General features: G+C 46.3%; 49 protein-coding genes and 1 tRNA gene (1 of these 50 running past the window's edge). 33 read left to right on the top strand and 17 right to left on the bottom strand.

All coding sequences use genetic code 11. The features are described 5' to 3' along the window. From QZ327_RS05500 to QZ327_RS05440, 13 genes are all read left to right on the top strand, one after another. Positions 1–13, top strand: partial view of a TonB-dependent receptor gene (locus QZ327_RS05500; protein ID WP_294617794.1) — the 3' end only. Its footprint begins 3,131 nt before the window's first position; only the last 13 of its 3,144 coding nucleotides appear in the window; the start codon falls outside the window, past its left edge; its stop codon occupies positions 11–13. 13 nt (positions 14–26) lie between these two features. Beyond that, on the top strand, positions 27–1,487 hold the full coding sequence (locus QZ327_RS05495; RefSeq protein ID WP_294617792.1) for a RagB/SusD family nutrient uptake outer membrane protein: 1,461 nt from the start codon (positions 27–29) through the stop codon (positions 1,485–1,487). Between the two features lie 12 nt (positions 1,488–1,499). Next, complete coding sequence (locus QZ327_RS05490) at positions 1,500–2,108, top strand: fasciclin domain-containing protein (RefSeq protein WP_294617791.1); 609 nt, start codon at positions 1,500–1,502, stop codon at positions 2,106–2,108. A 28-nt stretch (positions 2,109–2,136) separates the two neighbouring features. Beyond that, complete coding sequence (locus QZ327_RS05485) at positions 2,137–3,678, top strand: hypothetical protein (RefSeq protein WP_294617789.1); 1,542 nt, start codon at positions 2,137–2,139, stop codon at positions 3,676–3,678. 52 nt (positions 3,679–3,730) lie between these two features. Further along, positions 3,731–4,369, top strand: a complete 639-nt coding sequence (locus tag QZ327_RS05480) for a hypothetical protein (RefSeq protein ID WP_294617788.1) — start codon at positions 3,731–3,733, stop codon at positions 4,367–4,369. A gap of 88 nt (positions 4,370–4,457) precedes the next feature. Beyond that, a complete protein-coding gene (locus QZ327_RS05475; RefSeq protein WP_294617786.1) occupies positions 4,458–5,996 on the top strand; it encodes a hypothetical protein in 1,539 nt (512 codons plus the stop codon). Between the two features lie 59 nt (positions 5,997–6,055). After that, entirely contained in the window at positions 6,056–7,837 is a 1,782-nt protein-coding gene (locus QZ327_RS05470; protein ID WP_294617784.1) for a glycoside hydrolase family 71/99-like protein, read from the top strand. Between the two features lie 27 nt (positions 7,838–7,864). Then, positions 7,865–10,537 carry a glycoside hydrolase family 2 TIM barrel-domain containing protein gene (locus QZ327_RS05465; RefSeq protein ID WP_294617782.1) on the top strand — a complete coding sequence of 891 codons (2,673 nt, stop codon included), beginning with the start codon at positions 7,865–7,867 and terminating at the stop codon, positions 10,535–10,537. A 19-nt stretch (positions 10,538–10,556) separates the two neighbouring features. Next, entirely contained in the window at positions 10,557–11,978 is a 1,422-nt protein-coding gene (locus QZ327_RS05460) for a sialate O-acetylesterase (RefSeq protein ID WP_294617780.1), read from the top strand. Between the two features lie 34 nt (positions 11,979–12,012). Then, on the top strand, positions 12,013–13,548 hold the full coding sequence (locus QZ327_RS05455) for a family 43 glycosylhydrolase (protein ID WP_294617778.1): 1,536 nt from the start codon (positions 12,013–12,015) through the stop codon (positions 13,546–13,548). Positions 13,549–13,595: 47 nt separating this feature from the next. Further along, positions 13,596–15,836, top strand: a complete 2,241-nt coding sequence (locus tag QZ327_RS05450) for a glycoside hydrolase family 3 N-terminal domain-containing protein (RefSeq protein WP_294617777.1) — start codon at positions 13,596–13,598, stop codon at positions 15,834–15,836. Between the two features lie 26 nt (positions 15,837–15,862). Next, positions 15,863–16,660, top strand: a complete 798-nt coding sequence (locus QZ327_RS05445) for a DNA-binding response regulator (RefSeq protein ID WP_294617776.1) — start codon at positions 15,863–15,865, stop codon at positions 16,658–16,660. A 119-nt stretch (positions 16,661–16,779) separates the two neighbouring features. Beyond that, positions 16,780–17,577 carry a sialate O-acetylesterase gene (locus tag QZ327_RS05440; protein ID WP_294617774.1) on the top strand — a complete coding sequence of 266 codons (798 nt, stop codon included), beginning with the start codon at positions 16,780–16,782 and terminating at the stop codon, positions 17,575–17,577. Between the two features lie 451 nt (positions 17,578–18,028). Here QZ327_RS05440 and QZ327_RS05435 read toward each other — a convergent pair whose 3' ends face one another. From QZ327_RS05435 to QZ327_RS05410, 6 genes are all read right to left on the bottom strand, one after another. Next, entirely contained in the window at positions 18,029–20,551 is a 2,523-nt protein-coding gene (locus QZ327_RS05435) for a TonB-dependent receptor (RefSeq protein ID WP_294617773.1), read from the bottom strand. Between the two features lie 146 nt (positions 20,552–20,697). Then, complete coding sequence (locus QZ327_RS05430; RefSeq protein ID WP_294617771.1) at positions 20,698–21,993, bottom strand: DUF4010 domain-containing protein; 1,296 nt, start codon at positions 21,991–21,993, stop codon at positions 20,698–20,700. Positions 21,994–22,025: 32 nt separating this feature from the next. After that, complete coding sequence (locus QZ327_RS05425) at positions 22,026–22,496, bottom strand: CYTH domain-containing protein (protein ID WP_294617770.1); 471 nt, start codon at positions 22,494–22,496, stop codon at positions 22,026–22,028. Positions 22,497–22,517: 21 nt separating this feature from the next. Further along, positions 22,518–22,646: a hypothetical protein gene (locus QZ327_RS05420; protein ID WP_294617769.1), complete on the bottom strand. Its 129-nt coding sequence runs from the start codon at positions 22,644–22,646 to the stop codon at positions 22,518–22,520. Positions 22,647–22,844: 198 nt separating this feature from the next. Beyond that, a complete protein-coding gene (gene prfB, locus QZ327_RS05415; RefSeq protein ID WP_294617767.1) occupies positions 22,845–23,963 on the bottom strand; it encodes a peptide chain release factor 2 in 1,119 nt (372 codons plus the stop codon). A 41-nt stretch (positions 23,964–24,004) separates the two neighbouring features. Then, complete coding sequence (locus QZ327_RS05410) at positions 24,005–25,810, bottom strand: long-chain fatty acid--CoA ligase (protein WP_294617765.1); 1,806 nt, start codon at positions 25,808–25,810, stop codon at positions 24,005–24,007. Positions 25,811–25,931: 121 nt separating this feature from the next. On the opposite strand from QZ327_RS05410, the gene QZ327_RS05405 reads away from it, so the two are divergent. Then, positions 25,932–26,999, top strand: coding sequence for a M20 family metallo-hydrolase (locus tag QZ327_RS05405; RefSeq protein ID WP_294617804.1), 1,068 nt, complete (start codon positions 25,932–25,934; stop codon positions 26,997–26,999). Positions 27,000–27,168: 169 nt separating this feature from the next. Here the strand turns inward: QZ327_RS05405 and QZ327_RS05400 are convergent, their stop codons facing one another. The 8 genes from QZ327_RS05400 to dut all read right to left on the bottom strand — a co-directional run bounded on the left by QZ327_RS05400 (position 27,169) and on the right by dut (position 34,655). Then, entirely contained in the window at positions 27,169–27,750 is a 582-nt protein-coding gene (locus QZ327_RS05400) for a hypothetical protein (protein ID WP_294617764.1), read from the bottom strand. Then, complete coding sequence (locus tag QZ327_RS05395) at positions 27,731–28,987, bottom strand: 6-bladed beta-propeller (protein WP_294617762.1); 1,257 nt, start codon at positions 28,985–28,987, stop codon at positions 27,731–27,733. The genes QZ327_RS05400 and QZ327_RS05395 overlap by 20 nt, the downstream gene beginning before the upstream one ends. 21 nt (positions 28,988–29,008) lie before the next feature. Further along, positions 29,009–29,380, bottom strand: coding sequence for a hypothetical protein (locus QZ327_RS05390; protein WP_294617761.1), 372 nt, complete (start codon positions 29,378–29,380; stop codon positions 29,009–29,011). Between the two features lie 20 nt (positions 29,381–29,400). Next, positions 29,401–29,778 carry a hypothetical protein gene (locus QZ327_RS05385; protein WP_294617759.1) on the bottom strand — a complete coding sequence of 126 codons (378 nt, stop codon included), beginning with the start codon at positions 29,776–29,778 and terminating at the stop codon, positions 29,401–29,403. A gap of 714 nt (positions 29,779–30,492) precedes the next feature. After that, positions 30,493–31,785, bottom strand: a complete 1,293-nt coding sequence (locus QZ327_RS05380) for a peptidoglycan DD-metalloendopeptidase family protein (RefSeq protein ID WP_294617757.1) — start codon at positions 31,783–31,785, stop codon at positions 30,493–30,495. Continuing rightward, positions 31,782–32,360 carry a DUF4292 domain-containing protein gene (locus QZ327_RS05375; protein ID WP_294617756.1) on the bottom strand — a complete coding sequence of 193 codons (579 nt, stop codon included), beginning with the start codon at positions 32,358–32,360 and terminating at the stop codon, positions 31,782–31,784. The genes QZ327_RS05380 and QZ327_RS05375 overlap by 4 nt, the downstream gene beginning before the upstream one ends. A gap of 34 nt (positions 32,361–32,394) precedes the next feature. Next, complete coding sequence (locus QZ327_RS05370) at positions 32,395–34,161, bottom strand: tetratricopeptide repeat protein (RefSeq protein WP_294617754.1); 1,767 nt, start codon at positions 34,159–34,161, stop codon at positions 32,395–32,397. Positions 34,162–34,223: 62 nt separating this feature from the next. Then, positions 34,224–34,655, bottom strand: a complete 432-nt coding sequence (gene dut / locus QZ327_RS05365; protein WP_294617752.1) for a dUTP diphosphatase — start codon at positions 34,653–34,655, stop codon at positions 34,224–34,226. 127 nt (positions 34,656–34,782) lie between these two features. On the opposite strand from dut, the gene QZ327_RS05360 reads away from it, so the two are divergent. Further along, positions 34,783–36,129 (top strand): deoxyguanosinetriphosphate triphosphohydrolase, encoded by a 1,347-nt coding sequence (locus tag QZ327_RS05360; RefSeq protein ID WP_294617751.1) that lies wholly within the window; start codon positions 34,783–34,785, stop codon positions 36,127–36,129. A 43-nt stretch (positions 36,130–36,172) separates the two neighbouring features. Here the strand turns inward: QZ327_RS05360 and QZ327_RS05355 are convergent, their stop codons facing one another. Both QZ327_RS05355 and QZ327_RS05350 read right to left on the bottom strand, forming a co-directional pair. Continuing rightward, positions 36,173–37,138 (bottom strand): GNAT family N-acetyltransferase, encoded by a 966-nt coding sequence (locus QZ327_RS05355; RefSeq protein ID WP_294617749.1) that lies wholly within the window; start codon positions 37,136–37,138, stop codon positions 36,173–36,175. Positions 37,139–37,214: 76 nt separating this feature from the next. Next, entirely contained in the window at positions 37,215–38,033 is an 819-nt protein-coding gene (locus QZ327_RS05350; RefSeq protein ID WP_294617748.1) for a 1-acyl-sn-glycerol-3-phosphate acyltransferase, read from the bottom strand. Positions 38,034–38,261: 228 nt separating this feature from the next. Here QZ327_RS05350 and QZ327_RS05345 point away from each other — a divergent pair, with 228 nt between their 5' ends. The 15 genes from QZ327_RS05345 to QZ327_RS05275 all read left to right on the top strand — a co-directional run bounded on the left by QZ327_RS05345 (position 38,262) and on the right by QZ327_RS05275 (position 55,653). Continuing rightward, positions 38,262–38,765 (top strand): RNA polymerase sigma factor, encoded by a 504-nt coding sequence (locus QZ327_RS05345; protein WP_294617746.1) that lies wholly within the window; start codon positions 38,262–38,264, stop codon positions 38,763–38,765. Positions 38,766–39,146: 381 nt separating this feature from the next. Further along, entirely contained in the window at positions 39,147–39,635 is a 489-nt protein-coding gene (mraZ, locus tag QZ327_RS05340) for a division/cell wall cluster transcriptional repressor MraZ (protein ID WP_294617745.1), read from the top strand. 23 nt (positions 39,636–39,658) lie between these two features. Further along, on the top strand, positions 39,659–40,576 hold the full coding sequence (gene rsmH / locus QZ327_RS05335) for a 16S rRNA (cytosine(1402)-N(4))-methyltransferase RsmH (RefSeq protein WP_294617744.1): 918 nt from the start codon (positions 39,659–39,661) through the stop codon (positions 40,574–40,576). A gap of 26 nt (positions 40,577–40,602) precedes the next feature. Beyond that, positions 40,603–40,962 (top strand): FtsL-like putative cell division protein, encoded by a 360-nt coding sequence (locus QZ327_RS05330; RefSeq protein WP_294617802.1) that lies wholly within the window; start codon positions 40,603–40,605, stop codon positions 40,960–40,962. Positions 40,963–41,071: 109 nt separating this feature from the next. Further along, positions 41,072–43,171: a penicillin-binding transpeptidase domain-containing protein gene (locus QZ327_RS05325; protein WP_294617743.1), complete on the top strand. Its 2,100-nt coding sequence runs from the start codon at positions 41,072–41,074 to the stop codon at positions 43,169–43,171. A 126-nt stretch (positions 43,172–43,297) separates the two neighbouring features. Next, the gene (locus tag QZ327_RS05320; protein ID WP_294617742.1) at positions 43,298–44,749 is read left to right on the top strand and encodes a UDP-N-acetylmuramoyl-L-alanyl-D-glutamate--2,6-diaminopimelate ligase; all 1,452 of its coding nucleotides are present in this window, start codon (positions 43,298–43,300) and stop codon (positions 44,747–44,749) included. A gap of 77 nt (positions 44,750–44,826) precedes the next feature. Then, the gene (gene mraY / locus QZ327_RS05315; protein ID WP_294617741.1) at positions 44,827–46,092 is read left to right on the top strand and encodes a phospho-N-acetylmuramoyl-pentapeptide-transferase; all 1,266 of its coding nucleotides are present in this window, start codon (positions 44,827–44,829) and stop codon (positions 46,090–46,092) included. Between the two features lie 103 nt (positions 46,093–46,195). After that, positions 46,196–47,530 (top strand): UDP-N-acetylmuramoyl-L-alanine--D-glutamate ligase, encoded by a 1,335-nt coding sequence (murD, locus tag QZ327_RS05310; RefSeq protein WP_294617740.1) that lies wholly within the window; start codon positions 46,196–46,198, stop codon positions 47,528–47,530. A 64-nt stretch (positions 47,531–47,594) separates the two neighbouring features. Then, entirely contained in the window at positions 47,595–48,878 is a 1,284-nt protein-coding gene (locus QZ327_RS05305; protein ID WP_294617739.1) for an FtsW/RodA/SpoVE family cell cycle protein, read from the top strand. Positions 48,879–48,913: 35 nt separating this feature from the next. Next, positions 48,914–50,062 carry an undecaprenyldiphospho-muramoylpentapeptide beta-N-acetylglucosaminyltransferase gene (gene murG / locus QZ327_RS05300; protein WP_294617738.1) on the top strand — a complete coding sequence of 383 codons (1,149 nt, stop codon included), beginning with the start codon at positions 48,914–48,916 and terminating at the stop codon, positions 50,060–50,062. A gap of 7 nt (positions 50,063–50,069) precedes the next feature. Then, positions 50,070–51,449 carry a UDP-N-acetylmuramate--L-alanine ligase gene (gene murC / locus QZ327_RS05295; protein ID WP_294617737.1) on the top strand — a complete coding sequence of 460 codons (1,380 nt, stop codon included), beginning with the start codon at positions 50,070–50,072 and terminating at the stop codon, positions 51,447–51,449. A 46-nt stretch (positions 51,450–51,495) separates the two neighbouring features. Then, positions 51,496–52,233, top strand: a complete 738-nt coding sequence (locus tag QZ327_RS05290) for a cell division protein FtsQ (protein WP_294617736.1) — start codon at positions 51,496–51,498, stop codon at positions 52,231–52,233. 104 nt (positions 52,234–52,337) lie between these two features. Beyond that, positions 52,338–53,756 carry a cell division protein FtsA gene (gene ftsA, locus QZ327_RS05285; RefSeq protein WP_294617735.1) on the top strand — a complete coding sequence of 473 codons (1,419 nt, stop codon included), beginning with the start codon at positions 52,338–52,340 and terminating at the stop codon, positions 53,754–53,756. 87 nt (positions 53,757–53,843) lie between these two features. Continuing rightward, on the top strand, positions 53,844–55,145 hold the full coding sequence (gene ftsZ, locus QZ327_RS05280) for a cell division protein FtsZ (RefSeq protein WP_294617734.1): 1,302 nt from the start codon (positions 53,844–53,846) through the stop codon (positions 55,143–55,145). 58 nt (positions 55,146–55,203) lie between these two features. Further along, positions 55,204–55,653: a GatB/YqeY domain-containing protein gene (locus QZ327_RS05275; protein ID WP_294617733.1), complete on the top strand. Its 450-nt coding sequence runs from the start codon at positions 55,204–55,206 to the stop codon at positions 55,651–55,653. Between the two features lie 183 nt (positions 55,654–55,836). Here the strand turns inward: QZ327_RS05275 and recO are convergent, their stop codons facing one another. Next, entirely contained in the window at positions 55,837–56,565 is a 729-nt protein-coding gene (gene recO / locus QZ327_RS05270) for a DNA repair protein RecO (RefSeq protein WP_294617732.1), read from the bottom strand. A 288-nt stretch (positions 56,566–56,853) separates the two neighbouring features. On the opposite strand from recO, the gene QZ327_RS05265 reads away from it, so the two are divergent. The 3 genes from QZ327_RS05265 to QZ327_RS05255 all read left to right on the top strand — a co-directional run. Then, positions 56,854–56,925: transfer RNA gene (locus QZ327_RS05265), tRNA-Glu, on the top strand. 39 nt (positions 56,926–56,964) lie between these two features. Then, the gene (rpsT, locus tag QZ327_RS05260; RefSeq protein WP_294617731.1) at positions 56,965–57,219 is read left to right on the top strand and encodes a 30S ribosomal protein S20; all 255 of its coding nucleotides are present in this window, start codon (positions 56,965–56,967) and stop codon (positions 57,217–57,219) included. Between the two features lie 204 nt (positions 57,220–57,423). Beyond that, positions 57,424–57,671, top strand: a 248-nt coding sequence (locus QZ327_RS05255; RefSeq protein ID WP_294617730.1) for an ATP-binding protein, incomplete at its 3' end; no start/stop codon positions are given.

Here is a 57,671-nt window from a genome sequence, read left to right as displayed (position 1 = left end):
TGCTAACTTTTAATAAAATACATTGTATGAATAAGATAAAATATTTTGCAGGAGCTATTTGTTTGGCTCTATCATTGAATAGCTGTTCCGATTTTTTAAATGAAGAACCGGTCAGCGAGATTCCGGCAGGCGAAATGTGGAAAACCGCTCGCGATGCCAAAGCCGGAGTAAACGAAATCTATGGATTGCTACGTACAGCTTTGCGTGAGAACTATTTCTATTGGGGAGAATTTCGTTCGGATAATGTAGCCCAAGGAGCACCGGCAATGGCAGACCAGGCACGTGTAATCAACAACCTGATGTCTACCGATGACAAATGTACCAAATGGACGTCCTTGTATCAAGTCATTAATCAGACTAATCTTGCTATCAAGTATATACCCGGAATAAGTATGCCGGATGTCTCCGATCGTAACGACTACCTCGGACAAGCTTATGCATTACGAGCCTTGGCCTATTTTTATGCCATCCGCGTTTGGGGAGATGTTCCTTTGTTCACGGAACCGACCGAGAATTATTCCGAAGCTATCTACAAAGAGCGTACGGATAAAAACTACATTCTGGAAAATGTGATTATTCCAGACTTGAAGAAAGCGGAAGGACTGATTAACCGCAATAAGAATTATGAGCGCAAACGTATCTCTATCTGTGGTGTTTGGGCTATCTTGGCAGATGCCTACATGTGGGCAGGAAATTATAGCCTGGCAGATCAGGTGATTGATAAAATGGCTACTATAAAATTAGGTGGCAAACGTTTTCTTGATCTTGAGCCTGATATTGAAAAATGGCACACGATGTTTACCGAAGAGTTAAACAACAAACCTTCGGATGATACGCCGGAAAATGACGAATACAACTCCAAAGAGCTTATTTTTCTAATTCATTTTGATATGGACGAAGTAGGCACACAGGGCTACAGCTTTATGTATAGATATTTTTGTGGTAGCGGTATCCGTGCAGCAGTACTGTCCGACAGATTTATGACCCTGTTTGATGAAGAAGATATGCAGGGAGACAGACGTAAAGACTACACAGTGAAATACTATCAGGAAGGAAATGAGCTACGCAAGTATATGTCCGGCGACATCAGCAGCTCTTTAAATAATACTTGTGAAGTAGCTTACCCTGTCTACCGCTATACGGATATGCTCTTGCTTCAGGCAGAGGCACGCGTTCGCCAGGGAAAATGGGAAGATGCATTGGCTTTGGTAAAACGAGTACGCGACCGGGCAGGTTTAAGTACTCGCCTCGCTTATGAGTTTGCCTCAGAAAATGAGTTGATTGATTATATCCTCCGTGAGCGTCAGGTAGAACTGGTAGGCGAGGGACGTCGGTGGTTCGATTTGGTTCGTACAGGCAAATGGAAAGAGGTTATGCAACCTATCAATGGATTAAGTGAAGATGGAAATGAGCTTTTTCCGATTCACTATTCCCACCTGATAGAAAATCCTAAGTTAGTTCAGAATTCATATTATGGCAATAAATAAAAGATTGGAAAGATGAAAAAGATAATATATAACACACTACTCTTCTGCTGGACAATCATCGCATTGTCCGGATGTGACCTGGAGTTGCAAAAAGACTATGACTACAAACCTTCAGTAGATGACCCACATATAAACATGACTGCATGGGAATATCTACAGGAAAACAAAGGCCAATTCTCGGAACTGATTGCCGCCATCGAATATGTCGGTATGCAAGAATATTACACACAGACACAAAGTTTATATACTTATTTGGCTTTGAATAATGTAGCCATGCAATCATTGTTAAAAGAGAAATTTTCAGGAGCAACAGCCATCACAGAATGTGATAAGGAGAAACTAAAAGACATTCTCCTTTACCACATTGTGGATGGTGAATATAGTTCCTACGGCCAGCTACCGGTAGAACCGATGTTCGTATTAACAATGCTGAAAGGAGAACAAGGATTGATGACGATATGTGTCTGGAAAAATCCGTATCAATCCAGTATGGGCAAAATACTGATAAACGAAACGGGTAGTAACGGTAACTCTCCTCGCCGCAAATCCAAGGCAAGTAATATTATGCCGACGAACGGTGTGATTCATGTTTTCGAACAATATTGTTATTACCAGAGATAAATAGTACCAACTTAAAAACGTATATGTTATGATTCGTAAATTATATACCTTGTTAATGCTCGGGCTTTGCTTGGGATTTACGGCCTGCGGAGAAGATAGCGAGAACATTGATCCCAATGCCGCTGTACCTGCCATTAACCTTCCGATGGAAGAAATAAATATAGATTTGAATAATGTAGACCATTTACCTGTAGTAGCGGTTATCAGGTCGGAAGCCGGACTGAAGAATATATCTATGAAAATACAGACGGCAGAAGGAACAGTGGATTATAAAACAGTGACTGATTTTTTCAATCCCAATTCCTACAGCCTGTCAGAAGAATTAGAATATGGTGCCAATTATCAAGCATTTATTATAGAAGCAACAGATAAGCTAAATCATGTTACTACAGGCAACATTATTTTTAACGTAACCGACGTAGTAGAACGTCCGACAATTACTTTCGATCCGGAAGAGATTATCTATGACGAAATGGACGATAATTTGAGCGTAATCCCTCCAACCTCATTCAAGGTTACTTCCGAAGGCGGGTTGAAAAGTATAACAATTACTTTGGCTTCCGGTGATACTCAGCAAGAAATGTTTGTCGAGGAATTGAATGGAGAGAAAGAATACACATTTAATCAGCAGATTAACTATAAAGATGGAGATAAAGGATTGAAAGTAAAAGCTGAAGATTCTTACGGCTATATTACGATTGCTACTCTCCCGGTAACCTATCGTGCTATCCCAGGACCGGAGATACTGGAGTTACAAGAAATTATCAACGGAGCTAAAAGCGGGCAGACTACTTATATTCCAATCAACGTAAATTCAGTGCGCGGTATTAGAAATATATCTATTTATACCAAAGAAGGTACTAATGAAGAACAACTGCTTAAAAATATAGAAATGCAAGGTGAAACATCTTGGGAGGGTCCCCTTGAAGTAACACTTTCTGAAGCAACAAGCCAGCTTAGAGTTGTAGTTTCTGATGGAAGAGAAAATAAGAATGCTGAAAAAACAATTAAGACGTATGTGGATATGACATATACTAAATTACTTGTAGCTGCTTCACGTTATGCAAACGCCCCCCATGCTAATTATCCAGATGTATATTCAATTATTTCTTGTAACGATTTGAAAACACATAGCGTTGATGAGGTCCTTGAAAAAAATAGAATCGCAGATTTTACATTTTATGCTTTTGGGGGCAGTAGTGAGCTTCGTTTTTATTCCATGGAAGTTAAATCTGGTAATAAATATAATGAGTACAAGGGGTCAAATGGGAAAACATTAGCGAATATGTCAGAGCGAAATAAAACTATGTTCTCAAGAACACAAAACTTTGATTTTGAGAATGCAACCACCTCTTCAATATCTTCAAGTTGGCAATCGGGAATACAAGCAGACAACATATTAAAACTACAAGAGAAAGAAGTTATCATATTCCAAACAGATGCACAATCGTCGGCTGGTTTACGAAAAGGAGCGATGAGAGTAATAAAATCAGAACAAATAGGACAGTATCCAGTTGACCTGCTCATAACTTTAGAGATAAAATTGCTTGATACAAACGTGAATCAATAAGCAGATGTATAAGAGTTTAGTAAATAATTTATTGATACTTAATAAAAACATTATGAAAAAAAATGGTAAATATTTTGTTATGATTAGTTTATTGTCATTAGTATTTTCACAAGTGGTTTACGCTTCAAACTTGAATACTTGCGGTCAAGATAGCGAGGGCATGGATGTAGTTACACTGCATGTAGGTAGCCAAAGCTATGCCAACAATTGTCCCGAAAAGTATCCGGATGCATACGCCATTGTGTCTTTAACTGATTTGAAGACTTACCCAGTGGATTATGCCCTTGCCAATCCGAGGAATGTAGACTTCAGATTCTATTGTCATGGATCAGAAGCTGTCCCTCGCCTGTATTCCATGCACGCATTGGGATTACATAATAAGGAAGACCAATATAAGGGAACATCCGGTTCATTAATGGATATGTCTAAAAGAAACCAGACCCATTTTCTGATATTGCCCTCTGATTTTGATTATGAGCATGCAACACCAGCCTCTATTGCCCAGATAGATCCGAGTACTGTAAATAAAGGAATATTAAATCCTATCTCCGTGGGTGATGTTATTGCTTTTCGTACAAAAGGGCGAGTTGGAATCATGAAAGTTATTGATATAACACAACCCGGAGAATTATCTAATGTTCCGGTAAAGCGCGTAATGACTCTTGAGATTAAATTTCCAAAGAAGAAATAATTAGTACAGATATTCACATGCCCATGAGGGTAAAGCAATATGGGCATGTGAATACTTTTCGTAAATACACGCATTAACAAAAATCTATATGAAAATACATGTATATCAATACTTCCTGCTTTTTTGTTTCTTAGGACTACTTTCACCGGTAGCAGGCTGTTCCGATACAGTGGAACCTTCCGAACCGGAGCAACCCATTCCACCTACTCCTGCCGAAGACGAATATACCTTATTGAATGTAGAGTATCGAAAGTGGCAGATTGGAACTTTTCAAGGATGGGAAACTACAGATTCACAAGAAACCCGTATTATCGACAATATGAATTGGTATACTTCTACTTCGGATTTCAGCCGGACAGCTTGGGGGAGAAGAATTGGTTTACAGCCTTCCTCAATTGTAGGAAAATCCGGTTTCTTCCGAGTGGCAAATTATCAAGGACGCTCCTATTTACTTGATCCGGATGACGGAGCGGTTATTATACACGGAATACAACATGTACGTCCCGAAACATCGGTTGCTCATAAAGAATCTTTCAATAACAAGTTTGGCGGTAGCGAAGCGCGATGGAGCAAAGAGACGGGCAAACTGATAGCAGACAATCACATCAATTACATTTCATATGGTTCTAACCGCATTGAGACGTTTCCATCTGTAATGCGTAATAATCTGCTTACTCCCAAAACCCAGAAAATAGCTTATGCAGAGTGCCTATGTCCGCTTCGTTCTTTTCAATGGGATATGTATAAAAATTTAGGCTATTCTTTCGATGATGACAAGTACAACCGCTTGGTTATTATCTTTGAACCTACATTTGCTCCTTACATAGATGAGCTATGCCGAGAGAAAACCGCATTATTTGCCGGTGACAAGCATTTCATCGGATACTATCTCGACAATGAATTGCCATTCGCCAGTTTCCACAATGGAGATCCTCTACGAGGTATTGATTTAAAACAGTTTTTGTCTTTACCGGATCGCTATAAAACAGCCCGGGAGTATGCCGACAAGTTTATGAATGATAAAGGTATAACCCTTTCTCAAATCACCGAAGAAGTTCAGGAAGAATTCCGGGGACTTGTAGCTGACTATTATTATCGGCTAAGTACCGAAGCCATCAGACGTTATGATACGGAACATCTGATATTAGGTTCTCGTTTGCACGACTGGAGCAAATATAATCAAAAAGTGGTGGAAGCCTGTGCCCGCCATTGCGATGTTGTTTCCATTAACTATTACGGACGCTGGCAACCGGAAAACGATTTCCTGACTAATTTAAAAATATGGTGTGGCACAAAACCCTTTTTGGTCTCAGAGTTCTACACGAAAGCGGAAGACGCCAATTATAAAGGGAATAAATATGATAACACCGAAGGAGGTGGATGGCTGGTACGTACACAGAAAAACAGAGGTGAGTTTTATCAAAATTTCTGCCTTCGCCTACTCGAAACAAAAAACTGTATCGGTTGGGTACACTTCGAATATAATGACGGATACAACGACGGAAAGTCTACTAATAAAGGAATCGTGTCTTTGGAATACGAGCCGTATGATTCATACTTATCATATATGCGTCAATTAAATCTTGCCGTTTATTCATTGATTGATTATTATGATAACAAACAATAATAAGTATACCATCTTTGAACGAAAGAAATATAAAATGTAAAAATCAAACAGTACTAATAATGAAAAAGCTTCTTCTCTTTTTATTTATTTTCCTACCGATATTGCTTGTAGCACAGAACGGCAAGAAGATTTATGCAGATTATCATGGAGTGCGCTATACCCGTCAGTACGATGGGGAGTTAGGACGTTGGGAGTATTATTCCAATACGGAAAAATCGAAAAGCGGCATCAAGTCGTTGTGCTACAACGCCGACCTAATAGATGATGAAGGTCGACACCAAATAGCGGCGGTAGCCTATCCGCAGACAGGTATACAATCCAATCGCGATCCGGAGTTTCTCGAATATCAAATCCTTTCCGCCAAAACCGCCAAGATAGACGGCTTCTTTATCGAATGGGGATTCAAACCGCACGAAAATGACGAGTTGTTGCGCAATATGCAAAAAGTTGCCGCAAAATACGATTTCGAAATTGGGGTAACTTGGTGCGATGGCTGGTTGTACTACGATTGGATAACCAAACTCTACCCGGAAATCAACAACCGCGAAAAGAAGACCGAATATATGGCGAAAATGTATCAATACTTAGTAGACAGTGTATTTACCGGTCCAACGGCACCGATAGTAAAGGGGATGCCGGTATTCTATCATTTTCAGGGCGCAACCCCGGACGAATATAAAAAAGTGTTGGAAACAGTCCAAATACCTGCAAGCATGAAGCAACCGGTGGCCTTGCGCCGCTGGCCCAATAGAGCCAAACTGGATGCCGCAGGCAAATATGTGCCTTTTACCTACAGTGAAGAGATGGAACGGTGGAAAGAGTTAGGCGAAGTGCCTACCCCATGGCTGCCTACCCGTATCCGCAGGGATTATCCCGGTTTCGACGTTTATGCCTCGCAAGAAGATGTAATTGAGTATATGAAACCGTTTCGCGACTCTATCTGGAACAGCAGCAGGCATTATGCCATCAAGTCGGGTTTTGCCATGCCCGGTATGGACAACCGGGGATGTGCCGGATGGGGGCATTCCACGTTCTGTTACATGCCGCGCAATGACGGCAAGACGTATGAAGAAATGTGGAAGTTCTGTATGGCGGAAAAAGATAGCTTAGACATGATGTTCATAGCTTCCTGGAGCGACTACACCGAAGGCCATGAAATAGAGCCTACCATTGAGAACGGTGATCGGGAACTACGCACTACGCTAAAGTATGCTTCCGAGTTTAAAAAAGAACAAGCGGATGAGCGCGGACTACCTTTACCCTTGTTGCTGTTCCAACTAAGAAAAGAATCACACTTCTTGAGAGGTTGTAAGATGGATGTGACCGATTTTAATCGTTCTTTAGATAAAGTAGCTATGCTCATCAGCGAGGGACGTTATGCAATTGCTACCGGCTTGCTGTTACAGTTGAAAAAAGATGCGGAAACAGCCCGCGCTGCTTTGAAAGTGGAAATGGTTCGTCTGCGCGAGTCGGAAATGAATATTCAAGGAAAAAAAGAATCGAAAGGATACAATGCCGGAGAATCGCTGTCCGTTTCATTACCCAAGCCATTAGTTTCCAAACTACAAGCGAACAACTATACGGGCTATCTCTATTTTGAATACTTAGACAAAGGAAACGAAACGCTTTTTGTACGTTCATCTACCCAACGTGAACCCAAAGGAAAGTTCAGCACTGTGGCACGGATGCGTACCGACAATACTGGCGAATGGAAAAAGGCGAAAATCGAATTATACAAAGAAAATATAGTCTATGGATTTAACAAGCCGAGTTTCTTTATAAAAGGAAACGTCGCTATCCGTAACCTGTCTGTCGGATATAGCATTTATACTGTCAAATAATATTGTACTGTCAACTTATAAATAAAAATGAAAAGATACATCTATATCCTTTTTTTTCTATTGATAGCCGGAGCATTACAGGCACAACACCGGGTTGTATACACCATCAACGATGCCTGGAAATTCAAGAAAGGCTCTCCGTTCGAAGCACAATCTGCAAAATGTGACGATACCTCATGGGAAACAGTCAACATACCGCACACATGGAACGATAAAGATGCGGATGACGCAACTCCTGGGTTTTACCGCGGACCGGCTTGGTATCGGAAGCAGTTGTTTGTAGACAAAAGCCAGGAAGGACGACAAGCCATTGTTTACTTTGAAGGAGCCAATCAGGAAGTACAGTCCTACCTGAATGGACAGTTCGTAGGAGAGCATAAGGGCGGGTACACCCGTTTCTGCTTTGATGTGACCTCAAAGTTGCGTTATGGCGAGGAAAATCTGTTTGCAATCTGTGTCAGCAACACCTACAACCCCAATATTCCGCCGTTATCTGCCGATTTCACCTTTTATGGCGGCATTTATCGCGACGTTTATTTGCAGTTTATGAATCCGGTACATATCGCAACAAGCGATTATGCTTCTTCGGGAGTATATATCCGTACCCCCAAAGTAAGCAAGGCCGAAGCCGAAGTGGAGATTACCGCTCTACTAACCAACGATTCGAAAGCGGCTGTGGATGTACTCGTAGAGAATGTGATATGCAATGCCGATGGAAAGGAGATAGAGAAAACCACTATCCCCGTCAAACTCACAGCAGGAGCTACCTCCAAAAATATATCAAAGAGTATAAAAATAGCCTCTCCCCGCTTGTGGGATATCGACGACCCGTATCGTTATATGGTATTCACTCGTATTCTTGATAAGAAGAGTGGAAGTTTGCTGGATGAAGTCGTTAATCCTTTAGGATTGCGATGGTTCGAGTTCGACTCGGAAAAAGGATTCTCTTTGAACGGGAAATGGCGTAAGCTTGTCGGCACAGGACGTCATCAGGATTATTTCCAGAAAGGGAATGCGCTCCAAGATGAAATGCACGTGCGTGATGTCTTGCTGTTGAAACAAATGGGTGGAAACTTTCTGCGGGTTTCGCACTATCCGCAAGACCCCGTTGTCATGGAAATGTGTGACAAACTGGGTATCATAACTTCTGTTGAAATACCCGTAGTCAATGCCATTACCGAAACCGAAGAGTTTCTGAACAATTCTGTAGAAATGGCAAAGGAAATGATACGTCAGGATTTTAATCATCCTTCGGTAATGATATGGGGATATATGAATGAAATTTTCTTGCGCCGCCCTTATACAGAGGGCAAGCATCTGACGGATTATTATCAATTCACAGAAAAGATAGCTCGTGCGCTGGAAACCACAATAAGGAATGAAGACCCTTCCCGCTATACAATGATGGCCTATCATAACGCACCTCAATATTACGAAGATGCCCACTTGACTGATATTCCGATGATTCAGGGTTGGAATCTCTACCAGGGCTGGTATGAGCCGGATATTGAGGAATTCCAGCGTCTGCTTGACCGCGCTCACGAAAAGTACAAAGGCAAAGTCTTGATTGTTACCGAATATGGACCGGGAGTAGACCCACGCATTCATTCTTATCAAACCGAGCGTTTCGACTTCTCTCAGGAATATGGCTTGGTTTACCACAAGCATTATATGAAGGAAATAATGAAGCGTCCTTTTATTGCAGGAGCTAGTTTATGGAACCTGAATGATTTCTATTCGGAATCACGTGTCGATGTAGTTCCTCATGTGAATAACAAAGGAATTGTCGGGCTCGACAGGGAATTGAAAGACACCTATTGGTTCTATAAGGCTTTTCTAAGCCGGGAGCCGATACTTATCATCGGCAACAGAGAATGGAAAACACGGGGAGGAGTTGCAAATACCGGTAATAGAGAGTGCATGCAGTCCGTGCCCATATTTTCCAATGCCAAAGAAGTGGAGTTATTGGTAAATGGCAAAAGTATAGGCAAAAAGAATATTGAAAACAGTTGTGCACTCTTCAATGTACCTTTCATTGAAGGTGAGAATCAATTGGAAGCAGTGGCACAAGTAAGCGGTCAGACGATAAGAGACCTGATTAAAGTCAACTTCCAGATGGTAGACTCTAACCTGAAAAATAACACATCCTTATTCCGTGGAATCAACTGTATGTTAGGGTCACCCAGATATTTGGACGATCGGGAGGCCAATGTAGCATGGATTCCGGAACAAGCGTATACACCCGGAAGTTGGGGGTTTGTCGGTGGAACGCCCTATAGACGTAAAACCGAGTTTGGCTCAATGCTTGGTTCCGATATTGATATTCATGGAACAACAATGAATCCTATCTTCCAGACCCAACGTGTAGGAATCAAATCCTTTAAAGCCGATGTACCGGATGGAGAATATTCTGTATACATGTATTGGGCGGAGTTAGATTCGAATGAGAAGAAAGAGGCTTTGATTTATAATTTAGGAGCTGATGCCGAACAGACCTTTGCCGGTAACCGCAGTTTCGGAGTTTCTATTAACGGGGAAACCGTTCTGGATGATTTTAATATCGCCCGTGATTACGGATATGCCCGTGCCGTAATCAAGAAGTTTATAGTAATAGTAAAGGATGGCAAAGGATTGAGTGTCGACTTCCGTCCCAAAGAAGGAGAAACGATATTAAACGCAATCCGCATTTATAAAAATTAAAATTAATAATTTTAAGCATATGAAGAAGCGAGTTTTAGCTTTCATTTTTACCGGCTTTTCATTAGCCACTGCTGCGCAGGTGAAGTTACCCGCAATTTTTAGTGATAATATGGTGTTGCAACAACAGGCGGATGTTCCAATTTGGGGAAAAGCAAGTCCGGGAGCACGTGTAACGGTAAAAAGCGGTTGGGACAACAAACAATATACTGCCACGGTCGCATCGGATAGCACGTGGAAAGTATGCATACACACTCCAGCAGCATCAAACAACAACTTTGAATTAACGATTTCTTCGGGCAAAGAACGAACCGTATTGAAGGAGGTAGCAATAGGCGAAGTATGGCTCTGCAGTGGCCAGTCCAATATGGAGATGCCTATGAAAGGATTCCCTTCACAGCCCATTTTAGGTGGTTTGGATGACATTGTACATTCCACCAATTCTTCTATTCGCTGTTTCACGGTAAAGAGAAATAGCAGTATAACTCCGCAAACAGATTGCGTAGGTAGTTGGGAATCGGCTTCGCCCAACACTACACCGGATTTCACTGCTACAGGCTATTATTTTGCCCGATTATTGCAAGAACTTCTACAAATCCCTGTGGGAATTATCCACTCCAGTTGGGGCGGAGCTTCCATTGAAGCATGGATGCCTCGTGAATGTTTTGCAGCATTTCCCCATATTAAAGTACCAAATAGCCAGTCAGAGTTAGAACCGCCACACACAACTCCTACCGGATTGTATAATGGTATGCTTTACCCTTTTATCGGCTTCACCTTGAAAGGCGCTATATGGTATCAAGGGGAAACGAATGCCAGTCGCTACAGAAGTTATCCGGAATTGTTTAAAGCTATGCATCACGAATGGAACAAAGCTTGGGGATGTGGTGATTTTCCGATATACTTTTGTCAGATAGCCCCTCACAAAGAGCCCCTGAAAGCAGGCAAGGCATTCATGCGCGAAGCCCAGATGCTCATCGCACAAACACAACCACGGACGGGCATAGCCATACTGATGGATGCCGGCGACTTGGAAGGCGTGCATCCCGCCAACAAGCGTGTGGCAGGCGAGCGTTTGGCTTATATCGCCCTGGCACGTGATTACGGTTATAAGAACCTGCCGCACGAGGCTCCGGTTTTCAGGAACGTCACATTCAAAGAGAACGGAATGGCAGTGGTCTCCTTCGACAAGATAGGAACCGGGCTTTCCACATTCGGAGAAGTGCTGACCGGCTTTGAACTTGCCGGAGAAGACCGCAAGTTCTATCCGGCCAAGGCAAGCATCAACCGATATTATCGTACAGTCGAAGTGACATCCGACCAGGTTCCGCATCCGATAGCCGTACGCTATGCCTTCAAGGGATACATCAAAGGCACGCTGTTCGGCTCCAACGGTCTGCCGATCTCCAGCTTCCGTTCGGACAAATGGAACGATGTCGAATAACGGTCGAAATCAAAATTTACATATCAATAAGACTATGATTAAGAAATATAAACTTCTGCTTTGTGCAATAATCGCATCATTCCAGACATACGCTCTGTGTGGAAGGGATATCGTTCCTTTTCAGGATGGAAAAACAAAAGGCACTGTCGGCACGGAGCATCTAAGTGACTGCAACCCCATTCTTCCGCTTTGGGAACATATACCCGATGGCGAACCTCATATCTTTGAAGATCCAGACAAACCGGGAAAATACCGTGTGTATATTTACGGCTCGCATGATACCTTAAAGAATGAATATTGCGGAACCGATTTAGTTGTCTGGTCCGCACCTTTGGAAGATTTAAGCAATTGGAGATACGACGGAGTGATTTATGCGAACACCAACTATCCGAAAGATTTACGCCTGATGTATGCGCCCGATGTGGTAGAAACCATAAAAGACGGCATTAAACGATACTATTTATATCCTAACGAGCAACGCGAGCCAAAAGCAAGCGTCGCCATTGCAGAAAGCCCTAAAGGACCCTTCATAAATATGGGCAAATCGAATCTTATAGGCTTTGACCCTGCCGTGTTGGTGGACGACGATGGCAGGGTATATGCCTATTGGGGATTTAAAAAATCATTTGCAGCAGAGCTGGACCCATTGACAATGTGTACGTTGAAACCGGGAACCAAAGTGGTGGAGAATATGGTCTCGAATTTGGTAGATGACGATTCCTATGATGCGACAGCAGAAGTCCAAAGTAAAAGATTCAGATTTTACGAGGCCTCTTCGATCCGTAAAATAGGCCATATGTATGTATTCGTCTATTCGCGTTCTCCTCACAAAACCGAGAACAGAGGCGGAGGAGAATCCCTTGCCTATGCATACAGCACCACCCCCTTGGGTCCCTGGACTTACGGCGGACCGATTATCTCGAATGGAAGCCTGGACAACTCCTGTCCCGTAGGAAATATTCATGGCGGCCTTGTCCAGCTGAATGGCGAATGGTACATATTCTATCACAGGCATACCAACGGCACCCGTTTCGCGCGCCAGGCGTGCGTAGAACCGGTCAACATCCAAATTAAAGGGAATACTGTAAAAATAGACGAAGTTCCTTGTACCTCACTCGGATTTAACCGGAAAGGGTTGAATCCCTATAAAAAGTATCCGGCTGCAATAGCCTGTTATTTCAAAGGAGAAGCGTTCGCCAAAGCGACTTACGACACTTCCATCAATTGCAATCCCATCGTGAATGTAAAGAATAATAGCATCATAGGATATAAATATTACAACTTCGATGCCCTTGCAGGAGAAATGCACCGTATCCAAGTAGACCTTATCCCTAAGGGAGCAGACGGAACAATCGACATAATGGTCGATGCTCCTTCGAAAGCAGAAGGAGGCATAAAGATAGGAATCATTCATCTCTCATCAAAAACACCACCACTTATAAAAGCATATAGCGCAAGTCTGTACGGATTGAACAAGATAAAAGGGAAAAGAGCCATATACCTCGTCTGCAAATCGGATTCCGATAAAGAAATCTGTGAGATTTTTCATTTGAAGTTCTCTTCAAATTGACCGGTACCTTTTCTCGCATTCTTTAAAACATTAAAACATTAAACACAATGAGACAATTTCTATTTTGGCTACTTGCCATAGTCGGCTTAACCAGCATTACCGCAATTCATGCATTTCCCCAGAAGTTTCAATCTGATATTTTTAGCAAGGAAAACGACAAGATAATCAATCAGATTATCGCTAAAATGACCCTTGAAGAGAAAGCCCACCAGCTCGCCACCCAATTCCCGAATGCGAACACACGGATGGGCATCAGGCACATGACTGCCGGTGAGTGCCTGCATGGTGTCCTGAAAGACAGTGCGACCATCTTCCCTCAAGCCATCGCCATGGCAAGCACATGGAATCCGGAACTTATAGAACGCATGGGGCATATCGTAGCGAAAGAGTCACGTGCCTTTGGCATCCATCAGTGCTATACTCCCATGTTGGGAGTGGTGCGGGACATCCGCTGGGGACGTACCGAAGAAAGTTATGGCGAAGATCCGTATTTAGTCGGCAAAATAGGAGCGGCCTATATCCGGGGACTGCAAGGAATAGGGAAACAACGTTTCGACCCGGAACATATCATCGCCACCGCCAAGCATTTCGTTGCTGACGGCGAACCGATGGCAGGTGACAACGGGGCGGCACATGATGTGTCGGACTATACCCTACACAACATCCATCTCTATCCATTCCGGCTTGCCATCGAAGAAGCCCGCGTGGGTTCCATAATGCCGGCGCATCATCTGCTCAACGGCATTCCCTGCCATGCCAACAAAGAAATCCTGATTGATGTATTGCGCAAACAATACGGTTGGGACGGTCTGGTAGTCTCTGACAACGGAGACCTGCGTGCCATACGTACAACATTCAATTATGCGGACACGCCTGCCGAAGTGGCGAAAATGGGTCTTGAAGCGGGCGTCCATCAAGAATTGGCCATGTTCCAAAAATGGAACTCCAACAGGATGTACGGAGATAATCTCGTTGAAGCGGTAAAAGCCGGAATTGTTCCTGTCGAATTGGTGGACGATGCGGTAAAGCACGTTCTCCGTGCCAAATTTGAATTAGGACTGTTCAACGGCGGCAGTAAAGGACACGTCAAAGAGGACGAACGTTTTGATGTAATCAAAAATCCCAAAAACACAGCGTCTAAAGAAGTATCGCAAAGTGACGCGGAAATGTTTGAAAAAGCCAACTATATAGGAAACCATAAGAAAAACTGGCGCGATGTGGTCCTAAATCCTGAACATGACAAGTTTGCCTTGAAAGTCGCCCACCAGTCTGTAGTCTTGTTGAAGAACAGCCACAATATACTTCCGCTGAGGTTAGGTGAGCATAAGAAAATAGCCGTCATCGGTCCCAATGCAAATGCAGTGAGAATTGGCGGATACTCTCCGCGCAAGCAAAAGCGCTTCATCAGCATTTATGAAGGAATCAGGCAATATGTCGGACAGTCGGCACAAGTCTCTTTTTCCGAAGGTTGCGATTTCAACGGTAATACCGATAAAATAGCAGCAGCTGTTGCCCTTGCCCAAACATCAGACTTGGTGATTCTTGCCATCGGAGGTTCGGAAGAGACTTGCCGTGAGAACCAGGATGTGGACAATCTGGACCTTCCCGCCAACCAGCAGGAGCTGGAAAGGACCATTAAGGCCACTGGTAAGCCGTATGTCGTAATACTGTTAGGCGGTCGTCCGGCTTCCATCGAGTACACTGCAAAGAATGCTGATGCTATTCTGGAAGGCTGGTATCTTGGGCAGGAAACCGGACATGCCTTGGCCGACATCTTATTTGGAAAAATAAATCCAAGTGGCAAACTTCCAATTACGTTCCCCCGGAATGTGGGGCAGGTTCCTCTTTTTTATAATAAACTGGAGACGGGGCGTCCTCGCAACATCTACAAATCCAATCCGTCTCCTCTGTATCCTTTCGGATATGGGCTGAGTTATACAACATTCGATATAAGCGCTCCAGTATTGACCCGTGACAGAATCAGTACCAATGAAGAGACATCGGTAAAAGTCACAGTAACCAATACAGGCTCTTGTTATGGCGAAGAAACGGTTCAGCTTTATATAAACGACTTAGTGGCAGGTCGTGTCAGGCCCAAACTCGAGTTACGCAATTTCGTCAAAGTGGGACTGAATCCCGGAGAGAGCCGGCAAATCACGATTCCCGTCGGTCGTCAACAACTCGAATATTGGAACAATGGCGCATGGAGAGTAGAGCCGGGACAGTTCGTCATAATGGTAGGGGCCAATTCGGTTGATTTAAAAAAGGCTGTCCTTACCGTATTGTAAGAGATAAACAGATGAAAAACTTTTGTATGAAGAACTATATTGAAAGAGACACAAAATCCGAGAAAGAGAGCATCCTGATTGTGGAAAATAATTGTGAAGCATTGTATCGTCTTGGCAATGAATTGGAAACGACATATAATATATGGCAGGCAAAAGATGACAGGAAAGCTTTGGAAATTGTAAAAGAGCGAGAAATCAATTTAATATTAACGGATGTCATGATACCTGCGATGACTGGTCTGCAACTATGCAAACAGATCAAGCAAAATGTACGCACCTGTCACATTCCCGTTATAATCTTTTCTACGAACGCAGACCTCAAAGAGCAACTGAAAGGCTTGCAGGCAGGAGCGGATGATTATATCTCCAATCCCTTTACAACAGTCTTGGTTAAGACAAAGATACGGAATATCCTTCTTACCCATAATCAAATTATCCAGCACAGTTGCAAATCATTATACACAAAGCAAGAAAAAAGCCCACTTAACCCTACGGATGAAGCATTGTTGAAAAGAGCTAAAAAGATAGTGGAAAATCATTTGGATGACACGGAATTCTCAATAGAAGCATTTGCCCGTGAAATGTGTATGAGCCGTTCTAATCTGTATCGCAAAATAAAGTCTTTGGAAGGGGAGACCTGTATATATTTTATTCGTAAGATTCGCCTTAACAGGGCATGCAATCTTTTGTTGAAAAAAGAAAACTCTATAACAGAAATCAGTAATATGACCGGATTCAGCACTCTCTCTTTTTTCTCTGCCTGTTTCAAAAAACATTATGGCTGTTTACCTTCCAACTATGTCAAAATAAAACAAAAACAATAAAGTTGATTTTTTGATGTTAAAGTTTTACTTTTATCCGAACAGGATCAATATGAATAAATGTATAAGCAGTGAACTTGTTTTTTTTAAATAAGAACTATAAAAACAAATACCTTTAGATTATGAACAGATTTTTCTTTATTACATTTTTCCTCCTTCTCCATACCTGGGACATGAATGCCCAAAAGACAGAAAAGGAACCATCGTCCTCCATGGACTTGTTTTTATGTATCGGACAGTCGAACATGGCAGGACGCGCATCTTTGTCCCCCGAACTGATGGACACCCTCCAGAATGTCTATTTATTGAATGACAGCGGTTACTTCGAGCCTGCCGTAAATCCGTTAAACCGCTATTCAACTATCCGCAAGACATTGTCCATGCAACGTTTGGGACCCTCCTACTCTTTTGCGAAAGAGATGGCACGAAAAACAAGCCACCGGATAGGATTGGTAGTCAACGCCCGTGGAGAAAGTTCCATCAAAGCTTGGTTAAAAGGCAGTCCGGAAGGATATTACGAGGAAGCACTAAAACGCATACGTACCGCCATGCAACAGGGTGGGCGGCTAAGAGCCATCCTTTGGCATCAAGGGGAAGCCGACTCCAAATTTCCGGAAAGTTATCGAACAAGACTAATCAGTCTCGTCCAATCGTTCAGGGAAGACCTAGGCATGCCCGACTTGCCGTTCATCTTCGGTGAAATCTCGCAATGGGGAGAATGGACCAAAAGAGAACAGGGAACAAAAGAGTTCAACAAGATGCTTAAGGAGATGGCACGGTCAATCCCCCATTCCGCCTGTGTGTCTTCCAAAGGAGCGGATATGTACAAGAATGAATTTGACCCGCACTTCGGCACACAAGGGCAGTTGCTGATAGGGAAACGATATGCACGAGAGGTGTTGAAACAGGTGGCCATGTAAGTCCATGCCGTATCTCACTTATAAATGGAAGCAAAACCCAAACAGCTTATGCACTATCTTTCAGACACGGATTCCAAGACTTCCGCGTCTGAAAGATATAATTTTGCAGATTTTTCATCGTCTTAAAATAATATCCGGACAGCTATTAAAGTCAAAGCTACATCGTGACAAATTTTAACATGATTGCACTATATTTCTCCTTCGCCAGACCAACCGATGTACCCCTCAACTCCTTTTGCGGACTAGAGCAAGGACGGATGCACGATATTCAACAAAGATATTCCATACACCATACCTTTACTACGGTCGACACAAAGTGCACTTCACCGGTTACAGGACAGAATCGAATCTGCAGTTTCTCAAAACCCGCAATATACAGGTCGCATTCACCGGACATCTATACCATCCACATCTGAAAAATTACCAAAGCCTTCTAAATGAAAAAACAGTACTAAACCCCTCCTTCACTACCACCTTTCACATCGTCATTACTGATGGAGCGGGAGGCTTTCTTGACGCTTGCCTTCAGTTCGCCGATGCGGTAGCTGACGCTGACGCCGAAACGCCGGACGCTATACTTGCCCCAACTCTCCTGCATGAAGCCGATGCCCTCGAGCGTATTGTCGTCCCTCTTGTACTTCTTGAGGAAATTGCCAGCAAAGGCAGAAAGGCTCAGACGCTTGTTGAAAAACGACTTGTGCACACTCAGACCATAGTCGAAGTAGTTGCTGCCCTTGCCCTGCAACATAATCCAAGGAGTCTGCCCGTACAGGTTCAGGCTGATGCGCCAGTCGCGGGGCAGGGTCTGTTGCGCCCCGCCATACACATTGAGGCTCCATCCGTCATTCTTAAGCCCGTTGGCACCCTCCATATACGCGTAGTTGCCGTACAGATTGGCATAGATACGCGTGCGGGATGTGGCGTTCCAGTTGACATAGCCGCTAAGGCTTGCCGTCTTGTTCTTTCCGATGTTCTGATAAGTGGAGTAGAGCACCTCTTTGCCGGTGGCTTCCTTCAGCCCCTCAATCTCCGTGTCGGGCAGCATGAAAGAGACCCGCTCGATGCTGTTGTTGGTGAACGAATAGCGCAACGAAAGGTTGATGTTGAACTTCTGCGTGAAATTGCTGTAACTCAGGTTGAGGGCATGGCTCTTCTCGCTGTCCAGGTTGGGATTGCCCTGCGTGATGCTGGTGGGGTCACTGTCGTTGAGGTAAGGGTTCAGATGCCGGATGCCGGGACGGAAAATGCGCATGTTGTAGCCGAAGCGCAGGTTGGACATGTCCGTCAGCTTCCAACCGATACTGGCAGAAGGGACCACGTCGTCGAAATCCTTTTTGAAACTATCGCCTTTGCCCAACAGATACTTCACGTTCTGTATGGTGTGTTCGTAGCGCACGCCGAGCCTTCCGGATATTTTCTTCACCTTCAAGGCATAGCCGGCATAGGCGGCCAGGATATCATTCAGGTGCTTGTAGTGCGAGCTGTGGTCTTCGTCAAACTCGTAATCGGCATGCTGCCCCGCGCTGCGCAGGAAACGGTCGTCCTCGGAAGTATTGTTGCGAAGGATATATTTGGCTCCCGCCTCAACGGTGTGCATCTTGCCGATAGGCGTAGTATAATCTGCCTGGAAGGTATGCTCCGTAGTGCTCTGCGAGCCGTCGTTATGCTGGTCGAGCATGCGGCGCATAAAGTCTTGCCAGTCCGGAGCCACATCGTCCATATCGTACTCATAGGCGGAATAAGAGTCGGAAGTCTGCGGACGGGTATTTATCTTATAGGAGAACGTCAGCATGCGATTCTTTACATGAAACAGGCGCTGATAGTCGATGCCGCCATTGACGGAGTACCAGGAACTTTTGCCGTGACTGTTGGAGACATAGCTGTACAACGCGTCGCCAGTGCCGGGAAAGGTAGCCGACATGCCGGTAGTCCCGTCATTCCGGTTGTTGCCGCCCCAAAGCCCGAAAGACATGCTCACCAGGCGCAAGGTATCTATCTCGTAACTGGCTTCCATGCTGCCGGACTGGAAAGCCCCCTTCCGCTTGTTTGTGCCGCTATAGTCCAGGTCGGAGGAGCTGTCGTTCGTCTCGCCCACCGTGCGCCGGCTGCCACCGGAATAACCGCGAGGCACACTGTTGTGGTTGTAGTTGTAACGGGCGCTGAGGGTCAATTTTCCGCTCTTCACCGTGCCGAACACGCCGCCACCGGCACCCCTGTTGCTTACATTGCCGCTGAACGTGGCAGTATATCCTTCCAGTCCTCCGCCCACGGTGACAATGTTCAGAACTCCGCCGACGCCTTCCGCATCGTACTTGGCACCGGGGTTGGTAATGACTTCGATATGCTTGATGGAGTTGGCAGGCATGCTTTTCAAGACTTCCGTCGGGTTATCGCTCATCATGTTGTTGGGCTTGCCGTTGACATACACCTTGAAGCTGCTGCTGCCGTTCACCTTGATGTTGTCTTCTCCGTCCACCGTCACGAGAGGCACCTTGCGCAACATCTCCAGAACGGAATTCGATTTGGAATCGGGATCGTCCTGCACATTGTATTCTATCTTGTCGATATCCGCCTTCACCAACGGTTTCTGAGCCACAATCTCCACCTGCCCCAATTCGTTGGAAGCATCCGTGATGTACATCGTGCCGAAGTCCACCAGTTTCTCTCCCGGTTTCACGAGGAAGTTCTTCACAATGGTGTTCCGTCCCACCGAGGAAATTGTCATGACAAAGTTGCCGTTTCCACCGGGCACTTTCTCCTGGAACTTTCCCTTCATGTCCGTCACCAGCATCTTCAACGCACGCTCCGGCGCTTCTTTCCTTACAATCTTGATTGTGGCATAGGGTTCTCCCTCTTTGGTCAGGGAATCGAGTACGCTTCCCTTAATCTGGAAAGAAGGGTTCGTCGCCTTTTGTGCAGTTGCCCAGGCAGGTATCAGCAATACCGCCAGCAACACAAGCCATTTGTTTCTCATCGTGTTTTTCTGTTTAAAATAGATACTTTGTTTATTGCTTTGTATAATAGATGCCAGCTACACATCACAGTGGATTGGGGCAAAAGTAGGCTATTCTCCGGCATTTATCGGAATGCGGAAGTTAAAAAAGCAAAAAGCACCTTGATTTACAGCAGGTAAAAGAAAAGCAACAGGAAAACGTTGACGGCAATGACACAGCCGAAACCTCTCAATATCCACAAGCGCAGCGGGCTTTTCTTGCCAGAGAAGAACAGCGCGTAGCACATATTCACGACAATATTGCTTACTATCGCCTGCAGGCTGCATGCTGTTATCAACACAACGGGGACATTGCCCGTGCCTTGCAGCAGGTTCAGTATGAACGGAGTGATGTCGCTGAACCCGGATATAAAGGAGAGCAGCGACAGTCCGCCCTTGCCGGCATACACCAACGTATAGTGGGTGGCTATGGTGAACACCACAAACAGCACGGCAAAGATAAGCGCCACCTTGAACTCCAAAGGGTTGCTGCCGTCCTCGCCGTCGTCCGCCGTCTCCGACACGGCAGGGCGTTTCCACCGCGAATGCAGGAACCACGCCGTTGCGGCGGCGACAACGGACATCGTCAGCAGATAGGGATAGATGGCAACCAAAGCCTCTACACTGAATATCCCGATCAGAATAAGGAACCGCAGGAACATCATGCTGACCGCCAACAGCATCGCCGCCACATATTCGGGGGCTTCCGGAGCGGCTGCCTTCCGGCTTTTGCGTGCCAGCACGGAAATGGTGGCGGTGCTGCTGTATAACCCGCCCACGATGCCGGATACCAGAATGCCGGACTCACGGAACACATACCTTTTCAGCAGATAGGAGAGATAGGAGATGCCCGAAACCACGACCGTGGCAAGCCATATACTATAAGGTGTAAGGTTGACATCCGGTATCAGATTGTCATCGGGCAACATGGGAAGTATGATGCCGCTGATGGCAAGGAACTTGGCAAGCGTAATCATTTCGTCATTCTTCATCCGCTGTGCCAATTCGGTAAACGTGTGTTTCAGCTCTGTAAAGAGCAACACGGTGACAATCACCATTACATAGAACCAGGAGGGTTGCGTTGCAACGATAGGCGCTATGCAATAGGTGATGAGCGCAATGACGATGGTAGTAACCCCGAAGACATGGAACTGTGCCTGCTTGACGTAGTAGTTCAGGGCAAGCAATACCCCCAAGACAGCCCCGCCGCCCATGAAAAGGCGGTATTCTGCCGGGTCGAGGATATAGAGAAGATATCCCAGAATGCCGATAAAGGTAAAGGTGCGGTCCGTGCCGAAGAGCGTAGTCTCTCCCTCGCGCTTCAGGCTGATACGCCGCAAGGAGAGGCCGATAAGCAACGAGAACACTGTCACCAAGAGAAAGGTGACAAGCTCTTCCGGCAGGTATTGGTACAGTTTTTCCATATACGAACCAACAATTAAGGGATGCAATTAGTTTACTTCCACTCCTTGAACGGGTGCTTCATCAGTTGCGAATTGTAGTAACGGATGTCTCCCGTCACCTCCTGCCCGATAAAAGCGGGTTTGTCGAAAGGTTCATCCGCCGAAGCAAGTTCCACCTCGGCAATCACCAACCCTTCGTTCTCCCCGTAGAACTCGTCCACCTCGAAAACATGTTTACCGCTACGTACCAGATAGCGGGTCTTGTCAATAACGCCCGGTTCGCACAGCTTCATCAAGTCACGGGCTTCTGCCAAAGAAATCTCTTTCTCCCATTCGTAACGGCTGGTGCCGGACGCATCGGATGCCCCCTTGATGGTGAGATACCCTCGCCCGTCACGTATGCGCACCCGTACCGTCCGTCCGCGGGCACTGCTGATATATCCCTGAATGATGCGGTTCCGCGCATACGCTTGCGGCTTATACTCTCCACATACAAGGAATTTCCGTTCTATCTCTTGCGGCATGTTTATCTTTTAATCTAATCCTTAGGAATACCAAACCAACATGGCAACCACCAATACTAGAGCGACAACTCCGATAATCAGCAACACTTTCTTGGCCTGTTCTTCTTCCTTTTGGCTGTGCATTACGTTCTTTTTACTCTTCTTTCCCATGGTGTCTCTATAGTTTAAAGTTCAACGATAAACAAAGTAAAAGGAAATTCGGGAAGTTTGCAAGCATTTATAAAAGAAAAAAACAGGAAGTTAACATCATCCGCCCAATGATGTTAACTTCCTGCATATACGATATTAACTTCTTACCCGCAACTCAGTTAACTTGTTCCGGACTATGATGTTAACTTGGAAAAGGCTCTAAATATTGTCCCCGCCGGCAAACTCCATGAGGTAAGCCTTGACGAAACCGTCTATCTTGCCGTCCATCACTCCGTTCACGTCCGAAGTCTGGTAGTTGGTGCGGTGGTCTTTCACGCGGCGGTCGTCGAACACATAACTGCGGATCTGCGATCCCCATTCAATCTTCTTCTTGCCGGCTTCCACCTTCGCCTGTTCCGCCATGCGGTGCTGTAGCTCCTTGTCGTACAAGATAGAGCGCAACTGACGCATCGCATTCTCACGGTTCTTAGGCTGGTCGCGCGTTTCGGTATTCTCAATCAGGATTTCCTCTTCCTCGCCGGTATAGGGGTCTTTGAACTGATAACGCAGACGCACGCCCGACTCTACCTTGTTCACGTTCTGTCCGCCGGCACCGCTGGAGCGGAAAGTATCCCACGAAATACGCGCCTGTTCGATATTCACCTCAATCGTATCGTCCACCAACGGAGTGACAAATACGGATGCGAAAGATGTCATGCGCTTGCCCTGGGCGTTATAAGGTGATACGCGCACCAGACGATGCACGCCGTTCTCGCCTTTCAGGTAACCGTAGGCGTAATCGCCCGAAATCTCAATGGTACAGGTCTTGATACCTGCCTCATCGCCCTCCTGCAAGTTGGAAATGGTCGCCTTATATCCGTTGGTTTCGGCATACCGCAGATACATACGCATCAGCATGCTTGCCCAGTCCTGGCTTTCGGTGCCACCGGCGCCCGAATTGATTTTCAGCACACAGTCCATCTGGTCGGCTTCTTCACGAAGCATGTTCTTGAGTTCAAGGGCTTCTACGGCAACAGCTGCTTTGGCATAGGCATCGTCCACTTCCTCTTCGGTCACCAGTTCGTCCTTGTAGAAATCGAACGCAAGTTGCAACTCGTCTGCCATCACCTTCACTTCATTGTAACCGGAAATCCATTGCTGCAAGCCCTTCACTTTCTTCATCTGCGCTTCGGCGGCTTTTTGGTCGTCCCAAAAACCCGGAGCCTGCGTACGCAACTGCTCCTCCTCTACCTGTATTTTCTTTCCTTCAATGTCCAGATAGCGGTTCAGCGCTTCGGTACGTTCCTTGATATCTTTCAGTTGTTCAATGGTAATCATAATGGGGATTTACTATTTTACAATTTACTATTAACTATTCTTTACGCTTCGTACATCTTATCAATCAGTTCTTTGTAGTTCTTCGATACCACAGAACGCTTCAGCTTCAGCGTATTGGTCAGCTCACCACGCTCCATGCTGAACGGTTCGGGCAGCAACGTGAAGCGTTTCACCTGCTCGTAGTGGGCAAACTGTTGCTGCAACGTGTCGATACGGGCACGGAACAATGCCTGCACTTTAGGATGTTGCAACAAGTCCGCCATATCCTTATACTCCAGCCCTTTCTCTTCGGCGTATGCCTTCACCAGCCCGTAGACGGGAACAATCAAAGCGGATACAAACTTACGCTGGTCGGCAATGACAGCTATCTGGTCTATGTAACGGTCTATCGACAGTTTGGTTTCCAAAGCCTGCGGAGAAATATACTTGCCGTTGGATGTCTTGAATAAATCCTTGATGCGTTCCGTCAGGTACAGATGACCGTCTTTCAGGTAACCGGCATCACCCGTATGGAACCAGCCGTCTTTGTCAATGGCGGCAGCCGTAGCTTCCGGTTTCTTATAATAGCCGGTAGTAATCGTCTTGCCCCGGAGCAGGATCTCATTATCCTCGCCGATCTTCACTTCAAGGTCGGGCATCAGCGTTCCCACCGAACCGATTTCATATCCCTTGTCAAGGAAACAGGAGACGGTAGCGGTTGACTCCGTCAGCCCGTACCCCACTATCATATTGATGCCTACCGACTGCACAAATTCGCAGATTTCATCGGACACCGCCGCACCGGCAGTGGGGAAAAAGTTACCGTTCTCAATGCCGATGGTCTTTTTCAGCAGGGCATAGACGGTCTTTTCGTAGAACTTATATTTCAGATGAAGCATCAGAGGCGGTGTCTTGCCCACACGCAGGTAGTCTATGTTGTGTATCTTGCCCACCTTGATGGCATCCAGCATCATTGCTTTCCGCAAACCGGTTTCCTGCGCAATCTTTTCCTGCACGCCCGCATAGACCTTCTCCCAAAAACGGGGAACGCTGCACATCAATGTAGGGCGTATCTCCTTGATGGTGGTCTGAATATCTACCGGACGGAGATTGATACAGACCTGTACGCCCCGGTGGATGCAAAAATAGGTCCATGCCTTCTCAAACACATGCGTCAACGGCAAGAAGTTCATGGAAACATCCTTGTCCGACATGCCGGTCAGGCGGATGTCGTGGATGCGGATAGCCTCCCGATAGTTGAAGTGGTGCAGCATGACTCCTTTCGGCTCACCGGTGGTGCCGGATGTATATAGGATATTCGCCAAGTCATCGTCCGACGCACGGGCGGTACGCTCTTCCACAACATCATTGTGAGGAAGCCCCTCGCCCAATGCAAGAAACTCGTCGTAATAGATAGATGTCTTATCACGGGGATCGAGCACGACGCCGCGGTCGAAAACAATCAGTTTCTGCAAAGAGTCGCAGAAGCCGAACGCACTGAAAGCGGCATCATACTGAAACTGCTCACCTACGAAGAGGAAACGTATCTGCGCATCATTGATAATATATTGCGCCTGGGCAGAAGAGCTGGTGGCATACAGCGGTATGGTCACCACGCGATTGGCAAATGCGGCGAAATCGGTAAACAGGCATTCCGGTTTATTTTGTGAGAAGATACCGATGTTACGTTGCTCCTCTACGCCCAAAGCCACCAACGCATTGGCAGCCTGACGTACGGTCCGAGAAAAATTATTCCAAGTGATAGGTATCCATTGTGCAGTGTCATAGTCCCTGTATTTAAGGGCTACTTTGTCTCCATACTTCTCTGCCTGGCGATGCACCAAGACAGACAAATGATGATAAGTCATATTTTTAATGAATTGGTAAATACGGGTACAAAGGTATTGGTTTTATTTGAAACTATCTTCCTTTTTCAGGATTTATCCGTAAGTTTGCGGCATAATAACGAATATATAACGGAACCTGATGATGACAACAGACATAGAGACGCTCGTATCCGAGGCAATCGGACTGCTTAAATCGTTGATAACCATACCTTCTTTGAGCCGTGAAGAAGAACAGGCGGCAGACTTTTTACAACATTACATCGAGATGCAGGGAATGGCGACCGGACGGAAAGGCAACAATATATGGTGCCTCAGCCCGATGTTCGACCTGAGCAAGCCGACGCTGTTGCTAAATTCGCACATCGATACGGTGAAACCGGTAAACGGCTGGCGGAAAACCCCGTTCAACCCCACGGAAGAGAACGGCAAGATTTACGGTTTGGGAAGCAACGATGCCGGAGCGAGCGTGGTCAGCCTGCTGCAAGTATTCCTGCAACTTTGCCGGACCACACAAGCCTACAACCTGATTTACCTCGCCTCCTGCGAGGAAGAAGTGTCGGGCAAGGACGGAATAGAGTCCGTGCTGCCGGGGCTGCCGCCCATACAGTTTGCCATTGTGGGCGAACCTACAGAAATGCAACCCGCCATTGCCGAGAAAGGGCTGATGGTGCTGGATGTCACCGCTTACGGCAGGTCGGGGCATGCCGCCCGGAACGAGGGCGACAATGCCATATACAAGGTTTTGGACGACATTGCATGGTTCCGCGATTATCGTTTCCCCAAAGAATCGCCCCTGTTGGGACCGGTAAAGATGAGTGTCACCGTGATGAATGCAGGCACACAGCACAACGTCATACCGGACCGCTGCACATTCGTGGTGGATATCCGCAGCAACGAGTACTACACCAATCAGGAACTTTTCGACGAGATACGGAAGCATATCGGCTGCGAAGCCAAAGCAAGGTCTTTCCGCTTGAGTTCTTCACATGTCTCGCCCGAACATCCGCTGGTGAAGAAGGCGGTTGCATTGGGCAGAACCCCATTTGGCTCTCCTACCCTTTCCGACCAGGCGCTGATGCCGTTCCCCTCCATGAAGATGGGACCGGGCAAAAGCAGCCGCTCGCATACGGCGGACGAGTTCGTCTTCGTCAAGGAGATTGAGGAAGCCATCACACTCTATCTCAAATTGCTGGACGGAGCGAAGCTGTGACACACGCCACACATACGGTCGCGGCTCGCTTTCATCCGATTTTTGCTGCTATCTTTCAGGCTTTGCAAGCATCTTTTAGACGCGGATGACACGGATTATCATTTCACTGATAAAGATTAAAATCAACGGTATCTGTGTCTAAAAGATTAGGAACTTCGTAATGCCAAGCTCACTCGTTATCGAATTTATGTATCAATGACTGCAAATACATCTGCGTTAAAACCTGCTCATTCTTTTCAGGGAAAAAAAGCGTTTCTACTTTCCCATCACTGCCTATATATGCAATATACCTTTTCAGAACTCCACTATTTTTATCATGAGGAATGCTGAATGTATCCGAAACGTTTTTATAATTAAAACTCCGTAACGGTCCTTCCCAAGTTGCAGACTTCAACACATCGCTCTCGCAAACAGGAAGAACCAACACCTTCTCTTTTCCCGCTATTGATTGATATCGGTACAACTCATGCAAATCTTGTCTGATACATTCATCGCACATATCGTCCGTAAAACAATATACCAATGTATTGCTTACAGGAAACACTTGTTCATAAATGCCATTTAAAGATGTATTTACATGATACTCGGCATAACGAATGGACTTTTCCAATATCTTAGGAATCCCTTCATTCAACATTACTATATTTTTCTTATATCTCCTTAGCTGCCAACCTTGCAGAGCAATAACAGCCAACATAAGCAGTATGACGGAACAATATAATAAGACCTTGTCACTCTTTCTTAAATTCATAATACAAAATAATAGGATTAGAGTCTTCCGTTATCTGCTGTAATACATCTTTATTTTTAATCCGGTCGGATAAAAAGCCGCCGTCGAAGCAGGACTTCAAATGGGGCAACACTTCTGTATTGACTTGATAATAAACGCCATCGTCATCGGACATCAAGAACGAAGTCATGGTATATTTATAGGGCTTTGACACAAACAACAAGTCATCTTTTACATTGGTATAAACAGATATTTCGTCCTTTTTCAAATCGTATTGAACAAAAAAGCAAAACCAAGTCATATAGTCAAAATACAAATTACCATTGTTTCCATACAAATCAAATACACTGGTAATCTTCTGTTGTATATACCCCAGCCGCCTGTGTGCCTTCCCATGTATCTCTACCATTTTTCTTGCATCCAACGATATATCTTTTTCCTCTTCCGACAAATCACCGGGTTTTATGACTTTATCCCCCGTAAACACCATGTAAGGAGCAATTTTTCCCTCTTTCAGGCAAAGAATCGTATCTGCAATCCCATAGGTAAAAAGATCTTCATCTTTGCCAAACCGATAAAACAGATTTGTCGTCATGAATTCATTTTTCCATCCCTTATTAAAAGTTTCCACATCCAGCCACTCCCCAAGCAACTCTCCTGTTTTCTCATCCAATTGCTTCAATATATAAAAGGGGGAATTATCCTTTTTGGGCAAAAAATAGGTGCTCACCGCATACAGATTTCCTCCGTTACACCAAATCCTGTTGAACTTATTAGAACGTTCTATACTTAAGGTACGCTGATATTTTCCTGTATTTACGTCATAGACATAAATCCGATGCCCCAATTTATCATATATATAAATAGAACCTTGCTCACGGTCTATCGCAAAGTCCCCACAAGAGGCATATTCCTCAGGGCCAAGCCCCACATTACCTATTTGATAAAGCAACTTACCTGCCCTATCAAAAGCGAAAACACCTTTTGCAAATTCCGCATCCAAAACAATTATCAGGTCCTTATAAATATCGACCCTATTAAGTTTACCAATCACAACCTCGCTATTATCCAACGGTATGACCTTGATAGAATCAAAGATATTGGACAGTTTAAAGTCGTGTTTTAATTCCACAGTATCCAAATTTACGACAAAAGCATTACTATTTACCGCCATATAATCCGCAGTCTGTTTACATCCCCCAAACAAGGACATAAATAGAACTATCAAAAACAGATTGGTTGTCAAACGTTTATTCATAGCAAATATTTTATTTACAAGTTACAAAAAACAATATGAATCATAAGTTAAATCATCCTCACCTATTTCATAACCATCACAATCGTAATAAATATAAAGATATCCTTTTTTACAATGTTCTATACCAAGTCCTTTACACTCATGTTTTACCGCCTTTCGAGCAAATGTCTTATAAGTATTATTATAAATCGTACATTCTTGCCACATATATTCCTCTGAACGTTCCGTAGTACATTTTTTATCATTCTCCCCATTAGTAGACTCATCATTTGCCAAAGCTTCAATATCAACTAATGAAAACGCAATAGCGTGCTGTAACGTATTGCTTTTCTTTATGCAAGTAACTATAGTTACTACACATACAATTGTAACAAATAAAATAATCTTTTTCATAGTATGCCGTATTATAAAAGTTATTCCTCTTCACCTTTACACTGTGCAACATGCGTTTGGTCATTACTACTAATATAATAACCATCACAATCATAATAGTGATAAACGTACCCTTTATCACAGCTTCCCGAACCTTTAGCACCTTTACACTCATAAAGAAAATCTTTTCTATAAACCGCTTTATAGGTTCTATTATAAACACTACAGTCCTGCTTCACTACATTTACAGAAACCAGTTCTCCCACACAAAATGTTCCATTATCAATTTCGTCATTCGCTAAAGATTCAATATCAACCAATGACAGCACACCACTATAATTCATATTGTTCATACTTATAAATACAAACATCGAACTACATACAAATACAATAAGAGATAGCAATAATTTAGTTTTCATAGCAAATAAATTTAAATAACAAGACAAATCTTAAAGGAATTCAGTCAAAGTTATTAAAAAAAACTAATAAAACAAATATATTCAACGAATTTCATAGATGTCGAACGGCTTTCTCATTGTCGGGAATTAGAAGCCGTGTATAAGGTGCTCACGCTGCTGCAATCTCTTCCTGTTCTGTCTTTACCGTTCTTCATGACAAAAAGACGGAAGAACCGCCTTTTTGCTTACTCCCATGCTTCCGTATTCCTACCGGAATAGCGGCGGCTTGTATAAAGTGCGGATAGATATGCTGCTTTTTCCCGATAGAAATGCGTTGTTTATGCAAATTTCAGGTGTTTCCGGTGTCGGATGCGGGTGTTTCCACCGATAGATATTAGTGTCTGTCGCGATAGACATTAATGTTCATCATGACAGACACTAATGTTTCTCGTGACGGACACTAATGTTCCTCACGACAGGCACTAATGCCCCTCGTCTCAAACGCCTGCATCCGTGAAACGGGATGCCCGTGCACGGCATTTCAGGCGTATTTCCACGCTGGTTGATTTGTAAGGATTTCGCTATTATACTGAGAATGTATGGGATAAGCTTTTCCCGTTCCGTTTTTCCCGACCGGCAGCACATCGGGACGGAAACAGGCGATTCTGCGGAGTCGGGAAATACAAATTGTCATTTTGAATTACGGATTCTGCATTTACAACCGTTTTTCCTGTTTTACCTGTTCAGCCAAGGCTCGGGATTCAGCTTCTCCTTTTCACGGCGCAACTGGAAGTGGAGTACTGTACGTCCGCCATCGGCTCCGTCGGAGAATACCTGCCCGATAGCCTGCTTGGTAGTGACCGTATCGCCTTGTTTCACCGAAGCGGAAGACAAGTTACAATACACGGAGATATAGGCTCCGTGGCGGATGAGGATATTAAACAATCCGTTCAACTTGAAAACGGCGGCAACCTTGCCGTTGAAGATGGCGCGCGCCTGTGCTCCCGGTCTTCCTTGAATGTCGATGCCTTTATTATCCAGTTTTACATTGCGCAGCCCTTCCACAGCATATTGTCCGTAGTGGCTGGTGATGATGTAAGCCCCGCTGATGGGCATGGGCAACTTGCCCCGGTTGTTGGCAAAATCACCGGAAAGTTCGCGGTCTGCCTTGCTCATGGTATATGTTTCCAAAGGAGCGGCTTTGGCAGAGGATGTTGAAGGTTTGTCTGTTTTTGCCCCCGCTTTTTTACGTGCGGCCGCTTCACGGCGCGCTTCCTCGGCGGCACGCTTGCGGGCTTTCTCTATCTCTTCGGCAATGAGACGGTCGATACGCGCATTGAGCTGGTTGGCTTCACGGCGCTGCTTGGCAATCTCGTTCTGCAATCCGCGCTGCTTTTTCTGCAAATCGGCTACGAGTGTACGTTTTTCTTTCTCCTGCGTCTCGAGCTTTACCTTTTCGGCTTCACGTTCTTTCAGCAAATCGGCTTTAGCGGCACGCACCTGCCCGAGTTCCGTTTTCTTCTTACCGACTTGTTCCTGTTTTTTCAGCACTTCCTCGCCCTGCAGGCGTTGGAAAGTGGCATACTCGCGCACATAACGCAAACGGCGGTAGGTCTGCGCCAAACTTTGGGCAGAGAAGATAAACATCAGTTTCTCCTCGATAGAACGGTTTTTATACAAGTACCGGACGGACGACTCGTACTTCTGCTTATTGTTCTTTAACTCATGCTGCAATGTTTCCAACTGACGTTCCAACGATGCCAATTCACGGTCTATCGACTCCACATCGTTATTTATGGCAAGGATATAGCGTTTGCGCTCCTCTATCTGGCCGGTCAGGACCGCAAGACCGTTCAACTGGCTGCTTACGGTTTTCTTTGTAGTTTTCAGAAGCGTTTCCGACTCGGAAATCTGCTTTTGCAGAGCACCCCGCTTGTCTTCCAGTTCTCTTATCAGCTTGTTAGACTGTGCAAAGAGCGGAAATGCCAGCCAGAAGCAACTTACAAAAATACAAAGCAAACGTCTCATAAGCTCATCAGCATTTCTAATATTTCATTCAACTCTACCCGCGTATACTTCGAAGAGAGTTCGGTAGGTGTCAGTGAAAACGGTTCATTGGAAAATCCGGACAACTCAATCCTGCCCTTCTCCAATGAAGGTATGCCCAGCTCCTTGCCGGACAGTTCCCTTTTGCCGCCGGGTTTGGAAGCATCGAACAAAATCTTCTCCAAACGGGCAAAGTCGGCTTTCTTGGGCAATACATCCTTCAGTTCCTTACGGGTGGTGCGCACATAGCGCTTGCCCATACGGTCTACCAGCAATATCTCTTCGGGAGTGACATCCATACGTGCCACCTCGGTGCGTATGATGGGCATCTGGAAAGAGAGTTGCATCCGCTCGCCGCTTACCAGCTTCATCGTACCGTTTACGGTGAAAACGGCTTCTTTGGAAGGAACTGTGAGCCGCACCTTGGAGGAAAGGCATCGGGTACTCTCAAGTTGTCCGGACGTCTCCGCCTTACGAGTGGTTTTACATCCTGTCAGACAACAGAGCACGAAGCATATAAAGACCAGCGCCTTGCCATTGAATTTTGTTTGTTCCATCACTTTCTTGCTTTATCGTTTACACGTTACCGTCTTATTCCTTTTCACCGACATACTTCTTCTTCTGGATTTTCTGTCTCAGTGTTTTGGAGTCGCTACCTGCTTCCAACGCCTGTTTCCAGTATTCCAATGCCTTATCCGCATCACCCGTCATGTAATAGATATCACCGCAATGCTCTATGATAACATCGCTCTTGCCGCCATCATTCTTCATGGCATCGTCTATATACAGGCGGGCTTCGGCATAATTGCCTTTCTCAAACAAAATCCAGGCGTACGTATCCAGATAGGTGGCATTGTCGGGCTCCGCCTTCACCGTCTTATAACTCATTTCCTCGGCTTTATCCAGGTTGCGACGCTCCACAGAGAGGTAATAGGCATAGTTGTTCAGGGCACCGATGTTGGAAGGATTATGCACCAGTGCCGAGTCGTAAGCGGCATAGGCTTCTTCATTCAATTTTTTCGTATGATAGGCGTCTCCCAAGATGGAATAGAAATCCGAAACAACGTCTTTCTTGCTGTCGGCAGTGATATGTGTCAATGCTTTCCGGCAAATGTCAATCACATCGTCCGTCCGCTCCGCCCGGTTGTAGGCGATGGCCAGGTAGAAGTAGAACTCGAGCATCTCCGGATTGGTCTCGACACCCGCCTCGCACAGACTAAGGATATCATCGTAATCTTCTTTACGTACCGCCTCGCCCAGCAACATCATGCGCGCGGCCGTATTGGCAGGGTCTATTGCCAACACCTGCCGCAATACGGGAAACGCTTTTTCGTTCATTTCCTTAGACAAGAGATATTGGGCATACAGCATCGGCATTGCGGCATCGTCAAGTTCCTGTTCCAGTATCCGGTCGAAGAGGTTGATGACCTGCGTGCTATCCTTGCCCTCCTGCTCACTCTGCACCACAAACCGACGCATTACGTTGAGTTTCGTTTCCGTAGGGACTTTTTTGTTGAGCAATAAAGTGTCCAGCTGTTGCCGGTAGCGTTCCTTCTGACCGGTCTCCTCATAATAAGATGCCAGCGAATACATCGCCATGGCATTGTCGGGCTCCGCATCCAGCACCTTGCGGTATATGCCGTAGGCCTCTTCCTTTTTCCCGTTCTGCATATACACATCCCCCAGCACAACCTGATAGCGGGCATCCATCGGATATTCCGCCACCAGGCTCTCTATCTCGCGGAAAGCATTCTTATTATCTTTCATTTGCAGGTAAATACGGAATTTCTCCATGCTCAGCTGTTCGCTCTTGCCCATCTTTCCTTCGATGCGGTCCAACGTGGCAATCACTTTATCGTACTGCTCCTGCCGGTTGTAAATGTCCAACAAAGCATAAAGCGGATCCAGCTTGTCCGTGAAGCGTACGGACATCCCTTCCAGCAGCGTCGCCACCTTCTCCTTTTCACCCTGCTGCTGATAGAGGTTTGCCAATCCCTGACTGTACCAATAATTATCGGGATCGTTCTCCACTGCCTTCTCCAACGCAGCCTGCCCCTGAGGCACTTGCTTCAGAAACAGATAATACTGCGCCAGTTCATACAAAGCCGACGAAGCATTCGGGTTGATTGCCAGGCTGTGCTGCAACATGTCAAAAGCCGCATCATACTTTTTCTGCATCTTCAGGCGGGCGGCTTCCAGGAAGAAATAATCGTACTTGCGTTGTTGCTCCGGCGTGAGTTCCATCACAGGCCTTGCCGGCACTACCCTCGCCTGCTTGCGGGATGTTCCGCAGGAAACAAGCAAGACACCTGCCACCAGCAACAATAACCCTGTCTTTTTATAATTGAACAATTTCATTATCTATGCAAAATCACACGGGTATAAGTACCCTGCCAACCACCGATCATTAACAACTCCTATCACACACCCGTATGCCCGAATCCACCGGCACCGCGTTCCGTCTCATCCAGCACATCCGTCTCCTGCCACACGGCCTGCTCGTGACGGGCGATTACCATCTGGGCAATCCGCTCTCCATCTTCAATCACAAATATCTCCGACGAAAGGTTCACGAGAATAATACAAATTTCACCGCGATAGTCGGCATCAATGGTTCCCGGAGAGTTGAGCACCGTAATCCCCTTCTTGATAGCCAAACCGCTACGGGGACGTATCTGCGCTTCAAAACCTGCCGGCAAGGCAATGTACAAACCGGTAGGAACAAGGCAACGCTGCAACGGCTGCAAGGCAATCGGTTCGGAAAGGTTGGCACGAATATCCATTCCGGCAGACAACTCGGTGGCATACGCCGGAAGCGGATGTTTCGACTTATTTATAATTCGGACGTTCATACTATTATTTATCATTTTAATGAAGTTAGAATGGAGATTACTTTAATTCACTTATTTAATGGACAAAATTACGGATTTTGAAGCAAATAGTCATACATTTGCAGTTAAATAATAAGAAAGCAAGAACATGATGGATTGGAATACCCTCATATCCGCCAAACGATTCGGTTTGGAAGAGTTTCATAAAGAGCGTCACGAGAACCGCTCCGAATTTCAACGGGATTACGACCGGCTTATCTTCTCCGCTCCCTTCCGGAGATTGCAGAACAAGACACAGGTGTTTCCCCTGCCCGGCAGCGTATTCGTGCACAACCGCCTGACGCATAGCCTGGAAGTCTCCTGCGTAGGCCGCTCGCTGGGCAATGACGTAGCCAAGGCAATCCTTGCCCGCCGCCCCGAACTGCAACACTCTTACCTGCCGGAAATCGGCTCCATCGTTTCGGCGGCATGCCTGGCACACGACTTGGGTAATCCGCCGTTCGGGCATTCCGGCGAACGTGCCATCTCCACTTTCTTCTCGGAAGGAAAAGGTTTGGCACTGAAAGAAAAGCAACCCGATGGAGAACAGCTCACTCCTGCACAATGGGAAGACCTGACACACTTCGAAGGAAACGCCAACGCCTTCCGGCTGCTCACCCACCAATTCGAAGGACGCAGGAAAGGCGGATTTGTCCTGACCTACTCCACGCTTGCCAGTATCGTAAAATACCCGTATTCATCGAGCCTGGCAGGACAGAAGTCCAAGTTCGGCTTCTTCACCACCGAAGAAGAGAGTTTCCGGCGGATAGCCGAGGAACTGGGCATGAAGAAACTCAACGGCTCGCCGTTGAGATACGCACGCCATCCGCTTGTCTATCTGGTAGAAGCGGCAGACGACATCTGCTACCAGATGATGGACATCGAGGATGCGCACAAACTGAAGATTCTTACCACGCAAGAAACGCAGGAGTTGCTGCTGTCCTACTTCCCGGATGAGCGCAAGGCACATATAACCAACACGTTCAAGATTGTAAACGATACGAATGAGCAGATTGCCTATCTGCGTTCTTCGGTTATCGGGCTGCTTATCAGCGAATGCACCCGGGCATTTCTCGACAACGAGACTAAAATACTGGAAGGAGAGTTCGAGGGAAGCCTCATCAAACACATCGCTGAACGCCCTGCCGATGCCTACAGGCATTGCGCAGAGGTATCTTTCCAGAAGATATACCGTTCACGCGATGTATTGGACATAGAACTTGCCGGTTTCCGCATCATCAGCACGCTGCTCGAACTGATGATCGATGCGGTATGTTCACCGGAAAAAGCCTATTCGCAACTGCTTATCAACCGGGTGTCCGGTCAATACAACATGAAAGCAACCGCGCTGTATGAAAGGATACAAGCCGTATTGGACTATATCTCGGGTATGACGGACGTCTTCGCCCTCGACCTATACCGGAAAATCAACGGAAACAGCCTGCCGGCAGTATAGTGCCCGCCCGGGCACCTGCCGTCCGCCGGAAGAGAAGAACACCCTATTTCGTTCCGGCAGCCCAGTTGCACGCATCCGGCTCGCTTTCGATGAACGACTGGATATGGCGGATACGCTTTTCCGCCAGAATTTCATCGACAGCAATCAGGATACCGGTTTCCTCCACATCGCCGAAACCGTAATTAATAGCCGTGCCGAACATACGCATTGTCGGGCTAAGGCTCATATACGCGTTTACCAATGGCGGGATGTTGTATCCCAGTTTGCGTATCTCGCCGTTCAGTATCTTATAGTCTTCTTTAAATGTATCCTTACAGAACAGGGCCTCCAATTCTTTCTCGTCAGCTTCCAATTGCAGCGGTTTCATCGGAGTAATCAAGCTCCCTTTATCCGCAAAATGCTTCTTCAGGAAATAAAGAATCATGTCACGTCCTTTGCGTATATAGCTGGGATACATGGTAACCTTGCCAAAGAAATATTTCACATTGGGCATAACCACGATCAAGGCACCCAAACCGTCCCATAAATTATCCAATGCAAACAAACCCTTGCTGTCACGACGGGTAGACTGATATTCGAGCGTCACGAACGAACGTCCAAGCTCGATAGTAGTGGGAAGATACTCTTTCAGGAATTTCTCGGAAAAATCAAACATGTGCGCAGTCGCCAGAATCGGCATGCCGTGCTCGTCGAAACGTACGTCCGTACCGAGAATATAGCGGTAGCCGCCCAATATCTCTTCCGCTTCGGGGTTCCAGACAATCAACTGCTTATAGGGATTGTCCATGATATCGTATTCGTCGATATCCATCGACATACCCGTTCCACCACCGGCAGCCCGAAATGCAATTTCACGCAGACGCCCGATTTCCTTCATCGTGTTCGGTGAATCCTGGGCAGTAATAATGTATATCTGATTATTACTCTTATTCGTCATACGCAGACGTTTGTCTTCGGTCAACTCCGCTTTTAGCAATTCTTTGCTAATCGGTGCAATTACATCTTCCATATTACTTTAATTGAGAATGGAGAGTTGAGAATAACCTTTCCGTATCAACCCCCGATTTTCTATTTTAATTTTCAACTTATAATTTATACACGATATCTTTCACATACTGCGCCCATTGAGCAGGCGTTTTCGTCTTATCGAATGTTTGCCAAGGGATAGGCTTACCTATTGTAATAGTAAATGTCTTGTGACGGTTTTTCAACATCTCGTCCGCCAAGTAAAGCATGGCAATATTGAACTTGATGCCCAACGCCTTGCACAAGTTGGCGAGATTATAAAAGAAATTGGAATTACGGCCGTCGAAACGGATAGGCACTACGTCGCGATGCGCCTCGACACTCTTCACGATGAACGTCTTTTTCCAGTCCAAATCGCGGATAACCCCGTTTTGGCGGCGCGAACAAAGCCCGGCGGGAAACATGATAAGCTGGTCGTCCGACGCAAAGCCCGCCTCTACCATCTTCGGAAAGTCCTTCGCCTGCCTGCCGGTCTTATTGATAGGAATGCAGAGGGGAGCCAACCCGCGCAGGTTCATAAGCAGGTCATTGACCATATACTTCACCTTTCCATCATAAAAGGTCCCGAGTACATAACCCAACGCAACGCCGTCCTGTCCACCCAAAGGATGATTGGAGACAAACGTATAAAGCCCCTCTTTGGGGAGATTTTCCTTGCCTTTCACAATCAGCTTGGCATCCAGAAAGTCCAGGCAGGCTTGCAGAAATTCCACCCCAACCTTATCTTTCGACTCCTTCAGAAAGACATTCAATTCATCCTGATGAACGATGCGTTTCAGATAAGACACGACAAACTTAGGGATATATTTCACATGCTTCGGAGCTTTCTCCCGAAGAATCTTATCAATGTCAATCAAGAATAAAGAGTCGTCTGCCATTCTTTTTATGATGAAATGATGCGCAAAATTAACGCATCTTTTTAATTAAATGCAAATATTTGACAGAAAACTACACCCAAAAACTATCAAATAGCACCTAAAATCTATCAATTGTCAGTTTTCACCCCAAAGATTGCTTAAAAGCCGTCCGCCAAAAAGCAAGAACCTCCGTAAACTTGCAGTGCTGAAAGGCTAAACGAACAAGTAACAATTTTAAAAAAGCACATTATGAATAGTATTACATTTAAGCAAGACTTACTCGCAGTTCAAAACGATTTATTGCGTTTCGCATACAAGCTCACTTCCGACCGCGAAGAAGCAAACGACCTTCTTCAGGAAACTTCTCTCAAGGCTTTGGACAATGAAGACAAATATATGCCCGATACCAACTTCAAAGGATGGATGTACACAATCATGCGCAACATCTTCATCAACAATTACCGCAAAGTCGTGCGCGACCAGACATTTGTAGACCATACGGACAACCTGTATCACCTGAACCTGCCGCGCGACACAGCTTTCGAGAGTACGGAAAGCGCATACGACCTGAAAGAGATGCACCGCATCGTCAATTCGCTGCCACGCGAATATAAGATCCCGTTCTCCATGCACGTTTCCGGCTTCAAGTACCGTGAGATAGCCGAAAAGCTGGGACTGCCGTTAGGAACGGTAAAAAGCCGTATTTTCTTCACCCGCCAAAAACTGCAACAAGAGCTGAAAGACTTTGTTTAATCAGCCGAAGAACCGGTAAATCCTGCCATCACATAAATTTTCTCTTGCTCCAACAACAGGCGCATGGGGTGCCACGACACCTCCATGCGCCTGTTGCATTATCACACCGGACCACATCCACACACGCCTTGTTTCATCGCAGAACAGGCACGGACTAAGGACGCAAACACTCCGCAACAATCCCGCCCGTATTCTCCCCCATTCAAAGAGAGTGCCGCAACCATACCCCCACAAACAGGCAGTACGGCACACTGTTCATTTTCAACAGAATAAGCAATTAACACACTGTTGAAAACTTCTAAGTAAGATTTTAGTTAAAACATTGTGGGGAATTGTGGGGAAATGTGTATTTTTACCGTCTCTTATTATAATAAGGTAAAAATGATACGTTTTTTAGGCAATATCGAAGCTAAAACGGACGCAAAGGGACGTGTATTCATCCCTGCCGGCTTTCGGAAACAGTTACAGGCTGCTTCCGAAGAAAGACTCATATTGCGCAAAGACGTGTTTCAGGAGTGCCTGATACTCTATCCCGAGAGCGTCTGGTTCAAAACACAAGCCCAGCTACGGCAACGGTTGAACAAGTGGAATGCCAGGCACCAGCAAATCTTCCGGCAGTTTGTAAGCGACGCGGAAATCATGGTCCCCGACGGGAACGGACGCATCTTATTGCCAAAACGCTACTTGCAGATGGCAGGCATACAAACCGATGTGCGCTTTATCGGCGTGGACAACACCATCGAGATTTGGGCAAAAGAGAAGGCGGAGCAACCTTTCGTGAGTCCGGAGGAATTCGGTGAAGCGCTGCAGGACATCCTGGGAGACGGGAGTTGGGAAGAAGCGGAAACAGGCGACGAGACAATAAGGTAGTAAACGATTGTAATGAAAGAAAAATGAAGGAAGAAACGACATATCACATTCCGGTACTGTTGATGCCGAGCGTCGACGGAATGAATATTCGCCCGGACGGCACGTATGTAGACGTGACTTTCGGCGGTGGAGGCCATTCGCGCGAGATAGTGTCCCGTTTGGGCGAAGGCGGAAGGTTGCTGGGATTCGACCAGGATGAAGATGCGGAGCAAAACATCGTAAACGACCCGCACTTTACTTTCGTGCGCAGTAACTTCCGTTACCTGCACAATTTCCTGCGCTATCATGGCATTGAGCAGGTGGACGCCATACTTGCCGACCTCGGCGTATCATCGCATCATTTCGACGACAGTGAACGTGGATTCTCCTTCCGTTTCGAAGGCGCACTGGACATGCGCATGAACAAACGTGCCGGTCTCACCGCCGCCGACATCGTGAACACATACGATGAAGAGCGGCTTGCCGACATCTTCTATTTGTACGGAGAACTGAAGAACAGCCGCAAGCTGGCATCTGTCATAGCCAAGGCGCGTATCTCCGGAAAAATCAGCACCATCGGAGAGTTTTTGGACATCATCAAACCGCTGTTCGGACGCGAAAGGGAGAAGAAAGAGCTTGCCAAAGTGTTTCAGGCATTGCGTATCGAGGTCAACCGGGAAATGGAAGCACTGAAAGAGATGCTATATGCCGCCACGAAAGCATTGAAGCCCGGCGGACGACTGGTAGTTATCACCTACCACTCACTGGAGGACCGCATGGTGAAGAACATCATGAAAACCGGCAACATCGAGGGCAAGGCGGAAAAAGATTTCTTCGGAAACGTACGAACGCCTTTCCGGTTGGTAAACAACAAAGTGATTATTCCGGACGAAGACGAAATCAACCGCAATCCACGTTCGAGAAGCGCCAAACTGAGAATTGCGGAGAAAATAGCAGAATAGTGACAAACCGATAAGACAACAGGATGATGAACGAGACAAACCACAAGCAAGAAGAGTTGAAAGACGAAAAGGCAAAAAGACATACTTCGCTAAAAAATATCATAGGCGGCGATATTCTGGCTACGGACTTCTTCCGCCGCCAGACGAAACTGCTCGTCCTTATCATGGTTCTTATTCTGTTTTATATCCACAACCGCTATGCCTGCCAGCAACAAATGATAGAGATAGACAAACTCAAAAAGGAGTTGATTGATATAAAATACGATGCGTTGACACGCAGTTCCGAATTGATGGAGCGAAGCCGCCAATCGCGTATTGAAGAATATATCGCAACGAAAGAAAGCGATTTGCAGACATCGACCAATCCGCCTTATTTAATCAAATAGAACGGGCGGGCAGAGAACGGAAGCAGTAGCTTATCAATCGTAACCAGTAAACAATATATAGTAAAACCGTAAATCAAAAACAACCTTGGCAGTAAACAAGAAAAATATAATGACCCGTTACTTCTTCGTAGTCCTTATCATGGGACTGATAGGAGTAGCTATTATCGTAAAAGGCGCTGTCATCATGTTTGCCGAGCGGCAATACTGGCAAGATGTCGCCTATCGTTTCGTAAAGGAGAATGTCACGGTGAAACCCAACCGTGGCAACATCCTCTCGTCAGACGGCAAACTGATGGCAAGTTTCTTGCCGGAATACCGCATCTACATGGACTTCAAAGCGGGCGGCCAGAAGAAAGACACCATGCTTATGAACCATTTGGGCGAGATTTGTGAAGGGTTGCACCGGATATTTCCGGATAAAAGCGCCGCGGAATTTAAAAGGCATCTGCTGAAAGGACGCAAGAAAGGGAGCCGCAATTACCTGATTTATCCCAGACGTATCTCTTACATCCAGTACAAAGAAGTTAAAAGATTGCCTGTATTCAACCTGAACAAATACAAGGGCGGGCTGCACGTGCAGACTTACAACCAACGCAAAAAGCCCTTCGGCTCTTTGGCGGCGCGTACATTGGGAGACCTCTATGCCGATACGGCACAAGGGGCGAAGAATGGTATCGAACTGGCTTTTGACACCCTGCTGAAAGGGCGCGATGGCATTATCCACCGCAAGAAGGTAATGAACAAATACCTAGACATAGTAGATATCGCCCCCATAGACGGTTGCGACATTGTCTCCACCATCGACGTAGACATGCAGGACATTTGCGAGAAGGCATTGATAGACAAGCTGAAACAGTTGAATGCCAGCGTAGGCGTTGCCGCACTGATGGAAGTACAGACCGGAGAGGTTAAAGCCATCGTCAATATGATGAAAGCGGGAGACGGCAAGTATTACGAAATGCGCAACAATGCCATCAGCGATATGTTGGAACCGGGCTCTACATTCAAAACCGCTTCCATCATGGTAGCCCTTGAAGACGGAAAAATCACCCCGGACACCGAAGTGGATACCGGAAACGGCATCATGATGATGCACGGTCGTCCGATGAAAGACCATAACTGGCATCGGGGCGGATATGGCAAGATTGATGTGACACGTATTCTGGAGGTATCGTCCAATATCGGTGTCTCTTACCTTATTGACAAACATTACGGAAGTAACCCGCAAAAGTTTGTAGACGGATTGAAACGTCTCGGCATAGACCGTCCGCTCCAGTTACAGATTGCCGGAGAGGGAAAGCCTAACATCCGTGGTCCGAAGGAACGTTATTTCGCCAAGACCACCCTGCCCTGGATGAGTATAGGTTACGAGACGCAAGTGCCGCCGCTGAATATCCTGACTTTCTACAATGCCATTGCCAACAACGGCATAATGGTACGCCCGAAGTTTGTGAAAGCGGCAGTGAAAGACGGTGAAGTGGTACGTGAATTTCCTACGGAGGTCATCAACCCTAAAATCTGCTCGGACAATACGCTGGCACAGATACGGGAAATTCTGCACAAGGTAGTCTCCGAAGGTTTGGCAAAACCCGCCGGGAGCAAGCAGTTTGCCGTAGCCGGCAAGACGGGCACGGCGCAGATTTCGCAAGGTGCCGCCGGATACAAAGCAGGACGGGTAAACTATCTTGTAAGTTTCTGCGGATACTTCCCGGCAGAAGCGCCCAAATACAGCTGCATCGTTTCCATACAAAAACCGGGACTTCCCGCATCGGGCGGTCAGATGGCAGGTAGCGTATTCAGCAAGATAGCCGAGAGGGTGTATGCCAAGAACCTGCGGTTTGACATACGCAGTGCGATAGACAGCACCACAAACGTAATCCCTACGGTAAAGGCGGGAGAAATGAACGAGGCGTTACGTGTGCTCAACGAGTTGGACGTTCCGGTACAGAAACAGTTTGAGGTACAAAAAGGGAAAGAAACATGGGGGCACAGCCAGGCGGCACCGTCTGCAGTCATCCTACAAAACAAGAAGCCCTCTTCCGGCACAGTGCCCAGCGTAGTGGGCATGGGTGCCAAAGATGCCGTCTATCTGCTGGAAAGCAAAGGACTCAGAGTACGGCTAAACGGCATGGGCAAAGTGAGAAGCCAGTCCATTGCAGGTGGAAGCCGGTTGGTAAAAGGTCAGACCATAACCTTGACGTTGCATTAATAAACAGATGCTGAAAATAAGATATGTCATTGATTACCTGCCATTCAGAACACAGCGAAGAATGACAGATAGTATAAGATAATGAATCATTAATACTTAAAGAATATACATTATATATAATAAGGTATGAAATTAAGCGAACTATTAAAAGCGATACAACCGATACAGATTATCGGCAACACAGAAAAAGATGTGACAGGAGTAAACATCGACTCCCGTTTGGTTGCAGCCGGACATTTATTCATGGCAATGCGCGGCACACAGGCCGACGGACACACATACATCCCGACAGCCATTGAGAAAGGTGCTATAGCTGTGCTGTGCGAAGAAATGCCGAAGGAGCTCAATCCTCATATCACATATATCCAAGTAAAAGAGAGCGAAAATGCGGTAGGCAAGGTTGCCACTACTTTCTATGGCGACCCGACCTCCAAGATGGAACTGGTAGGGGTGACCGGCACTAATGGCAAAACAACTATCGCCACCTTATTATATAATACGTTCCGCTACTTCGGATACAAGGTCGGGTTGATTTCCACCGTATGTAACTACATTGACGACCAACCCGTTCCGACCGAGCACACCACTCCGGATCCGATTACCCTGAACCGCCTGTTGGGCGAAATGGCAGACTCCGGATGCAAATACGCATTTATGGAAGTCAGTTCCCACTCCATCGCCCAGCAACGCATCAGCGGCCTGAAGTTTGCCGGCGGCATCTTCACCAACCTTACGCGCGACCATCTGGATTATCACAAGACTGTCGAAAACTATCTCAAGGCAAAAAAGAAATTCTTCGACGATATGCCGAAGGGGGCTTTCAGCCTAACCAATTTGGATGATAAGAACGGACTGGTGATGACCCAAAACACACGTTCGCACGTATATACTTATTCATTGAGAAGCCTCAGCGACTTCAAAGGCAGAGTGCTGGAGTCTCATTTCGAAGGCATGTTGCTCGATTTCAACAACCACGAACTTGCCGTACGCTTTATCGGCAAGTTCAATGCCTCCAATCTTCTTGCCGTGTTCGGTGCTGCCGTGTTATTAGGCAAGAAAGAAGAAGACGTACTCGTCGCTTTGAGCACGTTACATCCGGTTGCAGGTAGATTCGACTCTATCCGCTCTCCGAAAGGCATTACAGCCATTGTAGACTATGCCCACACTCCGGATGCCCTGGTAAATGTATTGAATGCCATCCACGGCGTACTGGAAGGTAGAGGGAAAGTAATTACGGTAGTCGGTGCCGGCGGTAACCGTGACAAAGGTAAACGCCCCATCATGGCTAAGGAGTCCGCCCGTTTGAGCGACCGCGTTATCATCACTTCCGACAATCCCCGTTTTGAAGAGCCGCAAGATATCATCAATGACATGCTGGCAGGCTTGGATAAGGACGACTTACAAAAAACCGTCAGTATCACCGACAGAAAAGAAGCCATAAAGACCGCTTACATGCTGGCACAACCGGGAGATGTCATTCTCGTAGCCGGCAAAGGGCACGAAAATTATCAGGAGATAAAAGGAGTGAAGCACCACTTTGACGATAAAGAAGAGCTGAACAAAGTTATGGGATATTAATGAGTACCGATTGATAATAAAAAGCATAGCCGATTAATTTTCAAATAAATAACTTACAACATACAACAAATAAAGAGATGTTATACTACTTATTCCAATGGTTAGACAAATACGACTTCCCCGGTGCGGGCATGTTCGGTTATACCTCTTTCAGAGCGTTGATGGCTATTATCCTTGCATTGCTCATTTCGAGTATCTGGGGGGATAAATTCATTAATCTGTTAAAACGTAAGCAAATCACCGAAACGCAACGGGATGCCAGCATCGACCCGTTTGGTGTAAACAAAGTGGGGGTGCCGAGCATGGGTGGAGTAATCATTATCTTTGCCATTCTGATTCCCTGCCTGTTGCTGGGCAAGTTGAGCAACATCTATATGATTCTGATGCTTATCACTACCGTCTGGTTAGGTTCATTAGGGTTTGCCGACGATTACATCAAGATATTCAAGAAAGACAAGGAAGGATTACACGGCAAGTTCAAGATTATCGGTCAAATAGGGCTTGGACTTATCGTAGGGCTTACGCTATATCTCAGCCCGCAGGTGGTTATCCGTGAAAACATCGAAGTGGAGAAGCCAGAAGGCATTGAAGTAGTGCATGCCGCCAAAGAAATCAAGGCGACACAGACTACCATTCCTTTTTTCAAAAGCAACAACCTGGACTATGCAGACCTCGTATCCTTCATGGGAGAGCACGCACAGACAGTCGGCTGGATATTGTTCGTGTTCGTTACAATTTTTGTTGTAACAGCCGTATCCAACGGTGCCAACCTGAATGACGGTATGGATGGTATGGCAGCGGGCAATTCTGCCATTATCGGTCTGACTCTGGGTATATTGGCATACGTATCCAGCCACATCGAATATGCCGGCTATCTGAACATCATGTATATTCCGGGTTCGGAAGAACTGGTTATCTTCATTTGTGCCTTCATCGGTGCAATGATCGGTTTCTTGTGGTACAACGCCTATCCGGCACAAGTGTTCATGGGCGATACGGGTAGCCTGACCATCGGGGGCATCATTGCCGTATATGCCATCATCATTCACAAGGAACTGTTAATACCTATTCTGTGCGGTATATTCCTCGTTGAGAACCTGTCGGTAATCCTGCAACGGGTATACTACAAAGCCGGCAAACGAAAAGGAGTGAAGCAGCGTCTTTTCAAACGGACACCGATACACGACCACTTCCGTACCAGCATGGACTTGATAGAACCCGGCTGCAAGGTAGTGTTCACCAAACCTGCACAATTGTTCCATGAATCAAAAATCACCATCCGGTTCTGGATTGTAACCATTGTATTGGCAGCCATAACAATTATAACGTTAAAGATAAGATAATAAGAAATGTTGGATTTCTGATTTTAGATTTATGATTTATGCGGAATACAAACGATAAATCAGAGACCTGAAATCTAAAATTTGAAATCATAATTCAAACAGTATGAGTAGAATTGTAGTTTTAGGAGCAGGCGAAAGCGGCGCGGGAGCTGCCGTACTTGCCAAAGTGAAAGGTTTCGACACGTTCGTATCCGACATGTCCGCCATTAAAGACAAATACAAGGAACTGCTGAACAAGCACGACATTGCTTGGGAAGAAGGAAAGCACTCTGAAGAATTGATACTCAATGCCGATGAAGTGGTAAAAAGCCCCGGTATCCCCAATGATGCTCCGCTGATTCTGAAATTGAAAGAAAAAGGCATCCCTATTATCTCCGAAATAGAATTTGCCGGACGCTATACAAACGCCAAGATGATTTGCATTACCGGTTCCAACGGTAAAACCACCACCACTTCACTTATTTACCACATCTTTAAGAGTGCGGGACTGAATGTGGGACTGGCAGGTAACATCGGCAATAGTCTTGCCCTACAGGTGGCAATGGAAAAGCATGACTATTACGTTATCGAACTCAGCTCTTTCCAACTGGACAACATGTATAAATTCCGTGCCAATATCGCCGTACTGATGAACATCACTCCCGACCATCTGGACCGATACGACCACTGCATGCAGAAATACGTAGATGCCAAGTTCCGCATTACGCAAAACCAAACGCAGGAAGATGCTTTCATCTATTGGAACGACGACCCTATCATCCGCAAAGAGTTGGAGAAACACGGGTTGAAAGCACATCCCTATCCTTTTGCCGCCGTAAAAGAGGATGGAGCCATTGCATACGTAGTAGACGGCGAAGTGGAAATCAACGAGCCTATCGCTTTCAATATGGAACAAGAGGAGCTTGCCCTGCGCGGAACCCACAACCTTTATAACTCGTTGGCAGCCGGCATTTCCGCCAACCTTGCAGGTATCAAAAAAGAGGATATCCGTAAAGCATTATCCGATTTCAAAGGCGTGGAGCACCGTCTGGAGAAGGTGGCGACCGTACGTGGTGTCCGGTTCATCAATGATTCCAAAGCCACCAACGTCAACTCCTGTTGGTACGCCCTGCAAAGCATGACAACAAAAACCGTACTCATACTTGGCGGCAAAGACAAAGGGAATGACTACACCGAGATAGAGGAGTTGGTACGCACCAAGTGTTCTGCCTTAGTCTACCTGGGACTGCATAACGAGAAACTGCACGAATTTTTCGACCGGCTGGGGCTGCCCGTTGCCGATGTGCAGACCGGCATGAAAGATGCGGTAGACGCAGCCTTCAAATTAGCCCAAAAAGGGGAAACCGTATTATTAAGTCCTTGTTGTGCTTCGTTCGACCTCTTCAAGAGCTATGAAGACCGGGGCGACCAGTTCAAGAAATACGTAAGAGAGTTATAAGGGACAAATGACTAATGGCGAGGTGATATCACACCGGTACATTAGCACGTTACTATATTGATTTATGGATTTACTAAAAAGCATATTCAAAGGAGACAAGGTAATCTGGATTATTTTCCTCTTCCTCTGCCTTATCTCCATCACAGAAGTGTTCAGTGCCGCCAGTACGCTCACCTACAAAAGTGGCGACCATTGGGGACCTATCACCCAGCACAGCATTATTCTGATGGTGGGTGCTGTGGTTGTGGTCCTTATGCACAACATCCCCTATAAATGGTTTCAGGTATTCCCCGTCTTCCTGTTGCCAACTTCCGCAATATTGCTGATATTGGTAATGATGATGGAACGCATCAATGGCGCCGCGCGCTGGATGACATTCATGGGCATACAGTTCCAGCCCTCGGAGATTGCTAAAATGGCGGTCATTATCGTCACGGCATTCATCCTCTCCAAAGGGCAAGACGAAGAGGGCGCCAATCCGAAGGCTTTCAAACGGATTATGATAATAACCGGAGCCATTTGCCTGCTCATTGTTCCGGAGAATTTATCCACAGCGGCATTGCTGTTCGGGGTGGTCTTTCTAATGATGTTCATAGGACGTGTCTGTGCAAAAAAGCTATTGATACTGATTGGCAGTTTAGCATCGGTAGGTATCATTGCCGTCACTTTCCTTTTAATGACAAAGAACAGCGATATACCTTTCCTGCACCGCTTCGACACATGGCGCGCCCGTATTGAGAAGTTTACGAGCGACGAGAAAGTTCCCGCCGCCAAATTCGACATAGACAAAGACGCACAGATAGCACACGCACGCATCGCCGTTGCCACCAGCAATGTTGTCGGCAAAGGTCCGGGCAACTCCGTACAACGGGATTTCTTGAGCCAGGCATTCTCCGACTTCATCTTTGCCATCATCATCGAAGAACTCGGACTAGTGGGAGGAGTCGTGGTTGTGTTCCTCTATATCTGCCTGTTGATACGTGTAGGGCGTATTGCCAAAAAATGCGACCGTACCTTTCCTGCCTTTCTCGTCATCGGAATAGCCTTGTTGCTGGTATCGCAGGCGGTTTTCAATATGATGGTAGCCGTAGGGTTGGCTCCCGTCACCGGCCAACCGTTGCCACTCATCAGCAAGGGAGGTACTTCGACGTTGATAAACTGCGCTTATATCGGCATGATATTGAGCGTCAGCCGCTATACGGCGAAACTGGAAGAGCAGCGGGAACACGATGCCCAAATCACCATGCAGGCAGAAACCGGCAGTGAAGACGGGAACGCTTACAGTGAAGCACAAAGCGCCGCAGAGCCCACAGCCAAGATGCTGAACAGTGATGCCGAATTTGAATAAGATGAATGATTAATAGCAAGTAAATAAACCCAGATATGGAAACAAAAAATAATAAACCACGCATCATCATCAGTGGCGGCGGTACAGGTGGACATATTTTTCCTGCCGTATCTATTGCCAATGCAATCAAGGAGTTGCGCCCGGACGCGGAAATCCTGTTCGTAGGCGCAGAGGGACGCATGGAGATGCAACGCGTACCCGATGCCGGCTACAGGATTATCGGCTTGCCCGTAGCGGGTTTCGACCGTAAACACCTGTGGAAGAACTTTGCCGTATTGGTGAAGCTGGTACGCAGCCAATGGAAAGCTCGCAACATCATCAAGCAGTTCCGTCCGCAGGTGGCGGTAGGTGTAGGCGGTTATGCCAGCGGTCCCACCCTGAAAACAGCAGGGATGATGGGAGTGCCCACTTTGATACAGGAGCAAAATTCATACGCAGGCGTCACCAACAAGCTGCTTGCCCAAAAAGCCTGTAAGATATGCGTTGCCTACGAAGGCATGGAAAAGTTTTTCCCCGCTGAGAAGATTATCATGACCGGCAACCCCGTTCGTCAAAACCTGCTCGGACATTCGATATCCCACGAAGATGCCGTACGCTATTTCAGTTTAGATCCTTCCAGAAAAACTATCCTGATACTGGGTGGCAGTCTCGGGGCACGGACCATCAACCAGACGCTAACCGCCGGTCTTGACACCATCCGAAAAAATCCCGATATGCAATTCATCTGGCAAACGGGTAAAATATACATCGACCGGGTAAGAGATGCCATCACCGCAGCAACCGGTGAAGCCGTGCGACATCCGCATATCAACGCCATCCCCAACCTGTACGTGACAGATTTCATCAAGGATATGGCAAGTGCCTATGCCGCTGCCGATTTGGTTATCTCCCGTGCCGGTGCCGGCTCTATTTCGGAATTCTGTTTACTACACAAACCCGTGATTCTTGTCCCATCGCCCAATGTAGCAGAAGACCATCAGACCAAGAATACGCTGGCACTCGTCGACAAAGACGCTGCCATCTATGTAAAGGACGCGGAAGCCGAGGAGAGACTTCTGGATGTGGCGCTGAAGACGGTGAAAGAAAGTGGCAAACTGAGAGAATTGAGTAACAACATCGCCCGATTGGCATTGCCGGATTCGGCAACAGTCATTGCCAAAGAGGTGCTAAAACTTATTAAATAACAAGTACATGAATATAGAAAACATACAATCCGTTTACTTCGTCGGTGCCGGCGGCATCGGCATGAGCGCGCTGATACGTTATTTCCTCTCCAAAGGTAAATTTGTGGCAGGATATGACCGTACGCCAAGCGAACTTACCGGACATCTGATTGCAGAAGGTGCACAAATACATTATGAGGAAGACGTTGACCTCATCCCGGAGAATTGCAAGAACTCCCAAAGCACACTGGTTGTGTATACCCCTGCCATTCCCCAAGAACACGCCGAACTGACCTACTTCCGGGAACATGGTTTTGAAATACATAAACGCGCGCAAGTATTAGGCACGATTACCCGTAGCAGCAAGGGACTTTGCGTTGCCGGTACTCATGGAAAGACCACCACAAGCACAATGGCGGCACATTTATTTCATCAGTCGCACGTAGGTTGTACGGCTTTCCTCGGTGGCATTGCCAAGAACTACGGAACGAACCTGCTCTTATCGCAGGACAGCCCGTATACCGTAATCGAGGCAGATGAGTTCGACCGCTCATTCCATTGGCTTTCTCCCTATATGAGCGTCATTACCTCCGCCGACCCCGACCATCTGGATATATACGGTACGCGCGAAGCCTACCTTGAAAGCTTCCGCCACTACACCACCCTTATCCAGCCGGAAGGCGCACTGATTATCCGTAAAGGCATTGCCTTGCAGCCGGACGTGCAACCGGGGGTAAAAATATATACCTACTCACGCGATGAAGGAGATTTCCATGCAGAAAACATCCGCATCGGAAACGGTGAGATTTTCATCGACTTCGTTGCTCCGGACACCCGCATCAATGACATCCGGCTTGGCGTCCCCATCGGCATCAACATAGAAAACGGTGTGGCAGCTATGGCGCTTGCACACCTGAACGGAGTTACTGATGATGAAATCAAACAAGGAATGGCAAGCTTCCGTGGAGTAGACCGCCGTTTCGACTTCAAGATAAAGACGGACAAACTCGTATTCCTCAGCGACTATGCCCACCATCCTGCCGAAATCGCACAAAGCGTGAAGTCTATTCGCGAACTCTATCAGGACAAGAAGATAACCGCCATCTTCCAACCTCATCTCTATACACGTACCCGCGACTTCTACAAGGACTTTGCAGATAGCCTTTCAATGGCGGACGAAGTAATTCTGACGGAAATCTACCCTGCCCGCGAACAACCCATTCCCGGTGTCAGCAGCCGTCTCATCTATGACAATCTGTGCCCGGGCATCGAAAAGCGTATCTGCAAAAAGGAAGACATACCGGAACTGCTTTCGAAGAAACCTGTCGAAGTATTAATCGTGCTGGGAGCCGGCGATTTAGACAACTATGTGCCTTCCATCACCCAATTGCTCGAACAGCGCAGCTAATAATTATATAGAGTGAATTATAAAATAGCAAATAACAAACAAGCCTATGATTAAACGGATTCTGCTTTCCATTGTCCTGTTGCTCGTCCTTGCCTATCTGGTCGTGGCCGTTACCGCTTTCAACCGAAAACCGGCAAGCCGGATGTGCCATGACGTGGAACTGGTAATTAAAGACATGGAATATGCCGGGTTCATCACAAAAAAGGAAGTGATTGCCATGCTGAAAAAGAAAGACAGTAACCCCATAGGCAAAAACCTGGACCGTATCCGCACCAAGACATTGGAACAGATACTCTCCAAGCATCCGCTCATTGACGAAGTTGAATGCTATAAAACCCCGAGCGGCAAACTATGCGTCGAAGTGACCCAACGCGTTCCTATCCTGAGGATAATGAGTGCCAAAGGCGAAAACTACTACCTGGACAACAAAGGCACAGTGATGCCACTCGACACAAAGTGTATCGCGCACCGCGCCATTGTGACCGGAAATGTAGAAAAGTCGTTTGCCATGAGGGATTTATATAAGTTTGGTGTATTTTTGCAGAAGAATTCGTTCTGGGACGCACAAATCGAACAGATTCATGTATTGCCCGGCAGAAACATTGAACTGGTGCCTCGTGTAGGCGACCACATCATCTACCTTGGGAAACTGGACGACTTCGAACAGAAGTTGAAGCGGGTAAAGATATTCTATGAAAAAGGCTTAAATAAAGTAGGCTGGAACAAATACTCCCGTATCAGTGTTGAATTTGGTAACCAGATTATCTGCACGAAAAGACAATAAAGGAAGGAAGCTATTGCTTGATTATCCAAATAGCCGGATAACTTTCTTTCATTGCCGTGCAGCAAACAATAAACCGTAAAAGTAAAATAGTAAATAAAATAATTATGGCAACAACAGATTTCATCGCCGCCATTGAGTTGAGTTCTTCCAAGATTTCCGGCATTGCAGGAAAGAAGAACAGTGACGGAAGCATCCAGGTGTTGGCTTATGCGCGTGAAGATGCCGCCTCGTTCATCCACAAGGGCATCATCTACAATATTGACAAGACGGCACAGGCATTGACTTCCATCATTAACAAACTGGAAGGCCAGCTCAACAACTCCATTGCCAAAATATACGTAGGCATCGGCGGACAGTCATTGCGCACAGTAAAAAATGCGGTGAGCCGTACGCTGGATGAAGAGGGCATCATCTCGCAAGAGTTGGTAGACTCTATCTGCGACGAAAACCTTGAAGTGCCGTTGGCAGACATGAGCGTGCTGGATGTCGCCCCTCAAGAATATAAAATAGACAACAATCTCCATGCCGACCCGGTAGGAGTAACCGGACAGCATATCACAGGCCAATTCCTCAATATCGTGGCACGTGCCTCGCTCAAGAAGAATCTGGAACACAGTTTTGAGCAGGCAAAGGTAGAGATAGCCGACCTGCTCATCGCCCCGATAGCCTTGGCAAATGCCGTTCTGACGGAAAACGAAATGCGTTCGGGATGTGCATTAGTGGACTTCGGTGCCGATACGACTACTGTTTCGGTCTACAAGAATAACATTCTCCGCTACCTAAGCGTATTGCCGCTGGGCGGAAATACCATTACCCGTGACATCACATCGCTACAAATGGAGGAACAAGATGCCGAACGGTTGAAATTGCAATACGGTAACGCCCTTTACGAAGAGGAGGAAGAGGGTGAAACTCTCGCCGCATGCACATTGGAAGACGGACGTGCCATTGAACTTGCCACGTTGAACAATATTATCGGAGCGCGCACCGAGGAGATCCTTGCCAACGTATGGAACCTGTTGCAGTTCTCCGGTTATGAAGACAAACTCTTCTCCGGAGTAATATTCACCGGTGGCGGGGCAAACCTGAAGAGTATTGAAGAAGTTTTCCGCAAACTGAGCAAAACAGAGAAAGTAAAAACGATACGTTTCGTTCATAACACCATTCACGGTTTCAACGATGTGCTCGTAAAGGACGGCATGCAGAACACCCTGCTCGGACTTCTCGCCGCAGGTCACGAAAACTGCTGCCTGCAAGAGGAGAAAACAGCACAGCCTGCGGGCAATCCTACGCCCAAACCCGTGGATATGTTCGACAACGACGAAACTCTGAAGGAACAAGAAGCCGCTGCCCGTGCTGCCAAAGCACAACGTGAGAAAGAAGAGAGGGAACGCAAGGAAAAAGAACGCAAAGAGCGGGAACAGAAAGAAAAAGAGAGAAAGAAGAAAAAAGGTCCCAGCTGGTTTGAAAGAATTGGAGACAAGCTTTCCAAAGAAATCTTCTCGGACGACGACATGAAATAATTGATTTACTTATAAATTTTGAATCTTGAATTGGATGCGCACCACACTGCATAGCAATTCATAATTCATAATTCAAAATTCAGAATTATGGACGATATAGCACAATTCGATTTTCCGACCGATTCACCGAAAATCATCAAAGTCATCGGTGTGGGTGGCGGTGGTTGCAACGCCGTCAGCCACATGTACAATGAAGGTATAAACGGTGTCTCTTTCATGGTTTGCAACACTGACTCGAAGTCACTGAACGACTCTCCCGTCCCCAACAAGTTACAGTTGGGTAAAGGGTTGGGAGCCGGAAACGATCCCAAGAAAGGACGTGCGGAGGCGGAGAACAGCACGGATGAAATCAAAGAACGCCTGAGCGACGGCACACAGATGGTGTTCATCACCGCCGGTATGGGTGGAGGAACCGGAACGGGAGCTGCCCCCATCGTAGCGAAAGTGGCAAAAGAGATGGATATACTGACCGTAGGTATTGTCACCATTCCCTACCAGTGGGAAGCCGACAAAAAAATAGACCAGGCGCTGGACGGTGTGGAGGAAATTAACAAACATGTGGATGCATTGATTGTCATCAAGAACGACAAATTAAGCGAGATCTACGGCGAAATGGACTTTGAAGAAGCCTATGACCGGGCAGACGATATCGTGCTCGTGGCAGCCAAGAGCATTGCCGACATCATCACCATGCACGGCAAAATCAACCTCGACTTCAACGATGTGCGCACCATCCTCAAAAACGGTGGCGTAGCAATCATGGGAACCGGCTACGGCAGCGGTGAGGGGCGTGTGAGTAAGGCGATACTGGATGCCCAGACTTCACCGTTGCTCAACAACAACGACATCTTCAATGCCAAGAAGGTGGCATTCTGCATCTCCTACAGTTCGGAACACAAACTGATGATGAGCGAAATGGAAGAAGTACGCGAGTTCATGAGCCGCTTTAGCCGCGACATTGAGACCAAACACGGAGTGGAAAAGGACGAGAGCCTGGGTGACAAGGTAAAAATCACCCTGTTAGCCACTGGTTTCGGCATGCAAGATATCCATCTCAAGGAAATGGACGAACGGATTGCCACCCAGACCGAAGAGGAACTGGAACGAATCGCCGAAGAAGAAGAACGCAAACGGAGCCGCCGCGAACGCTATTACGGAAAGGAAATCAACAGCAGCACACCACGCATGCGCCGCCGCCACGTCTATCTCTTCAATCCTGAAGACTTGGACAGCGCCGACATCATCAGTATGGTGGAGAACTCGCCTACTTACATGCGCGACAAGAGTTCCCTCGCCGCAATCAAAGCCAAAGCGGAAGAGACCAGTATACTTGCTACCGAAGAAGCCCGCGAAGCCGAAAGCAGCGGCAGTAACGTAATTACCTTCTAAACCGCACCGATGCTGTAACAACCCAAGAAATTCATAATTCATTATTCACAATTACAACATGGATTTATTCGAAAGAGTCAGCGAAGACATTAAAAACGCAATGAGAGCCAAAGACAAAGTGGCTTTGGAAACTTTGAGAAACATCAAAAAAGTATTCCTCGAAGCAAAAACCGCTCCGGGAGCCAACGATACCCTGACCGATGCCGATGCCCTGAAAATCATTCAGAAACTGACAAAGCAAGGCAAGGATGCTGCCGAAATTTATGTACAGCAAGGACGCCAAGACCTTGCCGATACAGAGCTGGCACAAGTGAAGGTCATGGAAGCCTACCTCCCCAAGCAAATGTCGGTCGAAGAACTGGAAGTTGCCCTGAAGGCAATTATCGCCGAAACAGGTGCCACCGGCGGCAAAGACATGGGCAAAGTGATGGGCGTAGCCAGTAAAAAACTTGCCGGACTTGCCGAAGGACGTGCCATCTCCGCCAAAGTAAAAGAGTTGCTGGGATAAAGGGCTTTCCCGACACGGATATATATGAAGCCGTACTTCGAGCCGTTCTCCACCAAAAGGAACCGGCTGGAAGTACGGCTTTCTGTTCCGCGCTATCGCCTGCAGACGGTAGTTCGCAACTTCTCTCGTACCATCAGCCAAAGTGTTACAAAGTATGGAACACTTTATAGCTCAGAACAAAACTCAATCGAATAATTCTTTCAGGACTTCCAAAGACTTCAATACGGGAAAATCAGGCAAATGCAAACGATAATACTCGTTCATTACCGTCAGGCAGCGGGCACGTTCCGAACGATTCATAGCAAAAAGATGCATGGTTTCATAATTCATACGCATCAGTCCCGTCAAGCGCGATGCCTCTTCCGGTCCTATATAGTCAGGATGCGCCTGCGGACGCAACGGAGTAAAACCGGCACTCCGCAAATCAAAATAATCACCGCTGTGATAATCTTCCAAGTTCGGATACAGACCGAGAAAGCGCGACAAGCGCATCAAAAAAACCAAATGAAAATTGGAAAAACCACTGCGGCATTCGTCTAACCAAACAATAGAATGCTGCAAATAGGCAAATAAAGGACGGTTCTCCGCTTCCTCGCGCAAGGCACGATACAGGAATTCGGACAGAAACAAAGCAATGGCAGACTTATAGGGGTCGTAAGGAATAGACGTAAAAGGACAAAAAGATTTCGCCTCTTTCACCTTATATATAGTGGCATTCGGTCGGAAATCCGCTTCCAACTCCACTAAAGAGAGCGGCTGAAACAGCACTGACTTCACCGTAGCCTTGCGCGAACGGGACACCGGCACCAAGAAAGATGCTCGCCCGGACACCTCGGTATAGATGTCCACAATGATGGAAGTATCCTTATACTTCAACGAATGTAGTACGATTCCTTGCGTTTTCTGTAGCATTTCCGTTCACTTATCAAGTTTCAAATCGGCTAACAAAGCTACAAAAAAAGCATGAAACTACGGAAAACATAGCAAAGGAATAAAAAAAATGCGGTAAAGGACAAAAAATTAAAACATCATTACCATATTGATTATCAATTAATAACACTAAAAACAGAGTTAACCACAGAAAAAACCACGTAATTTTTTTATTAGAAATGTTTGCCAATTAAAAAATAGTTTCTACCTTTGCAACCGCAAACGAAAGGAAAAACGGTTGCAAGAGCGGAGACGCTCACCAATAAGGATGGCCCGTTCGTCTATCGGTTAGGACGCAAGATTTTCATTCTTGAAAGGGGGGTTCGATTCCCCCACGGGCTACAATTAAAAAGATAAACGAATTAAAAAAGATTAGTCGAGATGGCAAATCACAAATCATCACTGAAAAGAATCAGACAAGAAGAAACAAGAAGACTTCACAACAGATATTATGGCAAGACCATGAGAAACGCTGTTAGAAAACTTCGCGCAACAACTGATAAAACAGAAGCAGTTGCAATGTATCCGGGCGTTACAAAGATGTTGGACAAGTTGGCTAAGACAAATGTAATCCACAAGAACAAAGCTAACAATCTGAAATCTAAATTAGCTCTCTACATCAACAAGCTCGCTTAATTAGAAAGATTCAAGAAAACCAATATAGAGCAGGCTGAACTTAAAAAGTTCAGCCTTTCTTGTTTTCTTTGACGGACCATGCAGCACACCCGGCCGCGAAAACAGAGAATCCGCTCCCCATCCTTCATTTTTTCACCCTTTATTCTTCGCCGAATCGACAAATATCACTATATTTGCTCTGTTATTAAAGTTAGAAAGACAATTATGAGCGAAGAACAAATCACTCCCAATAACGGGTCTTATTCTGCGGATAGTATCCAGGTATTGGAAGGTCTTGAAGCAGTAAGAAAACGCCCTGCGATGTACATCGGCGACATCAGTATAAAGGGACTCCACCACTTGGTATACGAAATCGTTGACAACTCTATCGACGAAGCATTGGCGGGTTATTGCAGCCACATCGAAGTGACCATCAACGAAGACAATTCAATTACAGTACAGGACAACGGACG

The sequence above is a fragment of the uncultured Bacteroides sp. genome, from assembly GCF_910578895.1.
Lineage (GTDB): Bacteria > Bacteroidota > Bacteroidia > Bacteroidales > Bacteroidaceae > Bacteroides.
The sequence above is the reverse complement of the archived record's forward strand: the minus strand, read 5'-3'. Positions and strand labels throughout refer to the sequence as shown.

What these genes read in the sequence shown, in the direction of transcription:
- QZ327_RS05435 (WP_294617773.1), bottom strand. Translation starts at nt 20,551, where the DNA reads ATGAGAAACAAATGGCTTGTGTTGCTGGCGGTATTGCTGATACCTGCC.
- recO (WP_294617732.1), bottom strand. Translation starts at nt 56,565, where the DNA reads ATGCTACAGAAAACGCAAGGAATCGTACTACATTCGTTGAAGTATAAG.
- QZ327_RS05480 (WP_294617788.1), top strand. Translation starts at nt 3,731, where the DNA reads ATGAAAAAAAATGGTAAATATTTTGTTATGATTAGTTTATTGTCATTA.
- QZ327_RS05390 (WP_294617761.1), bottom strand. Translation starts at nt 29,380, where the DNA reads ATGAAAAAGATTATTTTATTTGTTACAATTGTATGTGTAGTAACTATA.
- QZ327_RS05425 (WP_294617770.1), bottom strand. Translation starts at nt 22,496, where the DNA reads ATGCCGCAAGAGATAGAACGGAAATTCCTTGTATGTGGAGAGTATAAG.
- QZ327_RS05410 (WP_294617765.1), bottom strand. Translation starts at nt 25,810, where the DNA reads ATGACTTATCATCATTTGTCTGTCTTGGTGCATCGCCAGGCAGAGAAG.
- murG (WP_294617738.1), top strand. Translation starts at nt 48,914, where the DNA reads ATGGAAACAAAAAATAATAAACCACGCATCATCATCAGTGGCGGCGGT.
- QZ327_RS05420 (WP_294617769.1), bottom strand. Translation starts at nt 22,646, where the DNA reads ATGGGAAAGAAGAGTAAAAAGAACGTAATGCACAGCCAAAAGGAAGAA.
- QZ327_RS05345 (WP_294617746.1), top strand. Translation starts at nt 38,262, where the DNA reads ATGAATAGTATTACATTTAAGCAAGACTTACTCGCAGTTCAAAACGAT.
- QZ327_RS05460 (WP_294617780.1), top strand. Translation starts at nt 10,557, where the DNA reads ATGAAGAAGCGAGTTTTAGCTTTCATTTTTACCGGCTTTTCATTAGCC.
- QZ327_RS05330 (WP_294617802.1), top strand. Translation starts at nt 40,603, where the DNA reads ATGAACGAGACAAACCACAAGCAAGAAGAGTTGAAAGACGAAAAGGCA.
- QZ327_RS05430 (WP_294617771.1), bottom strand. Translation starts at nt 21,993, where the DNA reads ATGGAAAAACTGTACCAATACCTGCCGGAAGAGCTTGTCACCTTTCTC.
- rpsT (WP_294617731.1), top strand. Translation starts at nt 56,965, where the DNA reads ATGGCAAATCACAAATCATCACTGAAAAGAATCAGACAAGAAGAAACA.
- QZ327_RS05405 (WP_294617804.1), top strand. Translation starts at nt 25,932, where the DNA reads ATGACAACAGACATAGAGACGCTCGTATCCGAGGCAATCGGACTGCTT.
- QZ327_RS05450 (WP_294617777.1), top strand. Translation starts at nt 13,596, where the DNA reads ATGAGACAATTTCTATTTTGGCTACTTGCCATAGTCGGCTTAACCAGC.
- ftsZ (WP_294617734.1), top strand. Translation starts at nt 53,844, where the DNA reads ATGGACGATATAGCACAATTCGATTTTCCGACCGATTCACCGAAAATC.
- QZ327_RS05400 (WP_294617764.1), bottom strand. Translation starts at nt 27,750, where the DNA reads ATGAATTTAAGAAAGAGTGACAAGGTCTTATTATATTGTTCCGTCATA.
- QZ327_RS05490 (WP_294617791.1), top strand. Translation starts at nt 1,500, where the DNA reads ATGAAAAAGATAATATATAACACACTACTCTTCTGCTGGACAATCATC.
- QZ327_RS05325 (WP_294617743.1), top strand. Translation starts at nt 41,072, where the DNA reads ATGACCCGTTACTTCTTCGTAGTCCTTATCATGGGACTGATAGGAGTA.
- QZ327_RS05370 (WP_294617754.1), bottom strand. Translation starts at nt 34,161, where the DNA reads ATGAAATTGTTCAATTATAAAAAGACAGGGTTATTGTTGCTGGTGGCA.
- murC (WP_294617737.1), top strand. Translation starts at nt 50,070, where the DNA reads ATGAATATAGAAAACATACAATCCGTTTACTTCGTCGGTGCCGGCGGC.
- QZ327_RS05320 (WP_294617742.1), top strand. Translation starts at nt 43,298, where the DNA reads ATGAAATTAAGCGAACTATTAAAAGCGATACAACCGATACAGATTATC.
- QZ327_RS05375 (WP_294617756.1), bottom strand. Translation starts at nt 32,360, where the DNA reads ATGGAACAAACAAAATTCAATGGCAAGGCGCTGGTCTTTATATGCTTC.
- rsmH (WP_294617744.1), top strand. Translation starts at nt 39,659, where the DNA reads ATGAAGGAAGAAACGACATATCACATTCCGGTACTGTTGATGCCGAGC.
- murD (WP_294617740.1), top strand. Translation starts at nt 46,196, where the DNA reads ATGAGTAGAATTGTAGTTTTAGGAGCAGGCGAAAGCGGCGCGGGAGCT.
- QZ327_RS05395 (WP_294617762.1), bottom strand. Translation starts at nt 28,987, where the DNA reads ATGAATAAACGTTTGACAACCAATCTGTTTTTGATAGTTCTATTTATG.
- ftsA (WP_294617735.1), top strand. Translation starts at nt 52,338, where the DNA reads ATGGCAACAACAGATTTCATCGCCGCCATTGAGTTGAGTTCTTCCAAG.
- QZ327_RS05455 (WP_294617778.1), top strand. Translation starts at nt 12,013, where the DNA reads ATGATTAAGAAATATAAACTTCTGCTTTGTGCAATAATCGCATCATTC.
- dut (WP_294617752.1), bottom strand. Translation starts at nt 34,655, where the DNA reads ATGAACGTCCGAATTATAAATAAGTCGAAACATCCGCTTCCGGCGTAT.
- QZ327_RS05465 (WP_294617782.1), top strand. Translation starts at nt 7,865, where the DNA reads ATGAAAAGATACATCTATATCCTTTTTTTTCTATTGATAGCCGGAGCA.
- mraZ (WP_294617745.1), top strand. Translation starts at nt 39,147, where the DNA reads ATGATACGTTTTTTAGGCAATATCGAAGCTAAAACGGACGCAAAGGGA.
- QZ327_RS05350 (WP_294617748.1), bottom strand. Translation starts at nt 38,033, where the DNA reads ATGGCAGACGACTCTTTATTCTTGATTGACATTGATAAGATTCTTCGG.
- QZ327_RS05385 (WP_294617759.1), bottom strand. Translation starts at nt 29,778, where the DNA reads ATGAAAACTAAATTATTGCTATCTCTTATTGTATTTGTATGTAGTTCG.
- QZ327_RS05275 (WP_294617733.1), top strand. Translation starts at nt 55,204, where the DNA reads ATGGATTTATTCGAAAGAGTCAGCGAAGACATTAAAAACGCAATGAGA.
- QZ327_RS05380 (WP_294617757.1), bottom strand. Translation starts at nt 31,785, where the DNA reads ATGAGACGTTTGCTTTGTATTTTTGTAAGTTGCTTCTGGCTGGCATTT.
- QZ327_RS05495 (WP_294617792.1), top strand. Translation starts at nt 27, where the DNA reads ATGAATAAGATAAAATATTTTGCAGGAGCTATTTGTTTGGCTCTATCA.
- QZ327_RS05290 (WP_294617736.1), top strand. Translation starts at nt 51,496, where the DNA reads ATGATTAAACGGATTCTGCTTTCCATTGTCCTGTTGCTCGTCCTTGCC.
- QZ327_RS05470 (WP_294617784.1), top strand. Translation starts at nt 6,056, where the DNA reads ATGAAAAAGCTTCTTCTCTTTTTATTTATTTTCCTACCGATATTGCTT.
- QZ327_RS05305 (WP_294617739.1), top strand. Translation starts at nt 47,595, where the DNA reads ATGGATTTACTAAAAAGCATATTCAAAGGAGACAAGGTAATCTGGATT.
- QZ327_RS05475 (WP_294617786.1), top strand. Translation starts at nt 4,458, where the DNA reads ATGAAAATACATGTATATCAATACTTCCTGCTTTTTTGTTTCTTAGGA.
- prfB (WP_294617767.1), bottom strand. Translation starts at nt 23,963, where the DNA reads ATGATTACCATTGAACAACTGAAAGATATCAAGGAACGTACCGAAGCG.
- mraY (WP_294617741.1), top strand. Translation starts at nt 44,827, where the DNA reads ATGTTATACTACTTATTCCAATGGTTAGACAAATACGACTTCCCCGGT.
- QZ327_RS05445 (WP_294617776.1), top strand. Translation starts at nt 15,863, where the DNA reads ATGAAGAACTATATTGAAAGAGACACAAAATCCGAGAAAGAGAGCATC.
- QZ327_RS05485 (WP_294617789.1), top strand. Translation starts at nt 2,137, where the DNA reads ATGATTCGTAAATTATATACCTTGTTAATGCTCGGGCTTTGCTTGGGA.
- QZ327_RS05360 (WP_294617751.1), top strand. Translation starts at nt 34,783, where the DNA reads ATGATGGATTGGAATACCCTCATATCCGCCAAACGATTCGGTTTGGAA.
- QZ327_RS05440 (WP_294617774.1), top strand. Translation starts at nt 16,780, where the DNA reads ATGAACAGATTTTTCTTTATTACATTTTTCCTCCTTCTCCATACCTGG.
- QZ327_RS05355 (WP_294617749.1), bottom strand. Translation starts at nt 37,138, where the DNA reads ATGGAAGATGTAATTGCACCGATTAGCAAAGAATTGCTAAAAGCGGAG.